We start from the raw sequence: 54,894 nt of genomic DNA on the forward strand, positions 1-54,894 counted from the left end.
TTATACTGCAAAATGCTATCGAAGTCTGTCAAAACACGCCTAAAGCAATAAAAATTTTCAGACGTTTTTCACTAGATAAGCAAGTGAAAAAGCTGTTCATCTTTGTTGACTTCTGTGTACTGGAAGCCTTTGGCATCCATTCTGGAAATGAGCGGCGGATAATCTCCTTTATCCTTTAATTCAATTCCTACGAGGGCCGGCCCGTTTTCTTTATTATTTTTCTTTGTATACTCAAACCGGGTGATGTCATCGCTGGCGCCCAGCACATCATGCAGGAATTCCCTTAAAGCTCCTGCTCTCTGGGGAAAGTCGACGAGGAAGTAATGCTGCAGCCCTTCGTAGATCATCGACCTTTCCTTGATCTCCTGCATTCTTCCGATATCGTTGTTCCCCCCGCTTATGATGCATACGACATTTTTGCCTTTGATCTCATCCCTGCAGAAGTCGAGTGCAGCAATCGGCAGTGCGCCGGCGGGCTCGGCAACAATGGCGTTTTCATTGTACAGTTCAAGAATCGATGTACATACTTTTCCGTCCGGTACCAATACCGTATCATGGCAGCAATTTTCAGCTATTCCGAATGTCTTTTCTCCGACTCTTTTTACAGCAGCCCCATCTACAAACTTGCTTATCGATGATAGAGTCACAATTTCCCCTGCCGCCCGCGCTTCAGTAAAAGAGGCTGCCCCCTCCGGTTCTGCTGCCATTATTCTTGTATCAGGCGAGACGGCGCTGAAATAGGTGCCGACACCTGAGATCAGCCCCCCTCCGCCGAGACTTGCGAATACATAGTCTATTTTCACATCTGCATCGTTTAATATTTCGACAGCTACCGTACCCTGACCCGCTATCACCTCTTCATCATCAAAGGGATGGATGAATGATTTTCCTTCCTCTTCACAGCATTTGACTGCTTCATGATACGAATCATCATACGTGTCTCCATAGAGCACGATCTCGGCAAACCCCTTTGAAAACTTTTCCACCTGGCTGACCTTCTGCCGCGGAGTGGTAGTGGGCATAAAGATTTTCCCTTTCACACCCAGAGCACTGCAGGAATAGGCGACGCCCTGTGCATGGTTTCCGGCACTTGCGCAGACAATGCCAATATCAAGTTCCTCCCTGGAGAGGGATTTCATTTTATTATAAGCTCCCCGGATTTTAAAAGACCGGACCAGCTGCAGATCTTCTCTCTTCAGGTAAACGTTGCACTGATACTGCTCTGAAAGCTGGCGGTTCAGCTGAAGCGGTGTATGGATGACCACTTCCTTCAGCAGATGGTGGGCTTTCAGAATCGATTCCACATTGACTGATGACGCAGGATTGGAAGCAGCGGATGAATTCATGGCAAAATTCCTTTCTTATACCTCTATTTAATTTGCCATTATATCACGAATATTCAAAATTTAAAGTCACATTCCGGAATTCGGGATTGTAAAACTGAAAAAGGGGAAAAATGGAGGTAAGAGGAGGGTTATTATGGAATATTTGCTCAAAAACAAAAGCAGTGCGATTCCATGCCTGATTGAATCTGATCCTGACAGCAGCCGCTATATGGTCCGTAATGCTGATACGAGCGGAAAAGGCTTTAATTCAAAAGAAGAAATGGTCGATTGGATCCGCCAAAACTGGGATCCTGAGGAATTTGAAGATCCTGAAAGCTTTAAGCAGGCCTTGCAGGATCTGAATGCTGAATAAAACGGTATGCCGGGGAAATATGCGGGCAGGTCAGATTTCCGTAACCAGAGTGCCAGGATACTCCTGATCTGCCCCTCTCCCCAAGCTTGCGAACCCAATAATCCGCTGGCGGATGCTACTCTTCAAAAGTGCCCTTTACGAGCATCTCGCCGTTTTTCATCATCGTTTTCCCCTTCGCAATCACAGTTGTAAGCTGCAGGGAACCGGCATCCGCCAGCACGATGTCTGCATCCAGCCCTTCTGCAATCCTTCCTTTTTGATGAAGCTTGAGAACATTTGCAGGGTTGGAAGTAATCACCTTCAGCGCTGTTTCAAGCGGAATGCCTTCCTCCAGTACCGCATCCCTCACTTCCTTGTAAAGAGACGAAATATCGCCGATCTTCAGCCCGGTCAGCTCACCAAGATCATTAAAATCAGGGAGACTTGCCTGGGCATCCGAGGTAAACGTTATATTTTCCTCAGGCACTCCTTTTTCGAGCATGATTTTTAAACCCTTGCTGCATTTTACCTCTCCCTCCTCGAGAAAGCGGGGAATGGTGCTCGTTGTAAAATCCACATACCCTCCGTTAGCAGCGAAAGCAATCCCTGCCTCAAAAAGCTCAGGATTCCTGTTAATGTGTGTCGGATGAAAGGTTTTAACCGGGATATCTGTTTCCCGGCACACTTCTTCAATCAGCCCGAGTTTTCCTTTGCCGTCGCCCAAATGAACATTCACAATTCCCGCTTTTCCGGAAAGCATGCCGCCGAGCCTTGCAGCGGATGCTACTTTAGCAAGCTCCTGCCAGGTAGGCTGCGATGACCGGTGATCACTGATGGCAATTTCCCCGCAGCCAATGATCCGGTCAATCAGAATCAGGTCATCTTCTATTTTTCCTGTAAGTGTACGGACTGGAATTTGATAGCTTCCTGTATGAGCGTAGCAAGTGATCCCCTCTTCCTCAAGTCCCCTTGCTTTGGCGATGAGGGCAGTCATCGTTCTTGTCGTGCCATCTGTTCCGATGACACCGACAATGGTCGTGACCCCCGCTTTAATGCTTGAGCTCAACGCAAGCTCAGGAGTCCTTGTCCTGTAGCTGCCTTCCCCGCCGCCCCCCATAATATGGACATGCGAATCAATGAATCCGGGAATGACAAGCTGGCCGGATGCATCAATTTTTTCGGTTACGTATTCTTCAGGAAATTGTATGCCCGGATCCTTTATGTAAGCAATTTTACCACCAGCTATAATCAAATCTTTTTTTCCTAAATAATCAGGTGCATAGACTTCTCCGTTAACAATTAACGTAATCATTGGACTCCTCCTGCAATATAAATTTCATCAATTGGGTTTAATTAGTTTCAATTGGGTGTTATAATTTAATTAAGTAAAGAATGGGGCGATGGATTATGGATTCTGGGAAAGTCATGTTGATTACTGAATCAAAAGAAATGAAGAACGTTTTAAACGATATGATCGCTGATCTTCCGTTAAAAGCGGATGTAGACAGCTACTCCATTGAGGAGGGGCTTCCGCAGGTACTGGATGGTCAGACAGTTATTCTGTCCCCCGTCATCGAAAAGCAGCAGGTAGAGCCACATCTCTCCCAGACAAATAAGACCATTACAGCCCGGCTGCAATTACAGCCTGCTGTTTTTGAAGAAATAACAGCAGCTTTTCAAAATCATTCTTCTCCTTCTATTCTATCAGACAAGACTGCACCTTTACATATAGCAGATTCGAGCGGATTGAAACCAAATTCCTTTCCTGAACTGCTTGGTCTGCATCCGCTCCTGACTGAAGCCAGAATATTGGCTGCCAAGCTGTCTGCTGTCACCCTGCCTGTCTTTATAGAAGGAGAAACAGGCACGGGCAAACGCTCATTTGCAAGAGCGATCCATTCACATTCTAAATGGGGCGCCGGTCCCTTCATTGCTGTAAACTGCCGGACCCTGTCATCCGAGCAGATACACAGCCTGTTCCAGAGAAACAGCCAGCAAAGCATTTTTTCCGAGGCAGGCGGAACATTGTACTTAGAGGAAACAGGAGAACTATCCTCTGAATTGCAAGCAAGAGTGCTTGCCTCTATACAAAGTATGGAATCGGAGCCTGGATCCTTTCCTGAAATCCGCCTCATATCTTCATCAAGCAGCATCATGAAGGAAAAAGTAAAAAGTGGAGACTTCCGGGCAGACCTGTATTACCGGCTGAGCGCTGCCCCGCTGAGAATCCCTTCCTTGAGAGAAAGAAAATCTGATATTCCGCTTTTGCTGGAGGCGTTTCTTCAAGAAAGCGGCTATCTCATCGAAGCAGAGGCCAAAGTCATGGACATACTGATGAAAGAAGACTGGGAAGGAAATCTTAGGGAGTTAAAAAATATGGCAGCCTATCTGGCAGCCGTTTCCGGCGGAAAAACAATCCAGATTCAGGATCTTCCAGGGAGAACGGGAGCCAAGAAGACGAAGAAAAAAGAGTCGTCCCCGCCTCCGCTGACAATGATGGATAAAAAAGAATTTGCCTTTATTCTTGACGCGATTCATCAGTCCAACGATCATGGCGAACCGGCCAGCAGGCGGAGCATCTCAGAACTGAGCAAGACCGGTCCCGTGCCTTTAACACCACAGCAGGTGCGGCACAGACTCGATTACTTGGAGAAACATCAATATGTAACAAAAGGCCGCGGCCGGGCAGGCACTAAAATCACCCTGGAAGGCATGGATTTTCTGCAGTCCCTGAAATCCCACCTGACCAGCAGCTAAAAGGAGACTTACCTATGGAATTCACTTTGAAAGAAGAGATTGTAAACGCGATTACCCATGGAATAGGCGTGCTGCTCAGCATTCCTGCTCTCATTTACCTGATTCTTTTTGCCGTTTGGTACGGCGATGCCATCAGCATCGTCAGCTTCTCCATATTTGGAGCATCCATGATCCTGCTTTACCTGTTCTCGACACTCCTTCATGGGATACAGCATAAAAAAGCGAAGCGCATCTTTGCCATCCTGGATCATTCAGCCATCTACATCCTGATTGCCGGAACCTACACACCGTTGCTTCTCGGCCCTTTAAGAGGGACTTTCGGCTGGACGATGCTGATCATCATCTGGAGCCTTGCCATAGCAGGCGTCATCTTTAAGATTTTCTTCGTCGACCGCTTTGTCGTCTTGTCTACATTGTTCTACATCTTAATGGGCTGGCTCGTTATCATTGCCGCTAAACCGCTTTATGAGTTCCTCTCGTTTGAAGGGTTTATGCTGCTGCTGGTCGGCGGAATTTTATATACAGCCGGATCTGTCTTTTATGTATGGAGGAAAATCCCGTATCACCATGCGATCTGGCACGTGTTTGTCCTCGGCGGGAGTGCATGCATGTTCTTCTGCATCCTGTTTTACGCAGTTGAAGTCCCGTTTATTTAGGCACGTTGTGCAAGGCAGTCATTTTAACCTGCTTCACAAAAACCCCCGGAATATTCCGGGGGTTTTAAAGTGGTCTTTTATATAGAAGTTTTCCGCTGCCATACTGCAAATTCATAATTGTACGGGTTTTTTTCATCTTTTATACCGGGTTCTCGGGAGACAGTCTCCCATTCGTTCTCATTGATTTCAGGAAAAAATGTATCCCCGCCAAAGGTATGGTGAATCAGTGTCACATACATTTTTGTGCAATGCGGCAGCATCTCTTCAAAGATTTTTGCACCGCCGATGATAAAAAGCTCCTCCCCTTCCTCCTCTAAAAGCGAAATTTCCTTAACAGTATGAAGAATCTCGCAGCCCTCCGCCTTGAAATCATGGTTACTTGTGACGACCACGTTCCGCCTTCCCGGCAGCGGCTTACTGCCCATTGACTCAAATGTTTTGCGGCCCATGACAACTGTTCCTCCAAGCGTCGTCCTCTTAAAATGAGCGAGGTCCGCCGGCAGTTTCCAGGGCAGATCATTGTTTTTTCCAATGGCTCTTTTATCATCCATGGCGAACACAAACGAAATCATACGCTGACCGCTCCTTTAATATGGGGATGAGCCTCATAATCTTCAAGCATAAAATCCTCATAAACAAAATCAAAAACAGAAGATACGTCAGGCTTGATTTTCATCTTCGGAAGCGGGTTTGGCTCTCTAGTAAGCTGAAGCTTGACCTGTTCGACATGATTCTGATAGATATGTACATCCCCAAAGCTGTGGACAAAATCCCCGTATTTAAGCCCTGCAGCCTGAGCCATCATCATGGTCAGGAGCGCATACGATGCAATGTTGAAGGGCACTCCAAGGAAGACATCTGCCGAACGCTGATACAGCTGGCAGGAAAGCTTTCCTTCTGAAACATAAAACTGAAACAGACAGTGGCATGGAGGAAGTGCCATGTTTGGGATATCCGATGGATTCCACGCGCTGACAATCAGTCTCCTGGAATCAGGGTTCTCCCCGATCTGTTTTACTACATCCGCAATCTGATCGATTGTCTCTCCGCCTGCACCAGCCCAGGACCGCCATTGCGCTCCATAAACCGGCCCGAGATCACCGTTCTCATCAGCCCACTCATTCCAGATGCGCACTCCGTTTTCCTGCAGATATGCGATGTTTGTATCCCCTTTAAGGAACCAGAGCAATTCGTGGATAATGGATTTCACATGCAGTTTTTTCGTCGTGACAAGCGGAAAACCTTCATTAAGATCGAAGCGCATCTGATAGCCGAATGTGCTGATCGTCCCTGTTCCTGTCCGGTCTTCTTTTGCCGTCCCGTTTTCAAGCACATGCCTGCAGAGGTCTAAATATTGTTTCATAAATTCACGTCCTTTTCTAACATTCGATTCTTCATTTTAACATATTATCGTATAGGGAGGATCAAATTCGTGAAGGATGAATAGTATTCATCAAACTGCTGAGGAAGTGACTTCATGCGAAAGAGACCTGCACCGGAGGAAATGGAGAAAGTCGTCGAATACATGGGGAATCACCGCTTTTGGTTAGCAGACGGCCTTTTTAGCGCCGGCCTGATCGGTTTGCTGATTTTTTTATTTCGTTAAAAAAAGAACCGGGAAAAATCCCGGTTCTTAGTTTGTTTTCTCCTGGCGTTTGATCTTGATTTTATGAAGTGCAAACGTTCCTGCAAACATTAAAACAATTACCGCAAAGAAAGCTTCGTGCGGAACATGAATCCATTCGCTTGTACCCATTTTTAAAGCGATTAAAAGAATGAGGATGTAAGCAGTTGATTCAAGCTCAGGCACTTTCTCGATCAATTTAACAAAGATCCCTGCAATACCACGCATCATCAGAATTCCGAGCATTCCTCCAAGCAGGAGGACCCAGACCTGTTCACTGATTCCGAAGGCAGCAAGGACACTGTCAACTGAAAATGCGATATCCATCAGCTCAACGGCAGCTACAGTTCCCCAGAACTGTCCGAACAGACGGGTGAAAATGCTTCCTTTTGTCAGCTTGGCTGCATCTTCCGCTTCATCTCCGCCTGACTCATTTCGCTTATCGATGAAGTATTTGATGGCAAGCCAGGCAAGGTATGCCGCTCCAAGCAGCTTCACCCAAGTGATTTTGATCAGGAATACACCCACTCCGATTGCAATAAACCGGAAGATATATGCTCCAAGCAAGCCGTAGAAAAGCGCTTTTTTACGCTGTTCTTCCGGAAGCGGACGGACCATTACAGCAAGTACAAGTGCATTGTCCGCCGATAAAAGTCCTTCAAGGATCACCAAAGTCAAAATCAGTCCCCATGAAGTGGGGTCTGTAAGGACTTCTCCCCATTGCTGCCAGTCAAAAAACTGGGCATAAGTATTTACAAAAGAATTAAAAAGTTCATTCATAAGACTGACAAAACCTCCTATTTTACGACCATACTTTTCCTATTATACTAGACTGTCAGTCTCTTGTTAAGCAAAAAACATTTTCAGCTTCCAATCATTTGCTCCGACTGGTCCTCCTCTTCCTTATCACGGCTTTTGTGCGCCATCCTGCTTGCAGCAGCAGCTGCCAGACCTGCCACTATATCATCAAGAAAGGTATTGACCCTGTCATCTTTGTGCTCATCCAGCTCTTTGATAATTCCAAACTTCTCTTTATCGAGGAACCCGAAATTTGTAAGGCCGATGGAGCCGTACACATTCACGATGGACAAAGGAATAATTTCATCAATGCCGTACAGCGGTTCATCTGTTTCTACGAGATGCTGCAGCGGCTGAGGCAGCAGCTTCTTCTCCGCCAGTTCGTCGAGCGCAAGACCTGTCAGCACGGCATGTACGATTTCTCTTTTGCTCAGCACACGCTCCACATTATAGATGCAATCTTCAAGAGTGAGCGCAGGTATGTACCGTTCCTGAAGCCGGAAAACAATATCAGCGATATCCCTGATCTGCACCCCCCGGTCCTCGAGCATCTTAACTGTAATTCTGGACATTTCTTTCATTGTATATTTAGCCATTAGCAGCCCGTCCCTTCTTAATGAGTCCATGCTGGAGGTGTGTTGCGGTCCCAGTAAATCCTGCCAAGCTCATGGTGTTTCTCAAAGGAATCTCCGGCAAGATGGTAATGAAAGTTAAACCAGTATCCGTCTCCAGGAGGGCGATCTGTTCTGACATGAAAACGGATGACATCCTTCCCCGTTTCTCCGCTGTAAATATGGAAGATCTTTTCACTCCTGCCGGTTCCCGGCTTTTCGGTGATGATCAAATTCCGCAGTTCTTCCGGTTTCAGTTCTTTTTCAATCGTTTCCTCAATTTTCGGTAAAATGAGCGAATCAAACTCCTGCTCGATCACCGGGCCGATTTTACTGCCGAATTTCAGCTGGGTCTGCCCTTTTGCCATTTCTTTAAAATAGTCAAGATCATGTGGTAAAGCGTCCTGAGCACCAGATGATGCAGGACCCGGAATAACCGTCTCCGGAATCTCCCTGGTACGTTCCTCCGCAAGCAGGGAAGCCGGAGGGGCAACCATTCCGAGAGTAATGATCGAAAACAATGCAACAAGCGTCTTTTTTAACCACTTATGAATGAGGTTCCCCTCCCAGATTGTTATACTATCATTTTAGCACAGCCCCCATCGTTTCTCTCTACATTTTAGAGAAAGCGCTTTAATAGAAGGAAAAAATCCATTACAATGGAAATATGAACGCAAAGGGGAGGGCTTATCCATGTATGAAGCACTGCTGATTGGAGCCAGTTTTTTTACTCTTGTTTATATGATTGTTATGGAGATAACAGACTAATCAAACGGCAGGATTATGTCCTGCCGGACACGATCCTGGCAGGACCGGCCGTCACGTATTCAAAGTCTGGTATCTGATCTGGTACTGCAGTTCGGAAGAGAGTGAATGTTTAGAGAAGGTCAGCAATTCCCCGGAAAAAGTCAGCAATTCTCCGAGAAAGTCAGCAATTCCCGGAGTAAGTCAGCAATTCTCCCGAGTAAGTCAGCAATTCTCGGAAAAAGTCAGCAATTCTCCTGATTAAGTCAGCAATTCTCGGAAAAAGTCAGCAATTCTCCTGAGTAAGTCAGCAATTCTCCCGAGTAAGTCAGCAATTCCACGGAAAAAGTCAGCAATTCCCGGAGAAAGTCAGCAATTCCCCCGAGTAAGTCAGCAATTCTCGGAAAAAGTCAGCAATTCTCCTGAGTAAGTCAGCAATTCCCGGAAAAAGTCAGCAATTCCCCCGAGTAAGTCAGCAATTCCCGGAGTAAGTCAGCAATTCCCCCGAGTAAGTCAGCAATTCCCGGAAAAAGTCAGCAATTCTCTGGAGTAAGTCAGCAATTCTCCCGAGTAAGTCAGCAATTCCACGGAAAAAGTCAGCAATTCCCCCGAGTAAGTCAGCAATTCTCGGAAAAAGTCAGCAATTCTCCTGAAAAAGTCAGCAATTTCCCCGAGTAAGTCAGCAATTCTCCCGAGTAAGTCAGCAATTCCACGTAAAGAGTAAGCACCCCTCTTGATAAAATCAGCAATTTTGCTGCAGCATTCCTACTTCATAGACTGAAACAGCTCCTGCGCGAAACGATCCGGGCAGTGCTTCTCACCTCTATGCTCTTTCTGCCGCTTCCCCCCTTCACTTCTGCTCGCTTTCAAAAACTCAACCTTCCATCAAACGGAAAAAGAGCCGGCTAGCCGGCTCTTTTTTTGCTTGTTACATGTTCTTCGCTTTGCGGGAAGCGGAGCTTTGCTGTTTTCCGTTTTCCCGGTTTGTGGTTCCCTGGCCTTCTGTTTCCGGAGAACCGAGCTGGGATTTTGACGGATTGGCTTTTTTGCTGGACATGAAAATCACCTCCACACGTATTGTTTCCTAATTTCCGGTTTCCAACACGCCGTAATGAAAGGAAGATGAACGTCTTTTGATTTGCTGGAATCCCCACCGGTCAAAGCGGCTGCTCTTCCAGTGGTCTTTTAACACGACCCTGCCCTTAGCCACGCGCCTGGCTTCTGCGATCACTTCGTCTGTTAAACCGCTGTATACGGCGAGTTTTTTTAAAGGCTCTATTCCTTCAGAAGAGACCGCTTCTTCGAACATCGGGTCAAAATAGACGGTATCAAAGGAGGCATCTCCACACGACTTAAGGTACGTTAGATGATCTGCATGCTGCACTTCCACTCTGGCCATAGCCCTGTTCATAGCGTCAATGCCTGTGTCCCATTTTTTCAGCCCATGCTTGACAATTAATGCCATTTCCCTGCTTCCTTCAATGGCAGTTACTTTTCCGCCTTCCCCTGCTGCAAAGGCAGCAGTGATGCTGTCTGACGCCAGTCCCATTGTGCAGTCCAGAAGAGAACTGCCTTCTTTCAGGTCTGCCGCGGCAATAAAAGGGTCTGACTGCCCTGCGAGCAGGCGCTTTACACGAAACATAGAAGAATTAGGATGGAAGTAGAACGGACTCGCTTGTTCATCAGTAAACAATTCCATCCGGTCCACCCCCATGATGAGAACCGGCTCCCCCTTTTGAAGCATGGATGAAACCGATTGTCTGTCGCGCAGCAAAAAGGGGCTGTTCAGCTGTGCTGCAAGCTCTCTCGCTGCCCCTTCCACTGCTTTTTGGTTTTTCATAACTGTTGTGATGATCACGTTCAAGAAAACCCCTTCACAGAAAAATCGGGATGGCTCTGTGCCATCCCGTTAAGATTCTCAGCAGTGCTTCTGAAACGCATGCTCCAGATTTGCCATAATCTCTTCCATTTCAAACCCTTCAATTTCATGTCTTGGTATGAAATGCACGACTTCTTTCCCTTTCAGCAAAGCCATGGAAGGAGAAGAAGGCTCGTATCCTTCAAAATATCCGCGCATTTTTGCTGTCGCTTCTTTATCCTGGCCGGCAAAAACCGTCACGAGATGATCCGGTGCTTTTTCGGCATTCAGAGCGGACTGGGTTGCTGCGGGTCTTGCAAGTCCAGCTGCACAGCCGCAAACGGAGTTGACGACAACGAGTGTTGTGCCGTCTGCCTGCTCCATATATTCTCCCACCGCTTCATCAGTAAGCAGTTCTTTAAAACCTGCTCTTGTCAGTTCTTCTCTCATCGGCTTCACCATTTGCCGCATATATTCTTCATATGCCATTGACATAATCGCAGTCCTCCTGAAACAATCGGGGGTTTTAGCAGCCCCGTTTTTTTCAAGAATACTATAGATATACCGGCACTGCAACGTTTACAGCTTTACATGCTCTTTTGCAGGTTCCGGCAAATCGGTTACGGCTCCTTTGGATGAACAGGAGACCGTCCGGGCATATTTTCCGAGAACCCCTCTTAACCTTTGCTGCGGGGCTGTCCACTTCGCTCGTCTCTCTGCCAATTCCGCTTCCTCGACATGCATGGTCAACTCTCTTTTCTCACTGTCTACTGTTATAAGATCCCCCGTTTTCAGCAAGGCAATCGGTCCCCCAGTCTGAGCTTCAGGAGCAATATGACCCACGACAAGCCCGTGAGTCCCTCCGGAGAAGCGGCCGTCTGTCAGCAATGCTACCGTTTCCCCAAGACCTTTTCCTACAAGAATCCCGGATAAGGAGAGCATCTCAGGCATTCCCGGTCCTCCTTTCGGACCTTCATAGCGGATGACGATGACATCTCCTGCAGTGATCTCACCTTCCATAACAGCTGCTGTCGCGTCCTCTTCACTGTCAAAAACCTTTGCCGGACCCGTCAAGTTCGTCACTTTTAAGCCTGAAACCTTAGCAACTGCTCCGTCAGGTGCCAGATTCCCTTTCAAGACCACAAGGGGTCCATCATGGCGCAGCGGCTTTTCAACCGGTACGATGACATCCTGGTCCGGAAGCAGCCCTTCAAGGTCCTCCAGATTTTCTGCTAAGGTCTTGCCGGTAACGGTCAGGCAGTCTCCGTTCAAGTACCCTTTTTCAAGAAGAAGTTTCATGACGCCCGGAACACCGCCCGCTTCATGAAGGTCCTGCATCACATATTTACCACTCGGCTTCAAATCCGCGATGTGCGGGACTTTTTTCTGGATGCGCCCGAAATCTTCGAGCGTCACATCTACTTCCATCGCATTGGCGATCGCGAGCAGATGGAGGATGGCATTTGTGGATCCCCCAAGCGCCATAACTAGCGTTATCGCATTCTCGAATGCCGGTTTTGTCATGATATCTTTCGGATAAATTCCGGCTTCAAGCAGCTTCAGGACTGCTTCTCCGGCTTTATAGCAATCATCCATCTTGAATTCTGACTCAGCAGGGTTGGAAGAACTTCCAGGCAGGCTCATTCCAAGTGCTTCAATGGCAGATGCCATCGTGTTGGCTGTATACATTCCGCCGCATGAACCAGCACCTGGGCAGGCGTTGCACTCGATCTTGTGAAGATCTTCCCTTCCGATATCTCCTTTATTGTATTGGCCGACGCCCTCAAATGCAGAAACGATATCGATGTCCTTTCCGTCCAGTTTTCCCGGTTTGATTGTCCCCCCGTAAACAAATATGGACGGGACTTCTGACCGCGCCATTGCAATGAGACAGCCAGGCATGTTTTTATCGCAGCCGCCGATTGCTACATAGGCATCTAGATTCTCAGCGCCTACCACTGTTTCAATGGAGTCAGCGATTACATCCCGGCTCGGCAGGGAATAGCGCATGCCTGACGTCCCCATCGAAATGCCGTCTGAGACGGTTATGGTGTTAAAGATCATGCCTGCGCCGCCTGCTTCCCTGACTCCCTCTTTTGCTTTGACAGCCAGCTTATCAATATGTATATTGCACGGGGTCACCTCGCTCCAGGTGCTGGCAACACCAATCATCGGCTTCTTAAAATCCTCATCCGTAAACCCGACTGCGCGGAGCATGGCCCGGTTCGGTACTCTGATTGCATCTTCACTCAGATGCCTGCTTTTAATTCTCAAATCTTTGCTCATCTTTTTCCCTCCTGCAATCGATTGATTGTGTACTACTATAGAACTTTAAATAAACCATTGCAATAATATTCTTAAAATTTTTAATAGAATGTTTTCTTTCTGTAATAAGAAAGCGCACCCAATGGCTGCGGGTGCGCTCTCTCTATTATTCTGTATGTTTTCTGCTTTCTGTCATCTGTTTCCATACCGAACCCATTGCTTCTTCACCGCCCTCGATGCGGCTTGCGGCAAGCTTGACCTGCATACTGACTTCAAATTCCGGGTCTTCTTCCGCTTCTTTCAAAGCAGGAAGCGCCCGCTCATCGCCGATCTCATACAAAAACATTGCCGCCCGCCACCGGACTAGCTTATTTTTATCCTTCAGCGCTTTGATCATGGCAGGGATGGCGTGGGGATTGCCGATATCAGACAGGCAATCTCCCGCTGTTCTTCTCACCGTTACCGATTTGTCTTCAAGAGCTTGGTAGAGCAGCGGCAGAACAGCTTCATCCTCGATCATGCCCAGATAAACAACAGCCAGCCTGCGGATCGATGCTTTCTCATCTTTAAGGGCTTTCTCAAGAACATCAAGATCTTCAATTGAAGGATTCATCTGCTCCAGGTGTGCGTACCTGGCTGTCCATTCCGGTTCATCCAGCATTTCAGGGTGAACCTTATAGGAAGTCCGACTGATCTGCTGCACACCCTCCTCTTTATTGATCAGCGCCTGTGCCGTCCGCGCCAGGCGTTCGTCTTTATAGGCGGCAGATAACTCTTCTATGATCTCGCGCCCGATCTCGTCCATGTCCCCGTACCGTACACCATGGTCCTTCCATTCACGGTCAAGGACTACATTTGAAGCATGCTGCTGCACTTTAAAGATCATGTCCTGAAAACGCTGTGGAAGAGCGAATCGCTTTTCTTCGCTCCCGTCCGAGAGCTTCAGCTGCATCGGAATTCCGTTGAACATCTGGACAGCTGCCTTCACTTCACCGAATCCTTCAGCAGCCGGTTCAAGTGCGCTGCTTTCAGATGCATTTTCTCCAAAACATTCTCTCACACGGGAAAGGATCTCTTTCCAGTCATATTTTGCATTCCGCTCCACGGCCAGAAAGTCGGCTACATGATAGACGCCTTTGACCCCATCAACTTCAAGAATCTGCTGGATGACATTTGGAGCATGGTCCGCTTCCCCTTTTTTGTAGTTATTGCTTGTCCCTTTCGGAAGTTCCTCAGTAAGGATAATCTTCATCGTGTTGGGACTTGGCGTTGGTTCAATTGTTTTAATGCTAAGCACGCTTCCGCCTCCTCAGGAATTTTCATTCAGTTTAACATAGTGCATGGAAGTTAATCATTCTGCAGACCTTCGCCCTCAATTTCACTGTAAAATGCTTTCAGGTAGCTCTCCAGCAGAAGATGTCTTTTTGCCGCCTCTGCCTTCCCTGCTTCCGTATTCATCAAATCTTTCAATTTAAGGAGTTTCTCATGAAAATGACGGATGGCAGAGCCCTCCTCTTCCTTGATGCTGTACATTGGCTGGCCGATGCTCCCTGAATAAATAAAGGCTCTTGCGATGCCGACTGCGCCGATTGCATCAAGCCGGTCTGCATCCTGAACGATCTGCCCTTCAAGAGAATCAGGTCTGCTCGCCCCGCTGCCATTGAAAGAAATGGTATCAATAATGTGCATGATGCTGGAACATGCTTCTTTTTTAATAGAAAGTCCCGATAAAAAGTCTTCAATTTCCGTTTTTGTCATCTTAATATCAGTCCGTAATTTGCGGTCGGGAAGATCATGAAGCAGAGCGGCCATTTCGACAACAAAAAGATTGGCATCCGTGCGGACCGAAAGCATTCGCGCGGTTCTTCTCACCCTGTCAATGTGCAGCCAATCATGGCCGGATCCTTCGTTTCCGAGACGTTTTTTTACAAATTCAGCTGCCGTCTCAAGCACAATCTCCTCGTTCAATCTTTTTTCCCTCCACTATAAAGAAAGTTTGACGCTTCTCTGATTTATGTATACGGATCGAGCAGCCTTCGAGAGACCACATCTAAAGGAGACTGGGTAAGCTGCTGCACAGCGCCTGACCGCAAATGAAGGACCTTTCATTCGCACGGGTCCTCCATTTGCAAGGGGTTCACCTTATATGACAGCTTCCGGGTCCTCTCATTTTTCATAGGACATTTGATCCCGGAGGTTCTTGTTTCACCTGTGACCGCGTATTTTAAAGATTTCCCTGTTTCAGCAGCTGCTCGATGTCCTTTTCCAGTTCCTTTGGATTTGTGTTCGGTGCGAAACGCTTGAACGGCTTTCCGTCCCTTGCGATGAGAAATTTGGTAAAGTTCCATTTTACCCCTTCAGATCCAAGCATACCGGGGAGCTCGGTTGTTAAATAGCTGAACAGCGGATGTGCTTCTTTGCCGTTCACTTTTATTTTGGAGAACATCGGAAACGCTACGCCGTAGTTTCTTTCACAAAACGCAGCGATTTCATCCTCTGTACCCGGCTCCTGGTTCATAAACTGATCGCATGGAAATCCGAGAATTTCGAACCCTTTCTCTGAATAGCGGTCATACAGCTCCTGCAAGCCTTTATATTGAGGGGTAAACCCGCATTTGCTGGCTGTATTAACGACTAACAGCACTTTTCCTTCATAATCTGAGAGTGGCTGCTGCACTCCTTTTATATCTGCAGCCTGAAATTCATATACGCTCAAAGTGATTCTCCTCCTTTATTGATCCTGGCAATTGTCCGGTATACAGATTCTACAAATGCCTCCATATCTCCTGCATGGTCCTCTGTGATGAGATGCCTGAAGGTGAACGTTATTTCATTTACAAACTCTATTTCCTTTGCGGATGGGTCGTAGCTGGTTTTCATGCCAAAATCCGTTTCTGCTTCCCATTCCGGCTGGATTGCTTTGAGCCTTCTCAGTCCGGCGTCCCCATCATTTGAAGAAACAGAGAACGTCACAAGCAGCCGGCATCCCGGAGCCGTCTTCCTGCCGGACCACTCAGACACCAGTTCTCCGGCAGCAACCGACAAACTTATCCCTGCGCTGGCCCCTTCCGGCCTGCCCCTCTCCAACATCCGGATACTCCACGTTCTGGACATATCCGCGAGATCCACGGTGTCGCTCCGGTTCCGGATATGAATCAGGCCGTCAAGGTCAAAATCATATACAAGCCCTTCAAGAATGACCTTCAGGTTATCAAAAACGGTCGGATCAAACATTAAAACAGCCCCTTCGCCCGGCCTGCTTCATCGATGTCCATGTTCAGAGCCGCGGGTTTTTTCGGAAGACCCGGCATCGTCATCACTTCACCTGTCAGAGCAACGATAAAGCCCGCTCCTGTAGAAGGCTTCAGTTCCCTGATCGTGATTGTAAAATCTTCCGGCCTCCCTCTTCTGGCCGGGTCATCCGACAGGGAATACTGGGTTTTCGCCATGCACACAGGCAGCTCACCCCATCCATTGGCTTCGATCTCCTTTATCTGCTTTAGCGCTTTGGAGGTAAAAATCGTGCCGGCCGCTCCGTATACAGCAGCTGCAATGGTTTCTATTTTTTTCTTTACCGGGTCTTCAGGTTTATATAACGGAGTGAATGCGGATGGCTTCTCTGCAAGCTCTGCGGTGAGACGGGCAAGCTCTTCTCCTCCTTCTCCTCCTTTTTCCCATACTTCTGCAAGGGCACATGGATGGCTGTTCTCCGCACACCATTCCTTCAGAACCTGAATTTCCTCTTCTGAATCCGAGCTGAAACGGTTGATGGCTACCGCGTATGGAAGTCCAAAAGCACGGATTGTCTCGATATGCTTCTGCAAATTGCTGCAGCCTGACAGGAGTGCGGAAGCATCAGGCTTCCCGAGATCGTCCAAACCTGCTCCGCCATGCATTTTGAGCGCCCGGATCGTTGCAACGATCACAACGGCAGAAGGAACGAGCCCGCCTGTTGTACATTTAATATTTAAGAATTTCTCTGCCCCGAGGTCTGCTCCAAACCCTGCTTCTGTAACTGTATAATCTCCCAGTTTCAGGGCTGCTTTCGTTGCTGCAAGGCTGTTGCAGCCATGGGCGATATTTGCAAAAGGACCCCCATGCACGAGAGCCGGTGTGTGTTCAATGGTCTGGACAAGGTTGGGCTTCATGGCATCCTTTAAAAGCAGGGCGAGCGAGCCCTGATACCCCAGTTCTTCGACTGTCACCGGCTTTTTTTCATATGTATAGCCCACGGTGATGGCAGAGAGCCGTTTTTTCAGATCTGCCATATCCTCAGCAAGGCAGAGGATTGCCATAATTTCAGAAGCAGCCGTAATGCTGAACTGGTCTTCCCTTGTATGGCCGTTAGCAGGGCCCCCAAGGCCTGTAACTACATTTCTCAATGACCGGTCATTGATATCGAGTGCCCGCTTCCACACGATTCTCCCGGGATCCAGACCCAGCTCGTTTCCCTGATGGATATGATTATCGATGAATGCGGACAGTGCATTGTTGGCTGCGGTAATGGCGTGAAGGTCTCCGGTAAAATGAAGATTGATTTCCTCCATCGGCAGGACTTGCGAATAACCTCCGCCTGCAGCTCCTCCTTTCAGCCCCATTACCGGGCCGAGTGAAGGCTCTCTCATAGCGATGACGGCACTCTTCCCGATCCTGTTGAGTGCCTGTCCAAGCCCTGCTGTGACGGTTGACTTGCCTTCTCCGGCAGGTGTAGGATTAATGGAAGTTACAAGGATCAATTTTCCATCCTTTTTCTTTTTTAATCTGCTAAGTAAGGATTCTGATAATTTCGCTTTATATGCACCGTACAGTTCCAGTTCATCCTCCCGGATCCCAACGCGGGAAGCGGTTTCCGTAATCTTTTCCATCACGGTATTCTGGGCGATTTCAATATCTGAAAGCTTCTTTTTTCCAAGGGCGCTCATCTGACCATCTCCATTTTTTGAAGTTCTGCAAATATACATTTTGCCGTATAATACGAGTTGAGACTCCCGCAGACAGGGCCGTAAGCCCGGCATCTGCATACACACAGACGGGATCCTGAATGGTCCGGGTCCTTTTTTAAGCTCTGTTAAACTTGGTTGTTGATTGCAGCTAGCAGGCGTTCGCTCATCCAGGGGCGGGCGGTGAGCCTCCTCGCCGCTGCGCGACTGCGGGGTCTCACCTGTCCCGCTGCTCTTAAGCTCCCAGTCTCACGCCTTTCGCTCCAATCAACAGGTGTGAAAAATCAACACTATGCTTTAACAAAGCCTTTTTTTAAAAAGTGCATCCGAACTCCGCCTGCACTGGACCTGTGAATTTTCGTTCCGCATTTGCAAACCGATTGGCTTTCTTCCTATGTATATCGTATCGGTTTTTACACGGTTTAATAAATAAAACATTCTTAGAGAATGATATACGCGGCTTCCATCCATAAGACTCCAGCCAGCAGTCAATGAATCTGGCTCCGCCGTCCGGTTATTCCGCAGCAATCATTGGCCATTGTACCATATTCTTCTTGGCCGGACGGATTCAGGGATTTCCACGCTTGAACTCCGGAGAATATACGGCCGGTCTACCTTAACAGAATGGAGTGTTTGTCTTGCCGATCAATATCCCTTCCAGTTTGCCTGCTAAGGCGATTCTTGAAGAAGAAAACATTTTTATAATGGATGAGAACAGGGCAGCGTCCCAGGACATTCGCCCTCTTACTATATTGATTCTGAACCTGATGCCCCAGAAAGAAAAAACGGAGACACAGCTCCTCAGACTGCTCGGGAACACTCCGCTGCAGGTGAATATCACGTTTCTGCACATGAAAAGCCATACATCCAAAAATACTGAGCCGAAGCACTTAGAACAATTTTATACGACTTTTGAGCATATTAAACACCGCAGTTTTGACGGCATGATCATCACCGGTGCACCAGTTGAGCAGCTGCAGTTTGAAGAAGTATCCTACTGGGATGAACTCAAAAAAATTCTCGACTGGAGCAGCACAAGGGTAACCTCCACCCTTCACATATGCTGGGGGGCGCAAGCGGCCCTTTATCATCATTACGGCGTAGATAAGATTCCCCTCGCGGAAAAATGCTTCGGGATCTTTGCGCACACGGTCAGCCTGCCGACAGAAAAACTTGTCCGCGGGTTTGATGATGAATTCTATGTGCCGCACTCGAGACATACAGATATATCAAAAGAACAAGCTGCAGCCCATCCTGAGCTTGCCATCCTCTCGGAATCCGAAGAAGCCGGTGTTTGTCTGCTGATGTCCAGAGACGGAAAACGGATTTTTCTGACAGGGCATCCTGAATATGATGCCTATACTTTGGATGAGGAATACCGGAGAGACCTCGAAAAAGGGCTTCGTATCGGCGAGCCGCTGAATTATTATAAAGGAGGGCTTCAGGAAAACGGACCGCTGTTCCGCTGGAAATCCCACGCCAGCCTCCTGTTTTCAAACTGGCTGAATTATTATGTGTATCAGGAAACGCCGTATCAATGGGAAAAGTAAAATGGAAATTAAATGTAAAATGAAAATAAGTATACCACTGAATTCCTGATTTTGTTAAAATGATAGGGAATGAAATTCAGAAAAGAAATAACAAAGTCTTTACATTGCATTTATAATAGTCTTATATGTATATGTTACTCTATATAGTAAATTAAACAGAGCTGCATCGTTTTTATAGAGTTTCATCAGATGTTTTTATCTTTGATTGAGGTGAATATGTTGAGATCCAAACAAAAAGTTTTGATATTGACTGCCAAATATGGGAACGGACATGTTCAGGTTGCCAACACATTGGTGAATCATTGCAGGGACATGGGGCTTAAAGATGTGATTGTTTGTGATCTTTACAACGAATCACACCCTGTTTTTTCTGAAATAACCCAGTACCTGTATCTGAAAAGCTTCTCAATCGGAAAGCAGTTCTACCGTCTGTTTTACTATGGTGTTGATAAAATGTACAACAAGCGAATGATGAACTTATATTATAAAATGGGACATAAAAGGCTTCATGAAATCGTTCTGAGGGAAGACCCGGACATCATTATCAACACATTCCCGATGATTGTGGTGCCGGAGTACAGAAGAAGGACCGGTACGGTCATCCCGACGTTTAATGTCATCACGGACTTTTGCCTTCATAAAATCTGGGTGCACGAGAACATTGACCGGTATTATGTTGCAAACCAGCATGTGAAGGAAAAAATCGTCCGCCTTGGAATCAAGCCTTCTGCAGTGAAGGTGACCGGAATTCCGATCCGGCGCCAATTCGAAGAGAAGCTGGACCATGGTGAGCTCTTCACTAAATACGGACTGGATCCTGAAAAGAAAACACTGCTGATAATGGCAGGGGCACATGGAGTATTGAAGAATGTACGCGAGCTTTGCCAGTCATTTCTTCAATACAAGAACCTTCAGACAGTCGTCGTCTGCGGCAAAAACCAGCTTCTGAAGGAAAGCCTCGACCCGCTGGCCGCTGCATACAGCAGCCAGATTAAGGCACTCGGCTACGTTGAACGAGTTGATGAGCTGTTCCGGATCTCCGACTGTATGATCACTAAGCCCGGCGGAATTACACTGAGTGAGGCCGCAGCGATCGGGCTTCCGGTTATTTTATACAAGCCGGTTCCTGGTCAGGAGAAAGAAAACTCAATTTTCTTTGAGAACAGCGGAGCTGCAGTAGTTGCCAATAAGTACGAAGAAATCCAGGAAAGCGTGGATTACCTGCTTAAAAACGGCCACCTTCTTTCCAATATGAGTGATAACATTAAAAAGCTGCACCATCCTCATTCTGCAGAAGTCATTCTGCAAGATATTCAAAAAGAAGCAGTCGCCATTAAAAGAGAGAATAATAAAAAAATGAAGGGCTCGGTCAATTATTGATTGGCCCTTCTTTTTAAGGCTTCCGGGATGCTAAGGGGATCTAACCGCATCACAGGAGGATAACTATGGACACGAGCACACATATTGCAATGGGGTTTGGACTCGCAGGCCTGGCATCGCTGGATCCTGCTGTTTCAGGAAACCCGGCTCTTGCCCAGGCTATAATGGCAGGAACGGTTCTGGGATCGAACGCACCGGATTTTGACTATGCAATCAAGCTTGCCAAGGGTGAAGGCACGTATTTGAGGCATCACAGAAACCTCTCCCATTCCGTTCCGTTCTGGTTTATCTGGGCAGTTCTTCTGACTGCAGGCATTTATCCTTTTTTCCAGGGGATTTCAGCTGCCCATCTGTTTGGCTGGACTTTGGCAGCCGTGCTAATTCATGTGTTTACAGATCTTTTTAATTCATATGGAACGAAAGCGGGCAGGCCTTTTACCGGCAAATGGATTACGCTGGATGCCATTTATATTTTCGACCCTTTTATCATGCTGCTGCATGCAGCGGGATTTATTTTATGGGCTTCAGGGCTTCCGTCCGGCATTATCTTTGCAGCAGTCTATTCGGTGATGCTGCTCTATATGGCGGCCAGGGCGGCCGCTTCCGCCCGCGTTCGTGCCAAAGCCGCTTCCAGCATTTCTCCCGGCTACAGAAAGGTCAAAGCCATTCCCACAATCCGCTGGGGGATCTGGAATGTATGTGCGGAATCTGATCAGTATTTTATTACCGGCGAATACCGGCACGGCAGGATCGAATGGGTCCATTCCTTCTCCAAGCAGGCCATGGACGACCCTGCTATCACAGCATCGCGCTTCGATGAGAACGTCCAGCATTTTCTCGTCAACGCGGAAATGGCTTATGCGTGTTCTTTCCGCAGGCAGAATAAATATGAAGTAAGATGGTTTGATGTCCGTTACCGGACAAAAAACCACTATCCTTTCATGGCAGTGGTACAGCTGGATGAAAAAATGAAGATCTCTTCTTCAGAGACTGGCTGGATTCATCGTGTGAACACTTTTGATCAGCCGCCGCAAATGAACGAATCTGCTGCTTCCCAATAATAAAAACCGCGCCGGCCGGCGCGGTTTTTCCTTTAGCTCTGCTGGCTTAAATAAATTTCTTCAAAAGGCTGTACAACAACGAACCCTTCTCCTTCAAACTTCATCTGAATCGATTCGCCGCTGCTTCTCCCCAAAAAGGTTTTAAGCGATACATCTGTAACAAATTCAGGCTTAAGGCTCCCAGACCATGCGACCGTGGCATTTGGATCTGTATAAACAGGCTGGCCCGGTCTGACGGATAACGTGAGCGGTTCATAATGGGAGGTGATCGCGATCATTCCCCTGCCGGATAGGTGAATATTGAACAAGCCTCCTGAAAGCATCCCAGCCACCTTGCGCATCAGCCTGATATCCCATTCGATCCCCGGTTCAAAAGCGAGGAGGTCATTGCCGTTCACTGTAATGGATTCGTCATTCAGACTAAGTATCGTAATTTTTTTCCCTTGGTCGGCAAGATACAGCTGGCCGCTTCCGTTCGCTTTCATGAGGGAAGTACCCTCTCCCGTGAAAGCTTTTTTTAAAAATTTCCCGACACCGTGCTCCAGTACACCTTCCCTCTCGAATTTTATTTTGCCGTTGTAAGCAATCATAGCCCCTGTTTTCGTCCATACCTGTCCATCCAGGTTTACTTCAAGCATCCTCGGAGTCTCTAATTCAAAAAAACCCTGCTTGCGGTCAGACTGCTTTGTACCGGCTATAAATTCACTGATTGAATACTTTTCGTTCATTTCTCCATCTCCTTCTCATTTTTAAACATAAATAAGGTCAAAAAAGACAGTGCCTGTTTAAGCTCTGCACTCAGCTCGTTTGCAACGTGCCCGTCCACTCCCTCTTTATATACGGGAAGCTGATCCAAAAGTTTCAACTCAGCTTCTCCTGCAAGCTTCGTAAATTCCCAGGGCATCATTGTATTGCAAGCTGCCGGCTTGTCATAAAGCCTCGGATAACTGTTGATCCTCGGCCCGGCTGCAGGTCCGAGAATCGCGATGCATACAAGACCTCCCGCTTTAACGATTCTCCGGATCTCCAGTACAGCAAGTCTGGGACTCGACACCCACTCGAGACAGTTGATCGATAAAACAGCGTCTGCCGCATTATCTGGAAAGGGCAGATCAGCCGCATTCCCGTATTGATAGACAGCGTTCGGGTGAGCGTTTTCTTTTGATGCAATGGAGAGCATATCTCTTGAGAAATCAATCCCCGTTACTGAAAATCCGAGCTCCGCGAGCTTTCTTGATCCGTATCCGTCGCCGCACCCGATGTCCAGTACAGTTTTCCCTGCTTCAGCGTGCTTTGTAAAAAAAGGAATGACTGCTTTGCGGCTGCCGCTCTCCCACATGTTTTTGCTGCGTGCATGCCAGCCAGCTGAATTCTCATTCCAAAGCTGCTCAGCATCTTTCGTCCATTTTACTTTTTCCGTTTCCAATCGCATTCCCCGCCTTTCCATTACCCATTCTCTAAACGGCAGGCTTATCCCTGTTTTATTTTGTGAAAAGATAAACAAATCATAAAATGAACAGCCCGCCGATATGAAATCCGGCAGGCTGTTTTGTTCTTTATCAGGTTTCGCGGAACCGGTCTTATAATTCCGGTTTCTTGGGCTCTTCACTGATCACAAGCGGTGCAGCTTCGACATTGTACATTCCATGAATATGGACTTTTGACTCATTTTCCAAATCTCTTTCAATTGCTTTGTTCGCTATATAAGATTCATCCTGCTGCTGATCCTTCATTCATGTCCCCTTCTTTGCGCTCTGATTTTTCTTTAGTATCAGATGAAATACCTTTAACTATACCCTTTTACCAGCAGAGCAGAGTTTTCAGAAAGTTTTGCATAAAATGCGGAAACCATCTTGACTCTGCCTTTTATTTTATGTATATTAAAAGCATCATTAGGCTGATTTTGCTGGAAGGCGAGCATTTTGGCATAGTGATGAATACTTTTTATAGCGCTGACATTGCGCTACAGAAATTAGGAGGATTATGTAATATGCAAAACGGCAAAGTAAAATGGTTCAACAACGAAAAAGGTTTCGGATTTATTGAAGTAGAGGGCGGAGAAGATGTATTCGTTCACTTCACAGCCATTCAGGGCGACGGCTTTAAATCATTGGAAGAAGGCCAGGAAGTTTCCTTTGAAATCGTGGAAGGCAACCGCGGTCCACAGGCTTCTAACGTAACAAAACTGTAATCCACATTAGACATGAACAACCAATAGATGCGAAGAGACCGGAGTAATCCGGTCTCTTTTTTATTTGCTGTTTATCATTAAATATTCAATCGCTTTCACATTTTGCTTAATCTTTCTCTCCACCCTGGTTATCTCAAGATGGTTAAATACATTCGCATGATTGGCAATGTAAACAAGCTTATCAAGATCCTGATAAATTTCATTGAAAGCCTGCCGGATCGGTTCTTCCAGATGTTTGTTTTTCACGCTCCTTACTTGCTCCCTTCTAAGTAAGTTGAAGTCATTCCTTCATTTTACAAAATATCGGTCTTATGAACTATTTTTATCCGTTATAACGAATATAACAGGAAATCGAAATAATTGCACTCATTTAGTCACGAATTCCGTATATTTTTTTACACAATGCTCCATCCTACATGTTGGAGGTGCTAGGATATGGACCAAACGAATCATAATGGAAGCGGATTAAATGACTTGGCGCAGCTGGAGCTTGCTGTAGAGGCTTCTAAAAATATAACGGGATCCAGTACGATGAGTATGGACCCGGAGGCGCTGAATGATGCAGAGAAATGCATTAAAGACGCACGGGCTCAGCTTGATCAAGTAAAGATTACCGGAGTCGATCAGCAGTTTCTTGAAAATCAAAAGGCTTTGCTGGATCAATGCCAGCACCAGATTGATGAAGCAAGAAAAGGCTGATTGAAATTTGCACCTACTCCAGTTCTTGAGAAAGCTGGCCAGAATAGGAAAGATCCCCGGAGCTTCTCCGGGGATCTTTCTGTATTACGTTAATTTTTCCCCAATCTCCTTCAGCTTAAGGCCAACGGTGCATTGACTGATGCAAAAGGAGTGAGCAAAGGTTTTCCCGTGTTCCTTGCGGAAATGCTGCTTCAGCAGGCAGTCGACGCAGTACGTATCCAGCAGTTCCCCGATTTCATCCAGTTTCTGTTTACGGTTCATGTTCTTTCACTCCATTAGTCCAATTTAATGCTGCTCGAAACCTCTGTTCCCAGTATCGCCTGCTTCGACAGCTGATCGGCCTCTTTGTTTTCTTTTCTGGGCACTGCTTCATAGCTTGCAGTCAGGCTGAGCCTTGAAAAGATGTCTTCTATCCTGGATATCCACGTCTGATGCTGTCCTTCATAGGCGGGCCATTCACCTGACATCTGGTTTATAACCACAAGGGAGTCACCTTTAATGGTCAGCTCCTGCCCCCTTGCGCCAAGCTCCTCCAAATGCCGGACGGCCATCAGCAGAGCAGCAAATTCCGCTTCATTGCTCGTTTCCAGTCCATCGAGCTTCAGGTTGATCCGGACTCTGTGCTTCCTGTGTCCAAGGCTGTAGTAGATAGCAGCTCCCGTACCGCTTTGTCCTGTATCTTTATCAAAGCTCCCGTCAAAAAAAACGGTGATGCTTGACGGTTCATGTTTCATTTCTTCAAGAAGTCTGCCCAGCTCTTTCTTCGTCCAGGTGACTCCCCTCGTGTCTTCAAATTCGATGCTTTTGGTGCGGCCGGTCTTCTCCAGATCCTCTGAAATTTTTAAAGCCGCTGAAGCATCCAATTCATCTGATTGAAAAGAGAGTGTCTGTTTTTTCGGAGAAACATATGTCCAATGTAAACGAACCTTCATTGCCGGCCCTCCCGAAATACTTAAAGAATTTTATTTTTACCGGCCCTGCCGTCTGATTACTGTTCATCTTTCTTAACCGGTGACCTCTTCCTATGCTACACTGAAAAGAGGTTTTGCATGCTGCATTTTCATATTTTATCATGTAAGAGGCTATAATTGCACGATATTGCAAGCGGAGGGAAAGCTTTATGATCGAAGTATTCATTGACGGAGCAAGCGCGGGCGACCCGGGGCCGTCTGGTGCCGGAATCGTCATTAAAGGCAGCGGGATTTTTGAATCCTTTTCTTATCCTCTCGGCACGATGTCCAATCATGAAGCCGAGTTTCATGCCCTTGTATACGGTTTAAAAGTTTGCATAGACAAGGGCTACCGCATTGTTTCTTTTAAAACCGATTCGCAGATTGTAGAAAAAGCGGCAGAAACCCGCTATGTGAAGAACCGGCAATTTGCCGGACTGTTATCAGAGGCAGAGCAGCTGATGGATCAGCTTGATTTATTTTTTATAAAATGGATTCCATCCAAGCAAAATCCGGCTGACCGCTATGCGAAGGACGGCATCCGCATGAATTAAAAAACAGCCAGCAGATGCTGACTTAACAGATGCTATAACAGCTGAAGGGATTTTACTTTTTCAAGCGCCTGTGCTTTGGATCTGACTTTCCCTTCAACGAACCTTTCAAGCAGGGACATAAAAAAAGATCCTTCGAATGACTTCTGAATTTTCAATGTCATTTCGATAGCTGCGATCACCTGTCTGTCATCGGCTCCGGTATACGTCTTGCCGAAGTATATAAAACCGATGGTCTCATCCCCGAACTTGAATCCCCTGCCGTATAAATCGTCCAGGTAATCTCCGAGATTCAATGCCATACCAATTTCCCCGCCTTTACAGAATCTTCTGGCCGCACGTTAAAATTCTACGCTAAAATCCGCCAAAATTCCAGCAAAAAACAAAACTCCTGAATGGCTGGAGCCATTCAGGAGCGGGGGATGCACTTCTCTCAGCCCACACTTCTTTCAGCCGCTCTTTTAATGAGGCTGTCTATTCCTCTGATCTCTGTATCAAGCAGCCATTTTTGGGCAGCTTTCAGATCAATTTCCAGGTCGGCTTCCTCCAGTACGTATTCAAGAGGGACACTGCAGTGAATCTCTGCAAGACTGCGGGAAAGGTGCAGCATTTCAAGATCCTCTTCGATTTTTTTCCGCTGCCCCGGAGTAAGCAGATGAAGGTTTTCAAGCATCCCGTCGATGGACAGGTGCTCCTGAATCAGCTTGTAGGCTGTTTTTTCGCCAATTCCTCTGACTCCCGGATAGTTATCACTGGAATCTCCCATCAATCCTTTCACATCAATGAGTTTGGAAGGATGGATCCCTTTTTCCTCCTGAAAAAGCTCGGCAGTGTAAATAAGATACTGGCCCATTCCTTTTTGAAGGAGCACGACATTGACCCGGTCATCCAAAAGCTGCAGAAGATCACGGTCACCTGTAAGGATGGTGATGTTCTTGTCCTTTTTATGTCCGCATGCAATCGTTCCAATGCAGTCATCCGCTTCATAACCGGCTACGCCTACGTTTGGAATGCCAAGAGAAGCTGTGGCCTCCTTCGCCATTTCAAATTGCGGCAGCAATTCTACCGGCGGCTCATTGCGGTTGGCTTTGTAGGATTGGAAGGATTCTGTGCGGAAGGTTTTGCTTCCCATATCCCAGCAGCAGATGACCTGCTGCGGCTTAAAGGCATCGATGCTCATGAGCAAATGCTTCATAAAACCGCTTACCGCATTTGTCGGCACCCCTTTGCTGTTAATCATGAAATTGCCGTAAACAGATGTCGCAAAAAACGCTCTGAAAAGCAGCGCCATTCCATCTACGAGCAGCAAATCTGTTTTTCTTTCCATCCTGATCGCTCCTTTTCATACCTTGTTACATGGTATCATAAAAGGCTTTAGAGAAAAATGGAGACAGATGGAAAAGACTGAATCCGGAAGGATTCAGTCTTGTTTTTTAGAACTGTTCAATTTAGCTGTTTCCGCTTCCGCATAAGAAGCGAATTCGTTTTCAAAGCCATTTTTCTTTTTGGCGCTGTTGTTTGCCATTGCATTGCTGTTGGCTGCTTTTGTTTTGCCCAAAGCACTAACCCCCTTTCAAGAGGTGTTATGCTTTATTGTCTCCCGCTATGAGGAAACTTTGCACTTTCATTCTTTCTTTCCACAAACTCCCTGACCATCTGTGGGGACACCGTTTTTCTCAGCGAAAGGTTTACTTTCCCGGCCAGCTTATTTAGCTCTATTGTAATGAGGTTTATTTCTTCTACAGAGAACGGTGCGCCGTTTTCGCACTGAAGCACTGCCTTTTCGATCTCCTGTTCTCTCCGGTTATCAAGCATGATAAAACGCTGTACATCTTCATTCTGATTTTGAGAATGTCTGCTGATCGCTTTGTGAACTTCCTCCATTTATACCTCTCCTCTTTTTTTCATCAATTTTTTCACCTGCTCCTTAGGCTCCCAGCACTGAAACGAATATTCCGGCCTTGTTTCGTAGCCAAGCCGGCTGCAAGTGTAAATCATGCCGGCACCGGAGCTGTTTTTAGCGGAGCGGAAGTGAACGCAGGCCGCACAGCAGCGGTATGCCTTCATAGTCCTTCCATCCACTCATAAGATTGCTTTAGAGCTGCCTGCAGTTCATCCGCTGATTGGCGGTCGCTGTACAGCTCTTTAAGCCCTTCCACATATGCTGCTGCATCCCGGCTGAATTTACTGCAGATGCCATCTGCAGATGCCAGAAGCGCTTCCCTGTATTCGCTTGCGAACATGGCTTGTTTTTCAGCCAGAGAGTTTTCCAGTTCTTTTTGCAGCTTTTCCCATATTGCCATACTCATTTTGGCACGTTCATTTTTTTCAAAAAAGGCTTTTGTGCCCGTAAAAAGATTCAGCTCTTTCTGAAAATGTCCGGAGGTGCTTGAAACGATCTGATCGGTGTGAGGAGTACCGAGCTCCTTAAATTCCGGCAGCGTCAGCCCTTCCAGCTGCATGATCGACCCAAGATTCAAAGCCATTCTCTCCCCGATCGCCTCAGACTGTTTGCGTACTGCATTTTCACTGCGGAGCGAGATGGCCTGCAGCTCCTGAATCAGCCTCCGGTCAACTGCCTGCAGCAATTCATTCATCTGCTCAGAAAGAATTTGTTTCGCACTGCCGTCCTGGTTGAAAATGCCGGGATGGAAATGTTCTTTGAAAAGATCAGAAAATTGAAGGCTGAGCCTCTGAAGCAAATAATAAAATTGCTCCTGTATCTCCTGGTTCACCTTACTGACAAACGGCTCCCTGTCTTCCTGCTTCAAATACCGATCCGCTTCATCCAGCTCTTTTTCCCTGCGCTGCAGGACAGCCTGCTTCTCTTCACTGCTTTTATTCATCTCACCTGCATAATCAGCCATCTGGCGGACTGTGCCTGCCATCTCATCTTTCAGAGATGAAACGGCAGTCCGGATGAGATCTTTTTCAATAAAACTGGACAGGTCCTGCTGAAAAAGCCCGAATTCGGAAGGAACAGCCATCGGGACTCCGGCAAGCTCATGCAGGCTGGAAATGCCGTACATCCTCGGCTTGCGGACACCCTCTTCTAGAAATTGTGATGCGATATACTGTTTGACGAGCGCTGCTTCTGCTGAATCTTTTGCAAGATCGACAGCATTGATTAAAAAGAACATTTTGTCTAATGAGAAGGAGTCCTTTACTCTTCCCAGCTGGCGGATGAACTCCCGGTCGCCTTTTGAAAACGGATGGTTATAATACGTCACATACAGTAATGCATCTGATTTTTTTATAAATTCAAAAGCGACATGAGTATGCCTTTTATGAAGAGAGTCTGCTCCCGGCGTGTCCACGAGCGTAATCCCTTTTCTTGTAAGAGGACAGTCGTAATAGATGACTGCCTCCTCTGTAAGAACCGCTAGCTTTTCCTCTGAAACAAAAGGTGCAAAGTCATCGAGGCCGGTCTGGATCACCGGGTCTTCATTTTCTTGTGCCGTCCCTAGTCCTTCTGCGTACACCGTCAGAAGGGCCTGCTGCCTTGCATCAGCCTTCCCCGTCTCCAGTGCCCCGAGCACTCCCTCCAGCAAGCCCTTATAGCCGCCTGAGAGAATGTTGACTTCCGGCCAGATTTCCTTCAGCTCTTTTTCCACCTGCCGGACCGTTTTTCTTTTTACCAGGACCGTTCCATGCGGATGCTCATCAGTGACCGGAACGATCCTGTTGATGGCTGCTGTGGTCGGATTAGGGGAGGACGGCAGCACTTTTCCTCCAAGAAGCGCGTTCGCTGCAGAGGACTTGCCGGCACTGAACGCTCCGAATAAGGCAATCGTAAACGTCCTCTTTTCAAGGCGCCGTGCTTTTTCGCGAATAAGCCTGCTCCTGCCATCGAGCCCTTTAATCCCGGCAATCGCAGCTGACATCGCAACCGCTTTCTTCAGGACAGCTTCTGTGTTAACGGACTCACCCGCTGCTTCAGTCCGGTCAATTGAACCATCTACGGCAGCGGCTGCTTTTTTCTCAGGGGCGGCAACAGCCTGTTTGCGCTCTCGTTTCATTTTTTTCCATGTGTTCTCTTTTGCCTCTGCCTTCACTTTTCCGCTCAATACGTTCATCAAGTATTCCCGGGCCTCCTCAAGCCGGATATACTGCAGAAGGCGTTCCTCGGTCTCATCCAGCTCTTTTCGAAGAGCATCGGCATGAGACGGCGTTCCATCCCGGTCCTGCGTAATCCGTATTTCTTCCTCTATCTCAGCGACCAGGTCCTTCGCTTGTTGTTTCGCACGGTGCTTGATGAATTCGGACATGCTTTTCGTATAATTCAGCACAAATTCCGGTGTAAGGGCTGCTCCCGTTTCCTGCAGGGCTTCATCTGCCGCAAGCGCAATGCCTTCCGTTTCAAAAGCGGACAGCTTTTCCTCAAGCTCCGGACGGGCTGGACCTATTGCTTTTACACACTTGGAAAACAGGGCCTTGATATGCCAGTCAATTTGAGAGGAGACGAGACTTTTCAGCTCTTTCCCGAGCTCTGCTCTCCTTTTGGCGATCTCATCGGCGGTTTTCTTTTTTGAAGAGAACAATCCCGCCTTGAAACCGGGCTTCTTCCCTTCAGCATACTTTCGGGCGAGCTCCCGAAGCTCAAACGGCGTAATATTGGCATTTTCAAGCACTTTGGAAATTTCAGCCCTTAACGCGGTAATCGCTTCGCTGATCCTTAGCCGTTCCAGTTCCGCAGAAGACTCCATCTCGGTCAGTGCGCTGAATAAGTGGTCTCTGGCCTCCTGTACACGGGTCCGGTCATCAAGACGAAGGCCGGCATGATTAGCGAGATAGCGCAGATGCTCCTGCACGACAAGACCCGCCTGTACAAGCTCACTTCCGGCAGAGGCTTTTTCCAGCTGCTCCTTAACCATGTTTTTCACCTTGGACAATTCGTTATACGGATGGAGGAGATCCCTCATGCTCGTGTAATAAATCCGGTCCCCGCCCAGTCCGATGGAAGCAAAGCTTTCTTCGATCCTTTCTTTAAAATCTGCAAAGGGCAGCTCGGATTCCTGATGCTTATCAATCTGGTTCACAATCAGGGCCGTGTCCTGTCCGTCTTCAAGCAGGCGCTTTATAAATTCAACCGTTCCTTCAGACTGAACGTGGTTATAATCGGTCACGTAAAAAATAAAGTCAGCAGCATGCAGAGCAGAGACCGTTGATTCCATGTGAGAAGCATCATTGGAATCAATTCCCGGTGTATCGATCAACGCCACCTGATCAGGAATCATTTTCGAAGGTTTCCAGATGTGGATTCTTGCAATCTCATCTCCTTCGCGGCAATACTGCTGCAGCTCGTGAAGATCCATGGAGGGATCTGCTTCCAGTTCTTCTCCGAAATGCGTTTCCAAAATAATTCTGCTCGGTCCATTTTTCAGATAGACGAGGTTCGCGCTCGTTGGAATCGGACTTGAAGGCAGGATTTCCTCTTCCATGATCGTGTTGATCATTGTAGACTTCCCTGCAGAAAAATGCCCTGTAAACGCAATCTGCTTTTCCCCATTCATTGCTTTCAAAATAAGATCATCCAGTTTTGCTGCGCTTTGTACATCGCCCTGCCGGCTCATCTCCGATTGAACCGCGATAAGCGGCCTTATTGCGGTTTCCTGCTGATATACTGCCATGTAAATACCCCTTTAGCGTTCTTTTGCTTCTATTCTACTAAAAAGTAAGCACATAGGCATAATCTTTTGTAAAAAGAACAAAAAACTGCACGAATGCAGTTCTGTTAAGGTTTGAGCTGATTTTTCCGAAGTCTGAATGCATTCAGATAATCTGAATGCTCTTTTAGTGCTTTTTCCTCTGCTCTGATCCTGACGGTGAGCATGGCAGCATTAAGGACAGTAAACACAATGGCCGTAATATACGCCTGGAACAGCAGGGGAATTAATAGGATTTCCGCTGCAACCACTGCATAGTTCGGATGCCTGAAATAGCGGTAAGGACCTATTACGGTAACATCATGTTCCGGCAAAAGGATAATTTTTGTGTTCCATGAGGAGCCAAGTGAGCGGATCGCCCAATAGCGGACGTACTGGGTCAGGAAAATAAGCGGAACCAGTATCATCCAATAGGGTGACAGCCCCTCAGAAACGAACAGGGCTTCCGCTGCCAGGGCCAGCAGAAAAGCGGTATGCATGGATACCATGTAAGGATAATGGCTCTTCCCGTACTCGATTCCTCCTTTTCCCTTAGATACTTTTTCATTTTTGCGTGCTAATCCAAGCTCCGATATTCTTTGAAGGATGAGAATGGTGATGAGCAGAATCGGGATCATATCGTTTCCTCCCAGTCCAAAAGCAGAAGTTCCGCACTGAACCCAGGCCCGAGCGCTCCTGATAACGATTTGGCCGGCCTGCTGCTGAAGCGTTCACTCATTGCCCTCCCTATAACATAGAGCACTGTAACAGAAGACATGTTCCCATAGCTTTTCAAGATCTCCCTGCTGTGAGCAATGGCTTCATGCTCTAAATCGAGCGTTTCAATGTAAGCATCCAACACCTTTTTTCCCCCTGGATGGGCCAGAAACATTCCGATTTCCTCACAGTCTATGTTTTGCTCCTGCAGAAACTCTCTCACATTGGGACCGAGCCACTCTTTGATGATTGAAGGAATATCCCGCGAGAAGATGACATGAAGACCGTCATCCTCTATATCCCACCCCATTACGTCCTCTGAGTTTTTCATAAGCACCGAGCGGGATGCCGTAATTACAGGAACGTAAGGCAGTGCTGATTTTTTCAGGGCGGAAGATTTTTCCCCAGCTATCACCATACAAGCCGCACCATCAGCAAACAGTGAAGTCCCGATCAGATTGCTTTTTGTTAAATCCCCTTTTTGAAAGGTAAGGCTGCACAGTTCCACGGCCAGCACCAGGACATTCGCTTCCGGATAGGCTTTGCAGTAATCCATTGCCCTTGAGAGACCAGCAGCACCGCCTGCACAACCAAGCCCCCAGATCGGAATTCGTTTTGTTGTTTCTTTAAAAGGAAGACGATTCATTATTTTAGCATCTATGCTCGGGGTTGAAAGCCCTGTGGTGGATACAAAGAACAGCGCATCGATCGCTTGGAAATCAAATGGTTCGGATAAGTACGCAGGATTTGTCATCGCTGCTTGTACCGCTTCTGCCCCGAAGGCAGCCGCATGCTCTATATACCGTCTGTTTTTTTCCCCAAACGAGTGGTCATCTTTATACCAGTCAAGAGGTTCAGCAAAATTTCTCTTCTCGATCTCCCCGTTCCTGAATGCCCGGAGAAGCCTCGGGAGATCTTTGAAGCTCCCTTTAAATAATGTCTCTGCAAACTCTGTTCCGGCTTCCTGACTGACTTGATAAGGAAGTTCAGAAGCCCCGAAGGATAATATGTAACCCACTGCTCTCACATCCTCAAAGTCAATTTTAAAGCCACTGCCGGCCATCCTTCCCAACACCAGGATTATTTGAAAAAATAGGCCATATGAATTTCGTCATCATACTTCCCGTTCAGATAAACCTGATCCTTCTGGACGCCTTCAATTACGAATCCATAATTCTCGTAAAGCTTAACTGCTTTCTCGTTGCTCTTGAAGACGGTCAGGCAAATCTTCAGAAGGTGATGGGACTTGCCCCACTCCAGGGTATAAGCCATCACTTCTTTTCCGATTCCTTGCCCCTGTGCTGTTTCTGCGAGCCATGTGCGGAATATGCCTATATGCTGTTTCATCTTTAATTCGCCTCTAAGGACCCTTGCGATTCCGGATACCTCACCTTCCAAATCAACAACGGCATACATATGTCCTTTAGCCTGCAGTTCTTTTATGAGATCCTGTTCTTCCTGGATGGTTCTTACCTTCTCTTTTTGTATGTAGATGCCGGACTTCACAATAGATGCAGCAGCCCGAATGATCCCCTCTGCATCTTCCATTTTCACGGGTCGGATGACGGCTGTTCTTCCATCTTTTGTTTTGAACTGCTGCTCCATGATCTTCACTCCTTAGCTCTTCTTATCATGTACCGGATGTAAACAATTTATGATTCACGATTCGACAAAAACCGTTCCTTTTTGATTGTTCTATGGTATGATAATCATGAATATAAGCCGGAGGAACTATATAATGACAAGATCTTTTTATGATTTAATTGTTTCTAGTACATTTGAATCAATCGAAACGATGATCCCAGGCATCAGTTCCTCTCAAAAGGAACATCCCCTCTCTGTACTGACCGCTGTCGAAATCGGTGTAATTGGTGAAGTGGAAGGCAGACTTCTTATTGAAGGAAATGAGGAAGTGTTTAAGGAGATGGGCGTGGCCCTTTATGGAATGAACCTTGAAGGAGAAATGCTTTCTTCTTTTATAGGTGAATTTGCCAACATGGTAGCCGGGCAAGTCGCCACCTCTTTGTCCTCAAAAGGAATGGCCATGGATATCACCCCTCCGAGAGTAACAGGCCTGCAGTCAAAAGCCAAAATATTCGCCGAGCAGCCCGTCGGCATGCTGAAGGTTTCCTTTCTGGAACCAACAGCGTAGGAAGTGCAACAATTAAACCGCACGATAAAAGCCGGCATGAATGCCGGCTTTCCTCTAGTTTAACCATCATGCTTCTGCTTTGAGAGCGCGGTAATCCTGCTGAGCGCTCTCTTTCTTCGCTCTTCCTTTCGTATTCAGCAGCAGGTTCAGCAGGATCGCTGCAGTACTTCCGGCTACGATCCCATTGCTCGTCAGAATTTTGAATGCTTCCGGCATGCTGGCAAACAGATCAGGAACAGCGGTCACGCCTGTTCCGATTCCAATCGAGCAGGCGATGATCAGCAGGTTTTCCTGAGAAGAGAAATCCACTCTTGAGAGCATTTTTACGCCATAAGCAATGACCATACCAAACATCGCAGTCATCGCCCCTCCGAGCACCGGCGAGGGAATGACCGTCGTGAATGCTGCAATTTTCGGAACAAGGCCGAGCAGGGCAAGCATAACACCGGCAACGGCAATGACTTTTCTTTTCTTTACGCCTGAGAGCTGGATAAGACCGACATTCTGGGAATAAGCTGTGTAAGGAAAAGCATTTAAGATGCCTCCCAGCAAATAAGCGATCCCTTCAGCACGGTATCCTTTCGCAAGATCTTTCTCATTTATTTTCCTGCCGCATAAATCTGCCACTGCAAGATAAACGCCTGTTGATTCAATCATGCTTACGATGGCTACCAAAATCATTGTGAGAATAGGCGCCCACTCAAAGGCTGGAACCCCAAAATAAAAGGGCTTTACACCTGAAACCCACGATGCTTCTTCTACCGCCTTAAAATCTGCCATTCCCATAAACGCACACACCGCTGTACCCGCTGCAATCCCGATCAGAATGGAAATGGAACGGAAAAATCCTTTCGTGAAGCGGAAAAGCAGGATGATCAGCAGAAGTACTCCAAATGCGATCGAAACATTCTCGATCGAGCCGTAATCCCTGCTTCCTTCGCCTCCAGCTATATTTCCCATCGCCACTGGAATCAGCGTAATTCCGATTATCGTTACGACAGAGCCGGTTACGACCGGTGGGAAAAACGCTGCAATCCTTCCAAAAATGCCGGCAGCTAAAAGCACGAATAATCCGGAAGCGATCACCGCTCCATAAACTGAGGCGATGCCATATTCGCTTCCAATAGCGATCATCGGTCCGACCGCTGTAAAGGTGCAGCCGAGCACAATCGGAAGGCCAATCCCAAAAAAGCGGTTTGAAAGAACCTGCAAAAGCGTGGCGATGCCGCACATGAATATGTCGATTGAGACTAAATAAGTAAGCTGAGAGCTGCTTAGGCCGAGCGAGCTGCCGACGATGAGCGGAACAATCATTGCGCCGGCGTACATGGCCAATACATGCTGCAGTGCCAGTGAAGCGGTTTTACCAGCTGTCAGCTTCATACTTCCGCCTCCTCTGCAAAAAGGACTGCTCCTCCTGAAAGTGAATCGATCCGGGTAAGAGACTCCACCCTGATCCCCTTCCGCCGAAGTTCTCCGCCGCCATCCTGAAATGACTTTTCAATCACGATTCCAATCCCCGCAAGATGGGAACCTGCCTGTTCCAGCAGGTGAACAAGACCTTTCGCTGCCTGCCCGTTCGCAAGGAAATCATCAATGATCAATACACAATCCTTATTCGTAAAGCGGCTTCCTGAAACCGCGATTGTATTTTCTTCCTGTTTTGTAAACGAGTATACTCCAGCCGTCAGCAAATTTTCACTCAGCGTCAGCGATTTCCTCTTCCGCGCGAATACAACCGGCACACCGAGATACAGACCGGCCATCACTGAAGGTGCAATACCCGAGGACTCGAGCGTTAAGATCTTCGTTACCCCTGCCTCCCTGAACCTCTCAGCAAACTCTTTTCCGATTTCCTGCATCAGAAACGGATCAATCTGATGGTTAAGGAAGGAATCGACTTTTAATACATGATCGTTTAAAACCTTGCCTTCATTCACGATTTTTTCTTTTAAAAGATTCATAGTGAAACTCTCCTCTCATAGATGGAGGCGGCCCGGGCAAAAAAAGGCACCGCCTACTATGAAGTAAGCGATGCCTATAGAAGCCCGGTGTTTCCCGGGCTTTACCGTGCGTCTGCTTACTCATAGTCAGATTGTTTACGGCAATCCGGTAGAAACTTGCAGGCCATATCCCTGCGATTATATGAGTGCATTGAATGTACTTGTGATTATAGCACGAAATTTGTCGGTCCGGAAGAGTTACGAACAAAAAAAAGAAGAATATCAGGTATCGTTCGGATTTTAGAATGTTGAGACGGGTGGAGGATTGCTGGGAAGTTTTTTTGCTCTGACCCCACTTTCGCTAATGCACGAAAGCTCCGCCCCCCCTAGCCGGTAGCTCAGGCTGCACACGGGACTGGAGCTCCGTTCCCTGTTCCCCCGCTGCTTTAAAGCATGTGGGGTCAGTGCTGAGCTCTGACCCCACTTTCGCTAAAGTGCGAAACCTCCGTCCCCCCTCCCCGGAACCGCAGGCTGCAAACGGGATTGGAGCTCCCTTCCCTGTTCCCCCGCTGCTTTAAAGCATGTAGGGTCAGTGCACAGTGCGCTGCGCACACCCAATTACACCCTTGAACTGCCCGCAAAAAAAAGAAAACCGTCTATACAAAAGACGGTTTTCAATCCTTAACTCAGTGAATAAAGCCGGCTGTATTTTTCAGTAAGGTAGGTGATCAGATGGTCCGCGTTCAGTTCTTCACCTGTTACCTCCTGAAGAAGCTGAAGCGGTTTTTTTGTTTTTCCGTGCTGATGGATTTTCTCGGTCAGCCAGGAGAGGATGCTGCCGAGTTCCCCTCTTTCAATGCGGTCCTCAAGGTCGGGCAGATCTTTCAGCATGGCATTTCTGAATTGCGCTCCGTACAGAAGGCCGAGTGCGTAGGAAGGGAAATAGCCGAAGCTGCCTCCTGCCCAGTGTACGTCCTGAAGCACACCTTTTGCATCATTGGGCGGTACAACACCAAGGTATTCTTCATATTTCCTGTTCCATACTTCCGGGAGGTCTGCTACTGCCAGATTGCCGTTAAACAGCTCCTTCTCGATTTCATAACGGATCATAATATGAAGCGAGTAAGTCAGCTCATCTGCTTCAATCCGGATCAGGGACGGCTTCGATTCATTTATCGCAAAATAAAAGTCTTCAAGAGAGACCGATTGCAGCTGCTCCGGGGAAAAACTTCTGAACGTTTCATAGTACCGCTTCCAAAATCCGAAGCTTCGGCCGATAAAGTTTTCATAAAAAAGCGACTGTGACTCGTGAATGCCGTATGAGGTGCCGCTGCATAAAGGGGTGCCTTCCAGCTCCTCTGAAATATTCTGTTCATAAAGCGCATGTCCGCATTCATGGATTGTTCCGAAAACAGCAGTTCTGAAATCCTGCTCATCGTATTTCGTCGTCACCCTCACATCGCTCCTGTTGATCGAAATCTGGAACGGATGGATCGTTTCATCCAGGCGTCCGGCTGAGAAATCATAGCCAAGCTCTTTCAGAAAAAATTCACTTGCTTTCTTCTGTTCCTCTGCCGGGAAGGTCCCGTAAATAAAATCTGCATTTGGCTGTTTAGAGGCAGCTGAAATATTTTGGACGAGAGGAACAATTTTTTCCCGCAATTGAGCGAATACGCGGTCGAGTACATCGACGGTCATCCCCGGCTCATAGAAACCGAGCAGCGTATTGTAAGGTGTGCCTTCATAGCCCCAATAGCCCAGAAACTTTTTATTCGTTTCCACAAGCTGTTCCAGATAAGGCGCGAACAGCGGAAAATCATTCGTTTCTTTAGCTGTTTCCCATACAGATTCCGCTTTTGTCTGAAGCATGACGTATTCTGCATACTCCGCCTCGGGGATTTTTTTGTATTTGCTGTATTCTTTAATGGATTCTTCAACTGCAGCTCTTGTTTTCGGGGAAAGATCCGGCGTTGCGCTCAGTTCATCAAGCAGTCTCTTCATTTCATCTGATGTTTTCAGCCTGAATTCTTCCGCTGACAGGATCCCGATCGTTTTTGAGCGCTGGTCAACCCCTTTTTTAGGCGCTCCGGTGCGTAAATCCCAAAACAGGACATTCAAAGCTTCCTGATAACTTTGGATTTTTTGAAGCAGTTCATAAAACTGCTTTTCTGTCTCGATCTTTATCATTATGTATCCCCCTCTGTATTTGCAGAAATATTCCAACTATAATCGTATCCAAGGGGGCTATTACTGTCAACGGCTTATACAGCCTGCAGCAAAAAAAAAGCCTGTCTTCCCAACAGGCTGGCAGCCCCGGTAAGACAGGTCTTCATCAAGATTATTCAGATGGTACGATCGGGAGAATCCCTGTGATGGCTCTCAGCGTGTCTTCCGGCTGGCCGGCATCAATAAAGATCGTGGCTGTGCCATCGTCTGATCCTGTCCGGATGAGACGGCCCAGACCCTGGCGGAGCCTTAGGATCATATATGGCAGATCGACTTGTTTGTAAGGATCATCTGTATATTTTCGCTTCGCATTAAAAACTGGGTCCTGGGGAGGGTATGGCAGAGACCAGATGATCAGGTTGGAGAGAGACTCTCCAGGCACATCCAGACCCTCCCATAAGTTTACGCTGCAAAGAACAGACGGTATTTCCCGCTGGAATTTTGATACCGTCTCACTGATTTCATTTTCCCCTTCATAATAAACGGGGAATGGAAACTCTTCACGGTCAGCAGCTGCTTTGAATCGGTTCATTTCCTGGCGGGAAGGAAAAAGTATCAGTGTTTTCCCGCCATTGTGTTTGATGGATTCGATGATCCGCTCTGCTTTCTCGTCATCTTCCTTGCCATTCGAGATAAAGAGCTTCATCTGTTCTTCGTAATCAAAAGGCGATTCCACAGAGAACGATAAGTAATCCCCGATTCCCAGACTGCTTGCCATGTACTCGAAGGACTTGTCGCTTGAAAGGGTGGCGGATGAAAAGATCACCGGCTTTTCGCTGCTGAACACTTTCTCCTTCAGGACCTCCTCAACGGTTCTCGGCATGATGACGAGACACAGATCTCCGTCGCGGCTCTCAGTCCAGGATACAGCGTGGTTTCCTTTATTGAATAGACCGATTGAGTATTCCATTTGTTCAAGGATTTCTTCCGCTATTTTTAGTTCGAACGGGTCTATGGTGTATAACTCTCCTTCGAAGACGAGTGCCTCTCCGATTTTTTCGAGAGCAGATTGAAGCTTGCTTGCATTCTGCATTAAAGCTTCCCCACTCTGGATGTCGTTTCTTAATGAATCCGGCACTTTAACAGAGGACGCTTCAAGCAGGCTGAAAAATTGGTCGTTCACCATGAGAGCCTCTTCTACGAGGTTCGCGAATTCCTCCCTGATCTCGTTTTGGAGGAGGCGTTCCAGGCTCGCTTCGAGACTGCTTTTCCTTACCCGGTAAGTTAAGGCTTTCTGAGCAGCGAATTCAAGAAGATGACCTTCATCAAATACAACGCTGCTATGCTCAGGCAAAAGCGGAAGATGGCCTTCGCGCTTACGCGATTCCGCAGTCCAAATATGTTCCATATAAAAATCATGGGAGCAGATAATGAGATCCGAAGCTTTACGGTAATAGTCTCTTGAAAGAGTGAGGCCGCAGCGCTGTCTGAATTCACATGACTGGCAGTCCTGAAAAGGATCCCAGGAAATCCTTGTCCATTCTTCGTCTGAAACCTCCGGGTACTGTTTCCGGTCTCCGTATGGTGTATATCTCTGCAGTCCGGCAGGATTGTGGACGAAATCCGGCAGTCCTTCGTGAATGTCATCAAATTTTTCGTTATCTTCTCTCTGAACTGCATGCTCAAGCTTCCTCACACACAAATATTGATCCTGTGATTTGCTCAGTCTGGCATCCACGGCCAAGTCAAGGTGCTCAGCAATTTTCCGGATATCGCCTTCCTCTTTGACCAGCTGTTCGATCAGGGTTTCATCGGCACAGGCGATAATCGCCGGCTTCCCGGTATAACGTGCATAAGCAATCGTAAAGAGCAGGTACACAAGTGTTTTTCCTGTCCCTACGCCGGCTTCTGCAAAAATGGTTTTCTTTTCCTTAAAGGCTCTTTCCAGCTGGAAAGCCATAAAAATTTGTTCATCTCTTAAATCAAAACCTTTTTCAGGAAGAATATCGTAAAAAACATCACCAATCCAGTTGGATAAACCTTCATAGAATGTTTCATCTTTAGAGATAGGGAAAGGCAAACGAGCAGTTGTCATGTATTTAACACCGTTCCTCTTTTTAAATTCAGAAATTTAATTTTATCACGGACTCTATCATCCGGCAAGAATCCTGCACATAAAAAGAGGAACCGAGTGGTTCCTCCTATGCAGGTTCAGTATCGGTCGTAAAGTGATTGAATCAGCAGCTTTTTTTCCAGAGCCGAGGCATGGGAGATGGCCTGCAGAAGATCCTCTCTCGCCGTTCCGATGGATAGAAGACCGATGCTCTCTTCAGGCTGGCCTGCGAGCTGCTCATAAGACCGGTTCAGCGCCTTTGATATTAATTGAAATTGATCATTGCCCAGCATGGATGGCTTCTCTCCTTTTTTCACAGATAGAAGCAGTGTATGCCGGACAATGGTTTTTTATACCTTTCTTGGCGGCCTCGGACCCCAATACTGATAATAATCCGTTCGGATGAACCCGTTGAAAAGCTTACGTTTTTTGGTTGCTTTTTTCCCGTAAAACTTCTCGAAATCCGGATGGGAAGTAAGCATATAAACAGACCAGGTGTCCAGTTTTTCAAATGCCCGGCCCATTTCTTTATACATTTCCTCTACTTCCGGTTTATCGCCGAGCCGCTCCCCATATGGCGGGTTCCCTGCGATCACACCATATTCCAGGGAAGAGGTAAAATCCCTTACCTGCATTTGTTTAAACGAGATAAAATCCGACAGTCCCGCTTCTTCAGCATTTTCTTTTGCAATCTCCACCATCCGGTGGTCGATGTCGCTTCCCTGGATCTCAAGCTTCTGATCATAACGGGCCAGGTCCTCGACTTCCATCCGGGCTTCGTTCCAGACTTCTCTCCCGATCCAATCCCATTTTTCAGATGCAAATTCACGGTTAAAGCCGGGAGCAATGTTCTGCCCGATCAGGGCTGCTTCAATCGGAAGGGTTCCTGATCCGCAGAAAGGATCCGCGAACGGTTTATCGGCATTCCAGTTTGTCAGCATAATGAGGGCCGCAGCAAGCGTTTCTTTAATCGGTGCTTCCCCCTGCCCAATTCTGAATCCCCTGCGGTGTAGGCCTGTCCCGGATGCATCGATGGTCAGGGTGCAGACGTCTTTAAGAATGGCCACTTCAATCCTGTAAAGCGGACCGTTCTCTTCAAACCAGCCTGACTGCAAACGGTGATGCTTTCTCATGTTTTCTACAACCGCTTTTTTTACAATACTCTGGCAGTCGGGAACGGAGAACAGCTTGGACTTCACTGATTTCCCGATCACGGGAAATTCTGCATTCACCGGTATGTAATCTCCCCAGTTCAATGCTTTCGTCTGTTCGAACAGCTCGTCGAACGTTTCAGCCTTAAATTCTCCGACTTTTATTTTTATGCGGTCTGCCGTCCTCAGCCACAGGTTTGACCGGGCGATTGCTTTTGCATCGCCTTTAAAGGTTACTTTGCTGTTTTCAGTCTCGTATTCATATCCAAGATCGCCGACCTCTTTGGCCACAAGCGATTCCAGCCCCATTGCTGAAGTGGCGATTAATGTCAAATCTTTCATCATTGCAGCTCTCCATTCTATGTAGATGCCGGGCAGATGTTAGCTGTACCCGTACATATTGTAACGAAAAAGCTCTCCTTCAACAAGGAGAGCCAGGTTTAATTCATATTCACGGTAACTTTTACCTAACGACGTTCGATAAGCCATGTTTTGTTCCTTTGTACTGCAAGCGGCTGTCACCTCGTACTCAGGCGGCAATCATCTATCTACAGAACCGGGAACGGCTCTGTCTTTCCCTTCGTTCAGTTCCTCCGGGAAAATGCCCCTACCATAATTTGGGTTTCTCGCTCGAGGGGTTTACCTCGTTCCACTCCTGCAATTTCTTGCAGGACTCCGTCACTGTGGCACTTTCAGAGTAGTGGCGCCATATCCATAAGGACTTAGGCGCGTTCCCCGCCGTTAGCCCGGAAATCCGGACCACCCTGGCTTATGAATTCGCCAGGCACGAACACTACGGGCATCTCAGCACCGTGCGAGCATGGACTTTCCTCTGCAGACCTAAAGCCTGCAGCGATTACCTGAACGTCATTATTTAGTTAGCCGCTGTTAACAGCAATATAAATCATAGCAAATTTCATTCACAAAAGCAAGTGCCGTTTTCGGCCTATTTTTATGTATCAATCGTACAGCTTGCTTCCGAATACATGCTTCTCCAGATTGGACAAGCGCTTCAAAATATCAAAGTTAGTCGTATTCGTCTGGGAAGGCTGTTTTTTATAGGCCTCTTCAAGCTGCTTTTTTAAGCGCAGATTTTCCTGCTGAAGTTCCTCTATTTCCTGATGGAGCGTTTCATAATCCTTGATAATAAAATCAAGGTATTTATCAACATCCTCCTGTTTGTAGCCTCTTACAGATGTTTTGAATTCTTTTTCCAGTATTTCCTTGGCCGTCAGCTTTACTTTGTCAGAAAGCATTTCTTTCACCCCGATCAAAAATGGTTACTTTATATTTTTTCAGAAATCCTTCCAATTGTCAATTTCCCCATTATAAAAGGTTTTTAAACCGTTCACTCCTGAAGCTCTTCCACTATATTCTGCAAATCATAAAAAGAGAAGAGCCTAATGGAGTATTCGTTTTCCTGTGTCATTTTACGGGCAGCTTCCAGCATAAATTTCGGCGAACCCGGCTTCTCTTCATCGTAGATCATAATCATCCCATCGGTTTTCCGGATGATAAACTGATTTTTCATTGAAAATTGCTTTGGACTTTCATAGGGACGCTTGCTGATGCTTTCTGCAAAATCCGCCTCCATCATGATCATCTCATACTGCTCTTTCGCAGCATCTTTCCATTTTTCCTCCTGATGGAAAAACGGTGTCAGGACCGCAAGCTTCAGATCAGGATATTCTTCCTTCAGCTCAAGAACCGTTTCAGCCGCCCACATCTCTACTCCCTGCTGACCGCTGACGATGACCCATTCGAGTCCTTCATCAATAAGCACTTTAAGTTCTCTTTCAAGCAGTTTTTTTATGTAGTGCACACCGGGATGGTTTTTCGAAAAGATCCCCAGTTCATGCGGCTTATAGCCGGTTACAGCTACCGTTTTCATCTCATTCACCTGCCCATAATTAAAGGAGCTGCTCTAACAGCTCCTCTCTTTTCAGTAAGGTCTCGGACCGCCGCAATTGAAGTGCTGGTGGGAAACCTCATTAACTGCGGATTGCGTTTGCGGATGGTAGTGAAGATGCTGGTACATCTGATGATTGACATTAGTGGTGTGCTGAGGGTGAATATGAGGTACTACAGTTGTTGAGCAAGTGTTTGTCATACAGCATTGGGTAGGATGCACAATTGGAGGCATCATATATGGTCTTCTTCCAAACATTTTGTTCACTCCTTTAGTTATATATCTTGCTTTCCATACAAGTTATGCTAAAAGGAGTGTACCTGTACTATTGCAAACACCTATTTTTCTGTACAAATTAAAGATAGGCGTAAAACGTTTCTTTGAATGCTGTAAAAACATAGACCGTGGCAATAATTACGATAAAGAAGAGATACAGGACACCTTTGTACATTTAAGCATTCTCCTAATAAATAATTGGCTTACAATCATCTATTTTACATGCTTCATCACAATTCTACAATTCCTGTTTACAAAGGTTTGAAATTGTCACAATTTCGTTAAAAATTTGGCGGATTTTCTCATTTCCTGCGCTTGCCCGGGGAATAATTCACCGATAATTTCCCGGTCAGCCTGTTTTTCCGTTTATTTCCCTCAGTCAGGACAGACTCCATCGATCCATGTCCCCCCATCTGCTTACATTCCTTTGCAGCCTGCAGAAGATAGCCGGTATATTCGAGAGCTTTGTCCAGGTCTTTTACAGTATGCTCATAATACATCGCTAGCTGTACGTATGCATCAAGGCGGAGTTTCCCCCTGTCCTTTGCTGCAATCTCTTCCCAGAGCGGGACGGCTTCATCCCATTCCTTTTTCTTCTTAAACGCTGCAGCCAGTTTATGCTTTGCATCCAGCAGTCTGCCTGTGCCTTCTTTGGCGATCCTTTCGTATTCCTGAAAAGCCGTTCCGTGCTCTCCAGCCAACTCATACCATCTGGCCACTTCATATTCTTCCTTATCATCACCCTCTGACTGCATCCCGACTCCTAGGAGTTTTCTGGACAAATGGGTGTAAAGAGTGATCAGGGTAAGAACGTCCAGTTCGTTATGCTTCAGTATTCCCTCCAGCACGGATTCATCTCCGGTCTGGACGTAGTGCTGATAAATAATCGGTGCGAGGTAGCCCGGAACATCATCTTCTCTGTTGATGCCCAGAATTTCCGATTCCACATTCGCAAGCTTCATGGCAAACCCTTTGTGCTTCCACAACCTGCGTGATGCATGGTAGAGATCGAAATGTCCGAATGAGGGGAGCTCCGGCAAAAACTCGCGTATGAGTGTATGCCTCGTCTTTACCTGCGGCCAGTCAAAAGATTTGCCATTGTACGTGACCAGGGTTGTAATATCCACATACTTCAAAAAATCTTTGTAAAAAGCGACTTCGTGGCCGGGCTTCGGAAGAAGGTGCTGGCGGACAACGACTTCTTTATCTGTAAAGGAAGCATGGCCGAGCAGGAAGATCATATTCCCCGCCCCTCCTCCGAGACCGGTTGTTTCTGTATCAAAAAAGAAAAGGTCGCCTGGATTGTGTCCTTTTGCAGTCAGGGGGTGCTGCAGGCCGGAGGAGTTCCACCTGCTGATGACTTCCATGCATTCCCCCAGGTTATAGATGCCATGCTGATAATCGAGCGGATAGGATGTTTCCCGAAGCAGACAGTATTCATCCCCATGCTGTATGGCTTTTAAAGCGGTCTTCCCTGCTGCAGTTTTTCGTTCTTCCATCACAGGCTGTGACTTTTCTTCTTTAATGATGTGGTCTTTCAGACGGTTCAGTTTGTTTTTTAAAGACATGATCTTCCCTCAAATCGTTTAATAAACTTAATGTGTCCTCTTTTTGGGTATCGGTGCTGCCGTCTGTGCCGATGCAGGAAGGACACCCGTACTCGCAAGGGCAGGCATCGATGAGCTGGAAGCTCTCTTCGATCAGCTCATGGAACTGGGTGTAAAGGGACTTCGAGAGCCCGACGCCCCCCGGGTATCTGTCGTATAAAAAGATTGTAGGCAGCTCATTGTGCGATGCCTTTACCTGGGAAATAACGTGAAGATCCGATGGATCACACATTACCTTCAGCGGTGCAATGTGGCGGAAAACGTTCGAAGCCCCCATCAGGGCCTCTTCAATCCGCTCCTCGCCCCATTCCCGGTCTTCCAAATGAAGACTGAGCCAGGAAGCGTTCGTATGAAGGATTTCCTCAGGCAGGGAGATCGGACCGGATCCGATATTTTCATGCGTGTCGAATTTGATCTTTTTAAAGATTGTCGCCATGGCCTGAACAGCTGCATCGCCGAATCCCGCTTCATAATGGCCTGCATCCTGGGACAGATCCGTTTCAAGAACCTTCAAATGCACAGCTAAATTCGCATCTGTATAGTAATCGGTTTTTACCTCTCTGACAAACGCCTTTTTCTCTTCCCAGTCAAGATACTCCACTTGAAACTGAATGCCCTGATGAAGGTAGATCGCTTCGTCATGAAGCAGCGTCATCGCGCTGAAACGGTCCATTTCACCGATGACTTTGACAGCTGATATGTCGGACTGGTCAATAATGACGACATTTTCCTGGGAGGCCGACCGGAGAGAGATGTTATGTGCAGGAAACGATGCATTCATCCAGTGGAATTGGCCCCTGCTCCGGACCAGAACATGTTCTTCTGCGAGATACTCCAGTATTTCGGTGATGTCCGTTTCTCCGAATGTATCCGTTTCACGGAACGGCAGCTCAAACGCAGCACATTTAATGTGATCGACAAGAACAATCAGGTTGTCCGGGTCAATGACAGCCGTCTCCGGATTCTGGCTGAAGAAGTAATCCGGGTGCTGGATGATATACTGATCAAGCGGGTTCGAGCTTGCCACCATGACAATAAATGCTTCCCCGTGTCTTCTGCCTGCCCTTCCTGCCTGCTGCCATGCACTGGCAATGGTTCCAGGGTATCCGGTCATGATGCAGGTTTGCAGCTGCCCGATATCGACTCCAAGCTCGAGTGCATTCGTACTGACTACCCCGATAATCTCACCGGATCGCAAGCCTTTCTCGATCTCCCGCCTCTGTTTGGGCAGATAACCCCCTCTGTATCCTCTGATCGTCTTGGGGCCAAGTTTCCGTTTAATCAGCTCCTGAAGGTAGGTCAGGATGATTTCAACTCTTACTCTGCTTCTCGCAAATACAATCGTCTGAATACCGTTGCTCAAAAAATGGCCGGCCAGATCCCGAACCTCGAGTGTCGCACTCTTGCGGATGTTCATCGCCTTGTTCACAATAGGAGGATTGTAAAAGACAAAATGTTTTTTCCCTGAAGGAGCGCCATTGTTATCTACTAGCTGCATAGCGGTGCCGGTCAGCTTTTCTCCAAGCTCCTGCGGGTTTGCGATGGTTGCGGAAGTGCAAATGAACACCGGGCTGCTTCCATAGTAGCGGCAGATCCTTAAAAGCCTGCGGATGACATTTGCTACGTGGCTCCCGAAAATTCCTCTGTAAGTATGAAGCTCATCGATTACGATATATTTCAGATTTTCAAACAGGGAGATCCATTTCGTATGATGCGGGAGGATCGCCGAGTGAAGCATATCCGGATTCGTCAGGACGATATGCCCCGCTTTCCTGACTGCCTGCCGGATCGCCGGGGATGTATCCCCATCATACGTATATGAATAAATCGGTTCGTCCATCAGCTGGATCAAATCATTCAGTTCGCTTTTCTGATCCTGGGCGAGCGCTTTTGTCGGAAAAAGATAAAGCGCTCTGCTGTCACGCTGCGTTAAGATTTGCTGCAGAACGGGCAGGTTATAGCAGAGCGTTTTTCCGGAGGCGGTCGGAGTTACTGCCGTTATGCTCCGGCCGCCGGCTGCAGCTTCATAGGCAGTGCGCTGATGGGTGTACAGCTCATAAATCCCCCTGCTTCCAAGAGCACTCAACAGTTTTGGATGAAGATCCTCCGGCATTTCAGCTGTTTTCGCTTTTACCGGATCAATGGTTCTCCAGTGTACGATTTTATCCTTGTAGTCCTCATCGTTTTTCAGCCATTCCACAAGCTGGTCCATCGATTTTTTCCGAAACATTCCGCTCACCTCTTTCCTGCTATTGTACCGAATACACGTTCGTTTTAAAAGAATTTTTTATCATGTACATCCTGATGCCGGATTCCGCTGCTGAGCGGAAGGGCCGGCACAATGTGAAGCCCGCCGGATATAAAAAAGAGCACCCGATTGCAGGGGCTCCAATTTTGATTACTTTGCCTTCACTTTGAATATTTCTGTTTTTCCCTCTTCAGCCTTCATTGCGTCCATCTTTTCCACGGACTCAAGAATGTCACCGTTTGTGATCACAATCGGGGTAATGGTGCTGGAGGCTTTCTCATTGATCAGGTCAAGATCACATGTAAGCAGCAGATCTCCCGCCGTCACTTTGTCTCCTTCTTTCACATGGGCTTCAAAGCCCTCTCCATTCATGCCGACTGTCTCGAGACCAACGTGGACAAGAAGCTCCATGCCTGTCTCTGAACGGATTCCTATGGCATGCTTCGTATGGAAAAGCTGGATGATCTCTCCATTAACAGGAGCAACGATTCTGCCGTCAGCTGGAATGATGGCCGCTCCGTCCCCCATCATTTTTTGGGAAAAGACCGGATCAGGCACTTCTTCAAGCGCGACAAGCTCTCCACTCATTGGCGCAAATACAGACTCTTCTTTAGGAGCCTCTTCTTTTTTACCGAATAATTTTTTGAACATCTGTAACTCCTCCTACCGGAATATTCATTATCAACATACCCCGGAAACATGGTATTAAACTCATCTGCTGCATGTATGTACAGGATTATTAAAGCATAATGAGAGAACTTTTTTCAATTAATAACCTTTTTGTTCTTACAGCATAGTGTGTATAGCAGCCCAGAAGAAAAGGATGGATGACCATGAAGAAGAAAAATGAAAACGGCACCCCGGATTTAGGCGGCTTTAACCGGGAGCTTTCAGACGTTGTGGATGCGTTTTTCCAATCTTCACCGATCAAGCATTTTTTAAAGCAATTCGAAGAACTTTTTTTACAGAATGCAGAATTCCCCTATATGGAGATCCATACGCGCGAACTGGAAGAGGAAGTTTTGGTAGAAGCGAGCATTCCGGCCGCTTCAATGGAAGATCTGGATATCGACATAACCGGCCGTACGTTAACGATCGAGTTGGATCATAAAGTATTTTCCGGGGCAGACAGCGGGAGACAATCTATCCAAAGCACCACTTACAGCCGTTTTTCAAGGTCTGTACTCCTCCCGGCTGACGTGAATGATCAGATGATGCTTACTGCACTGCATGATGGAAAGCTGATCATACGGATACCAAAAAAATGACACGGGGTCCCGTGTCTTTTTTTGTATGGCCTCTTTGAATAAGCGGATACTATAGCTGGAGGTGGATTCAATGAAAGCATACAATAAACAGCTGCCCGATTTTAAGCAGCTGAATGACAGGGTGATTGCAGAACCATCCTCCTCCCCTTCAATCGGCGCAGCTCTTCCCGATGAAATGACGGAGAAAAAAAAGGAGAAAAGCCGATGAAGAAGCAGTCCCTGCTAAAAGCGTTTTCCAATACAGATGCAGAAGAAGTGAAAAAGCTGAATGCTGCTTCCGGCCTCTCCTACCGTGAAGTCATGAACAAACTGGCAGAAAACAAAAAACGCCCGTGAATTCTTTTATTTAAGGAATCCGGTCACCCCTTTAAAAAGTGAGCTCATCTGGTTCACTGCACTCATCATCTGCCCGGCTGTATCCATCATTTTGTTGTAGTCATACTGGCCGTTCGGCTTTTTGAACTGTGACAGCATCGTTTGCATCCCGTTTGACTGCTGCGGCTGGAAAGGGCCGTTTTTCGGATAGGGGTACGGATATGGCGGCTGCTGCTGGTATCCAGGCTGGGGCTGAAAAGCAGTATTGGGGGTAAATTGAGCCAGGTTCTGCATGTAAGGAATAGTCGGTGTTACAGGCTGATACTGATACAGGGTCTGCTGCTGATAAGGCACTGTGTTCTGATAGGCTTCATAAGGGTAGGCATGCTGCTGGAATGCTGCATCCTGGCGTCCCCAGGATGCCTGCCTGTCTGCTTGTCTTTGTTTAAATCTTGGTGTTCTCGCTGTTTCATTGGCACCGTATGGATAAAACATGTTGGAAAACCTCCTGATCGTTTATCGGAACGCCGGGTTTATAATACCGGACTGATTGGGCTGATAACCAGTTTATTCAGGAGGAGGATTTTTGTACCTGTACAATCATATTTTAAAGGAGCGGGTCGATATGGGAAGAGGAGCACATTACAACCACAAGAAAAAAGGCCATGAGTCTGAAACGCCTGCTTACGGAAAACCGGCTGAAGCGAAAATGAACGAGCATGCCGAATATTCCATCGGAACCGTGGCAAGCGAAGGCGACCGCCCCGTTGTTATTGAATCAGTAAAAGATTAAATAAAAAAAGCTGTCCGGAATGCCAGTTTTCACTGGTGTTCCGGCAGCCTTTTTTTATTGGCCGGGGAAGTGTTCAGCTTTTCTCCTCCAGCCACTCAATGACGGATTGTACCGTATAGTCAACAGACTCTTTCGTATTTCTGAATCTAAGCGCCTTCGCTTTGGCATCAAAAGACTGAAGCAGCTGCTGCTCAAGGTTGTCAACAGCGGATTCAAGCTGCGATGCATGAATATACTTCGGCCGGCCCTCTTTAAACATTTCTGTTAGACGTTCTTTCCACTCATGCGCCAATGCGGAGCCTTGTTCAAAAACCGGTTTAATATCCCGGTAAAAATCATACGTCACTTCTTCTTCCCTGCTTTTCTCAAAACGAAGGGCTGCTTCCTGGTTCAGCTCGAGCAGTTTATGGGATAATTGCAATTCCTTTACCAATGAATTCACCTCTAGGGCTCATTGTATCAGAACCTCGTCAGGAGTAAAATGATGCATTTAAAGCGAGGGGGCTTTCAGCCTGCCAGCTGCTTGCGCCTTGACGGACGCGGATTGACCTTTCAATCACAGCAGCGGCAGTCAGCGTTTCGTCTATGCGATCCAAAAGGTGTTCTTCCTTTTGGGCTTTTTCAAATTGAACGGTTTTCCCCAGCTTTTGTTCGAGCTCGTCCATTTCATTCTCAATTTCTTTCAAAAGGTTTTCAATTTCCTCGCGGGCAATTAATTTTTCCATTGAGGCCATCTCCTTTCATGCAGTAAGAATTCTCCTTAATCAGCCTGCTCCCTTCCTCATTGACAAAACTAGAACCGTTTCGGCAAACAAAGTGTAAATTCTCCGGATTCGACAACAAGGAATGAAAATGGCTCTGCAGCAGACACTATAGTCAGGAGGTGTTTGCAAAATGAAAAAACAAAAGCCTGATCAAAGCCAAAACGCGCCGCAGACCAAACCGGCTGCCGGCGATAAAAAATTGAACGGACCGAACCGTCCGTCTGTATAAGCTGCGGCAGGGATCACTTCCCTGCCTTTTTTTGTACCCGGGCATATTCCTTTAAAGTAGAGAACAGCTGCAGCTGATTTCGCTTCCGGCGGAACCAGTCGGTCAATTCACTCCTGCCGTCCTGTTCTTCATTGAAGTAGTAGCGGGATAAATCCTCTCCATGAAACCAATCCCGTTTATAATCGTCTATATGATGGCAGACAGCAGGATAAAGCATCCTTAAAATCGGAGTCTGCGGCACTCTCCGATCCGGAAAGAATTGCTCGTAGTCAAACCTTGCGCCTGTGTGCGGCACGGCTCGTGCAAACAAGTAAAATTCGCTGGAGCACCTGCTTTTCAGCAGCAGCCTGCCAAGCTTTTTACCCAGCTCAATCCGTGTATTCTTATTTTTAAAACCCGATACCGAATATCCGTGCAGTTCTCCTTTCAAAGTGGGGAATAGAACAGTCGAAAAATGGAACATATCCTGAAACCTGTATACGAATGATGTAAAGACTGCTCTTCTGAAAACCGGATGCCGGAGTATAGGCCGGTCAATCAGATGCTGCTCATTAATGATTAAAGAGGTCAGCAGCCTTTCCTGATCCTGTGCAGCAAAAAAGCCTTCCCATTCTTTAATCATAAACGGGGAAACACGCCAGGCACTAAGCAGCTTAAACAGAGGGATCCCCGTTTTCCTGGATTCTTCATATATAAGCAGCTGTGGATAGGCATCAGAAAAAATCAGCCAGTTCGCATCCTCATACGCCATAAAAAGCTGGTCTCTCAACTCACTTTTCAAGGCAGAGACGAAGCATGGCGAATGAAGGTCCGTCATGTTGTAGCCGGCGTTTCGGGAAACCATGCTGGCCAAAAAAGACCACATAATTTCAGGGTTTCTCCTGTAGTATTGAAGGTATGCGTTCGTCCGGGATATGTTATCGTAGTTCGCACGTTCTGTCTTCCTGCTGACAATGCGTATGATTTCGGATTCAAAGGTGTTCATCATCTGACCTTCTTTCTGCCCCATGCTGTTCTAAAGAAAAATTGCGGTTATTTTTATGACAGGGAACAATTTTCTGATATGATAGGATATAGTCTTTGCCATGGGAGGGGAAATATGACTTTTCGGTATCCTAACGGTAAACTATATACACCGGCAGATCAGACAGGAAAACCAGCAAAGAAAGAAAGCAATCCGAACTACAGCAACCGGGGGATGACCCTGGAGGAAGATTTAAATGAAACGAACCGGTTTTATTGCAGCCGCAATATCGCCATCGTCCACAAAAAGCCTACACCGGTTCAAATCGTGCAGGTGGACTACCCCCGCAGAAGCGCTGCCGTCATCAAAGAGGCCTATTTCAAGCAGTCATCAACAACCGATTACAACGGTGTCTACAAAGGGAGGTATTTGGATTTTGAAGCGAAGGAGACGAAGAACCCGTCTTCATTTCCTCTGCAGAATTTCCACGAACATCAGATTGCCCATATGACTCAGATCCTGGAACAGGATGGAATCTGCTTTGTGATCCTGTCAGCGTTCGGACATATTTATTTATTGCCGGCCGGCCGCTTGATCCACTTTTGGGAGCGGATGAAGGACGGCGGGCGCAAGTCCATCACCAAAGCAGAAATAGAGGACAGCGGAACCTTGATTCCCATTGGATTGCACCCGAGAATCGATTACATCAAAGCAGTCGAGGCACTTTATTTTTAATTAAGTGGCTTTGTTAAAGCATCGTGTTGATTTTTCACACCTGTTGATTGGAGCGAAAGGCGTGAGACTCCGAGCTGAGAGCAGCGGGACAGGTGAGACCCCGCAGTCGCGCAGCGGCGAGGAGGCTCACCGCCCGCCCCTGGATGAGCGAACGCCTGCAGCGGAAATCAACAACCAAGTTTAACAGAGCTAATTAAGTAGTGCATTATGGTTTAAGAACGAAAGGTAGAGATCAAATGTCAGAAAAATATCAAAGTCGTGAAGAGCGAAGAAGATCTTCTAAACCAGCCAGAAAAAAAAGCGGCCGTAAAAATGGCCCGCTGTGGAAAAAAATCGCCGTAGGCATTCTTGCGGCATGCGTGATTCTCATGATCGCCGGAGGAGTCGCATTTGGTGTGATGGTGGCAAAATCCCCTTCTCTTGACCAGGAAAAACTGAAATCCATCTACACATCCAAAGTTTATGATAAAGACGGAAACGAAATATTTGAGATCGGCGGAGAAGAAAAAAGAACGTACGTCCCTTATAAGGATATACCTGAGAACGTTGAGAACGCCTTTCTTGCTACGGAGGATGCCCGTTTCTACGAGCACAGCGGCGTCGACTTCATCAGACTTGGCGGAGCCGTTATCGCCAACCTGAAAGAAGGCTTCGGGACACAGGGCGGCAGCACCATCAGCCAGCAGGTCATTAAAAACTACCTGCTGACGAACGAAAAGTCGGTTGAACGGAAAGTCCAGGAAGTATGGCTCGCCTTCCAGCTTGAGCGTAAATTCAGCAAGCAGGAAATTATGGAGCTGTATCTGAACAAGCTGTACTACACCGGCAACACATACGGAATTGGAAAAGCAGCCGAAAATTTCTATGGAAAAGAAGTAAAAGATCTCACCCTTGATGAAGCAGCGATGCTTGCCGGAATGGTCAAGGCTCCGAACAACTATAACCCGAGGGTGGAGCCGGAGCGGGCAAAAAATCGCCGCGATACCGTCCTTACTCTCATGGTTGAGCACGGCTTCATTACTTCAGAGGAAGCAGATCAGGCAAAACAAGTGGATGTCACCGCTGCCCTTGTAAAACCGAAGGAAGATAGCAATCCATATAAAGCATTTGTTGAAAAAATCACAAGCGAAATTAAAAGCAAGACAGATGTAGAAGTCAGTTCAGCCGGCCTGAAAATCTATACGAGCATTGATCCTGATGCTCAAAAGTATGTAAACTCCATCATGGCGGGTGAAGTGATCAACCTTCCGGATAGTGAGGAGTTCCAGACCGGTTTGACTTTGACGAATACCCAGACTGGTGAGATCAGGGCGCTCGGCGGACGTGGCCCGCAGGCTGATTTCAATTACGCCATCCAGCCAAAACGTTCTCCGGGTTCGACGATTAAGCCCGTGCTTGATTACGGACCGGCGGTCGAATACTTAAAATGGTCAACCCATCATCAGATTGTTGATGAAAAGCATGAATATTCAAACGGCAAGTCTTTCAGAAACTTCGGTGACAGGTATTATGGAAAGGTTTCAATCCGTGAAGCCCTGAAGAAGTCAATGAATACGCCTGCTGTTAAAACGCTTAATGAAGTAGGCC

General features: G+C 47.1%; 65 protein-coding genes, 1 other RNA gene and 1 riboswitch (1 of these 67 only partly in view). Of the genes, 17 read left to right on the forward strand and 49 right to left on the reverse strand.

Annotation, left to right across the window (positions count from 1 at the left end; genetic code table 11):
- Positions 1-71: 71 nt before the first annotated feature.
- A complete protein-coding gene (ilvA, locus tag GKZ89_RS01530; protein WP_155110609.1) occupies positions 72-1,346 on the reverse strand; it encodes a threonine ammonia-lyase IlvA in 1,275 nt (424 codons plus the stop codon).
- Positions 1,347-1,479: 133 nt separating this feature from the next.
- Between ilvA and GKZ89_RS01535 the strand changes: the two genes are divergently transcribed.
- Positions 1,480-1,698: a hypothetical protein gene (locus tag GKZ89_RS01535; RefSeq protein ID WP_155110610.1), complete on the forward strand. Its 219-nt coding sequence runs from the start codon at positions 1,480-1,482 to the stop codon at positions 1,696-1,698.
- A gap of 115 nt (positions 1,699-1,813) precedes the next feature.
- Here GKZ89_RS01535 and iadA read toward each other — a convergent pair whose 3' ends face one another.
- Positions 1,814-2,989 carry a beta-aspartyl-peptidase gene (iadA, locus tag GKZ89_RS01540; protein WP_155110611.1) on the reverse strand — a complete coding sequence of 392 codons (1,176 nt, stop codon included), beginning with the start codon at positions 2,987-2,989 and terminating at the stop codon, positions 1,814-1,816.
- A 95-nt stretch (positions 2,990-3,084) separates the two neighbouring features.
- Between iadA and GKZ89_RS01545 the strand changes: the two genes are divergently transcribed.
- Both GKZ89_RS01545 and trhA read left to right on the forward strand, forming a co-directional pair.
- A complete protein-coding gene (locus GKZ89_RS01545) occupies positions 3,085-4,434 on the forward strand; it encodes a sigma 54-interacting transcriptional regulator (protein ID WP_162356350.1) in 1,350 nt (449 codons plus the stop codon).
- A 14-nt stretch (positions 4,435-4,448) separates the two neighbouring features.
- Complete coding sequence (trhA, locus tag GKZ89_RS01550) at positions 4,449-5,090, forward strand: PAQR family membrane homeostasis protein TrhA (protein ID WP_155110613.1); 642 nt, start codon at positions 4,449-4,451, stop codon at positions 5,088-5,090.
- A 77-nt stretch (positions 5,091-5,167) separates the two neighbouring features.
- On the opposite strand, the gene GKZ89_RS01555 is transcribed toward trhA, so the two are convergent.
- The gene (locus GKZ89_RS01555; protein WP_155110614.1) at positions 5,168-5,662 is read right to left on the reverse strand and encodes a dihydrofolate reductase; all 495 of its coding nucleotides are present in this window, start codon (positions 5,660-5,662) and stop codon (positions 5,168-5,170) included.
- Positions 5,659-6,453, reverse strand: coding sequence for a thymidylate synthase (locus GKZ89_RS01560; RefSeq protein WP_155110615.1), 795 nt, complete (start codon positions 6,451-6,453; stop codon positions 5,659-5,661). The genes GKZ89_RS01555 and GKZ89_RS01560 overlap by 4 nt, the downstream gene beginning before the upstream one ends.
- A 114-nt stretch (positions 6,454-6,567) precedes the next feature.
- Here GKZ89_RS01560 and GKZ89_RS21360 point away from each other — a divergent pair, with 114 nt between their 5' ends.
- Positions 6,568-6,696: a hypothetical protein gene (locus GKZ89_RS21360; RefSeq protein WP_277753187.1), complete on the forward strand. Its 129-nt coding sequence runs from the start codon at positions 6,568-6,570 to the stop codon at positions 6,694-6,696.
- Positions 6,697-6,723: 27 nt separating this feature from the next.
- Here GKZ89_RS21360 and GKZ89_RS01565 read toward each other — a convergent pair whose 3' ends face one another.
- The 13 genes from GKZ89_RS01565 to GKZ89_RS21550 all read right to left on the reverse strand — a co-directional run bounded on the left by GKZ89_RS01565 (position 6,724) and on the right by GKZ89_RS21550 (position 18,019).
- Positions 6,724-7,494 (reverse strand): TerC family protein, encoded by a 771-nt coding sequence (locus tag GKZ89_RS01565; protein WP_155110616.1) that lies wholly within the window; start codon positions 7,492-7,494, stop codon positions 6,724-6,726.
- 83 nt (positions 7,495-7,577) lie between these two features.
- The gene (locus tag GKZ89_RS01570; protein WP_155110617.1) at positions 7,578-8,108 is read right to left on the reverse strand and encodes a phosphatidylglycerophosphatase A family protein; all 531 of its coding nucleotides are present in this window, start codon (positions 8,106-8,108) and stop codon (positions 7,578-7,580) included.
- A gap of 17 nt (positions 8,109-8,125) precedes the next feature.
- Positions 8,126-8,677 carry a YpjP family protein gene (locus GKZ89_RS01575; protein ID WP_338324891.1) on the reverse strand — a complete coding sequence of 184 codons (552 nt, stop codon included), beginning with the start codon at positions 8,675-8,677 and terminating at the stop codon, positions 8,126-8,128.
- Between the two features lie 1,118 nt (positions 8,678-9,795).
- Positions 9,796-9,924, reverse strand: coding sequence for a YuzL family protein (locus GKZ89_RS01580; RefSeq protein WP_155110618.1), 129 nt, complete (start codon positions 9,922-9,924; stop codon positions 9,796-9,798).
- A 27-nt stretch (positions 9,925-9,951) separates the two neighbouring features.
- Entirely contained in the window at positions 9,952-10,725 is a 774-nt protein-coding gene (locus tag GKZ89_RS01585) for a class I SAM-dependent methyltransferase (protein ID WP_162356440.1), read from the reverse strand.
- Positions 10,726-10,785: 60 nt separating this feature from the next.
- Positions 10,786-11,220: a BrxA/BrxB family bacilliredoxin gene (locus GKZ89_RS01590; RefSeq protein WP_155110619.1), complete on the reverse strand. Its 435-nt coding sequence runs from the start codon at positions 11,218-11,220 to the stop codon at positions 10,786-10,788.
- Positions 11,221-11,304: 84 nt separating this feature from the next.
- A complete protein-coding gene (gene ilvD / locus GKZ89_RS01595; protein ID WP_155110620.1) occupies positions 11,305-13,011 on the reverse strand; it encodes a dihydroxy-acid dehydratase in 1,707 nt (568 codons plus the stop codon).
- A 145-nt stretch (positions 13,012-13,156) separates the two neighbouring features.
- Positions 13,157-14,287 (reverse strand): conserved virulence factor C family protein, encoded by a 1,131-nt coding sequence (locus GKZ89_RS01600; protein ID WP_338324875.1) that lies wholly within the window; start codon positions 14,285-14,287, stop codon positions 13,157-13,159.
- 50 nt (positions 14,288-14,337) lie between these two features.
- Complete coding sequence (locus GKZ89_RS01605) at positions 14,338-14,958, reverse strand: HD domain-containing protein (protein WP_155110621.1); 621 nt, start codon at positions 14,956-14,958, stop codon at positions 14,338-14,340.
- Positions 14,959-15,214: 256 nt separating this feature from the next.
- Positions 15,215-15,706, reverse strand: a complete 492-nt coding sequence (locus GKZ89_RS01610; protein ID WP_155110622.1) for a glutathione peroxidase — start codon at positions 15,704-15,706, stop codon at positions 15,215-15,217.
- On the reverse strand, positions 15,703-16,224 hold the full coding sequence (locus tag GKZ89_RS01615) for a hypothetical protein (protein WP_155110623.1): 522 nt from the start codon (positions 16,222-16,224) through the stop codon (positions 15,703-15,705). The genes GKZ89_RS01610 and GKZ89_RS01615 overlap by 4 nt, the downstream gene beginning before the upstream one ends.
- Positions 16,224-17,912, reverse strand: coding sequence for a formate--tetrahydrofolate ligase (locus tag GKZ89_RS01620; RefSeq protein ID WP_155110624.1), 1,689 nt, complete (start codon positions 17,910-17,912; stop codon positions 16,224-16,226). The genes GKZ89_RS01615 and GKZ89_RS01620 overlap by 1 nt, the downstream gene beginning before the upstream one ends.
- A complete protein-coding gene (locus tag GKZ89_RS21550) occupies positions 17,909-18,019 on the reverse strand; it encodes a hypothetical protein (protein WP_155111081.1) in 111 nt (36 codons plus the stop codon). The genes GKZ89_RS01620 and GKZ89_RS21550 overlap by 4 nt, the downstream gene beginning before the upstream one ends.
- 549 nt (positions 18,020-18,568) lie before the next feature.
- Between GKZ89_RS21550 and metA the strand changes: the two genes are divergently transcribed.
- The 3 genes from metA to GKZ89_RS01640 all read left to right on the forward strand — a co-directional run bounded on the left by metA (position 18,569) and on the right by GKZ89_RS01640 (position 21,921).
- Entirely contained in the window at positions 18,569-19,480 is a 912-nt protein-coding gene (gene metA, locus GKZ89_RS01630; RefSeq protein ID WP_155110625.1) for a homoserine O-acetyltransferase MetA, read from the forward strand.
- A 219-nt stretch (positions 19,481-19,699) separates the two neighbouring features.
- A complete protein-coding gene (locus GKZ89_RS01635) occupies positions 19,700-20,860 on the forward strand; it encodes a diglucosyl diacylglycerol synthase (RefSeq protein WP_155111082.1) in 1,161 nt (386 codons plus the stop codon).
- Between the two features lie 65 nt (positions 20,861-20,925).
- Complete coding sequence (locus tag GKZ89_RS01640; protein ID WP_155110626.1) at positions 20,926-21,921, forward strand: metal-dependent hydrolase; 996 nt, start codon at positions 20,926-20,928, stop codon at positions 21,919-21,921.
- A gap of 32 nt (positions 21,922-21,953) precedes the next feature.
- Here GKZ89_RS01640 and GKZ89_RS01645 read toward each other — a convergent pair whose 3' ends face one another.
- From GKZ89_RS01645 to GKZ89_RS01655, 3 genes are all read right to left on the reverse strand, one after another.
- Entirely contained in the window at positions 21,954-22,649 is a 696-nt protein-coding gene (locus tag GKZ89_RS01645; RefSeq protein WP_155110627.1) for an AIM24 family protein, read from the reverse strand.
- Positions 22,646-23,347 (reverse strand): class I SAM-dependent methyltransferase, encoded by a 702-nt coding sequence (locus GKZ89_RS01650; RefSeq protein WP_241680097.1) that lies wholly within the window; start codon positions 23,345-23,347, stop codon positions 22,646-22,648. The genes GKZ89_RS01645 and GKZ89_RS01650 overlap by 4 nt, the downstream gene beginning before the upstream one ends.
- Before the next feature lie 154 nt (positions 23,348-23,501).
- Positions 23,502-23,654: a hypothetical protein gene (locus GKZ89_RS01655; RefSeq protein WP_155110629.1), complete on the reverse strand. Its 153-nt coding sequence runs from the start codon at positions 23,652-23,654 to the stop codon at positions 23,502-23,504.
- 257 nt (positions 23,655-23,911) lie between these two features.
- Here GKZ89_RS01655 and cspD point away from each other — a divergent pair, with 257 nt between their 5' ends.
- Positions 23,912-24,112 carry a cold-shock protein CspD gene (gene cspD / locus GKZ89_RS01660; protein WP_035413557.1) on the forward strand — a complete coding sequence of 67 codons (201 nt, stop codon included), beginning with the start codon at positions 23,912-23,914 and terminating at the stop codon, positions 24,110-24,112.
- Positions 24,113-24,172: 60 nt separating this feature from the next.
- Here cspD and GKZ89_RS01665 read toward each other — a convergent pair whose 3' ends face one another.
- A complete protein-coding gene (locus GKZ89_RS01665; protein ID WP_155110630.1) occupies positions 24,173-24,358 on the reverse strand; it encodes a hypothetical protein in 186 nt (61 codons plus the stop codon).
- A 189-nt stretch (positions 24,359-24,547) separates the two neighbouring features.
- Between GKZ89_RS01665 and GKZ89_RS01670 the strand changes: the two genes are divergently transcribed.
- Positions 24,548-24,811 carry a DUF2564 family protein gene (locus GKZ89_RS01670; protein WP_155110631.1) on the forward strand — a complete coding sequence of 88 codons (264 nt, stop codon included), beginning with the start codon at positions 24,548-24,550 and terminating at the stop codon, positions 24,809-24,811.
- Between the two features lie 84 nt (positions 24,812-24,895).
- On the opposite strand, the gene GKZ89_RS01675 is transcribed toward GKZ89_RS01670, so the two are convergent.
- Together GKZ89_RS01675 and GKZ89_RS01680 are read right to left on the reverse strand one after the other, a co-directional pair.
- A complete protein-coding gene (locus GKZ89_RS01675; RefSeq protein ID WP_155110632.1) occupies positions 24,896-25,072 on the reverse strand; it encodes a zinc-finger domain-containing protein in 177 nt (58 codons plus the stop codon).
- 14 nt (positions 25,073-25,086) lie between these two features.
- On the reverse strand, positions 25,087-25,743 hold the full coding sequence (locus GKZ89_RS01680) for a reverse transcriptase-like protein (RefSeq protein ID WP_155110633.1): 657 nt from the start codon (positions 25,741-25,743) through the stop codon (positions 25,087-25,089).
- Between the two features lie 188 nt (positions 25,744-25,931).
- On the opposite strand from GKZ89_RS01680, the gene GKZ89_RS01685 reads away from it, so the two are divergent.
- The gene (locus GKZ89_RS01685) at positions 25,932-26,315 is read left to right on the forward strand and encodes a reverse transcriptase-like protein (protein WP_155110634.1); all 384 of its coding nucleotides are present in this window, start codon (positions 25,932-25,934) and stop codon (positions 26,313-26,315) included.
- 32 nt (positions 26,316-26,347) lie between these two features.
- On the opposite strand, the gene GKZ89_RS01690 is transcribed toward GKZ89_RS01685, so the two are convergent.
- From GKZ89_RS01690 to GKZ89_RS01725, 9 genes are all read right to left on the reverse strand, one after another.
- Entirely contained in the window at positions 26,348-26,614 is a 267-nt protein-coding gene (locus GKZ89_RS01690; protein ID WP_155110635.1) for a DUF6123 family protein, read from the reverse strand.
- Between the two features lie 131 nt (positions 26,615-26,745).
- The gene (locus GKZ89_RS01695; RefSeq protein WP_155110636.1) at positions 26,746-27,639 is read right to left on the reverse strand and encodes a 5'-3' exonuclease; all 894 of its coding nucleotides are present in this window, start codon (positions 27,637-27,639) and stop codon (positions 26,746-26,748) included.
- 93 nt (positions 27,640-27,732) lie between these two features.
- Entirely contained in the window at positions 27,733-27,870 is a 138-nt protein-coding gene (locus tag GKZ89_RS20960) for a hypothetical protein (protein WP_164502873.1), read from the reverse strand.
- A 32-nt stretch (positions 27,871-27,902) separates the two neighbouring features.
- Entirely contained in the window at positions 27,903-28,196 is a 294-nt protein-coding gene (locus tag GKZ89_RS01700; RefSeq protein ID WP_155110637.1) for a DUF2533 family protein, read from the reverse strand.
- Positions 28,197-28,379, reverse strand: coding sequence for a hypothetical protein (locus GKZ89_RS01705; protein ID WP_155110638.1), 183 nt, complete (start codon positions 28,377-28,379; stop codon positions 28,197-28,199).
- Positions 28,376-31,942 carry a dynamin family protein gene (locus GKZ89_RS01710; protein WP_155110639.1) on the reverse strand — a complete coding sequence of 1,189 codons (3,567 nt, stop codon included), beginning with the start codon at positions 31,940-31,942 and terminating at the stop codon, positions 28,376-28,378. The genes GKZ89_RS01705 and GKZ89_RS01710 overlap by 4 nt, the downstream gene beginning before the upstream one ends.
- Positions 31,943-32,046: 104 nt before the next feature.
- The gene (locus tag GKZ89_RS01715) at positions 32,047-32,595 is read right to left on the reverse strand and encodes an isoprenylcysteine carboxyl methyltransferase family protein (RefSeq protein ID WP_155110640.1); all 549 of its coding nucleotides are present in this window, start codon (positions 32,593-32,595) and stop codon (positions 32,047-32,049) included.
- The gene (locus GKZ89_RS01720; RefSeq protein ID WP_162356352.1) at positions 32,592-33,692 is read right to left on the reverse strand and encodes a 3-oxoacyl-[acyl-carrier-protein] synthase III C-terminal domain-containing protein; all 1,101 of its coding nucleotides are present in this window, start codon (positions 33,690-33,692) and stop codon (positions 32,592-32,594) included. Before GKZ89_RS01720 ends, GKZ89_RS01715 begins: the two co-directional genes overlap by 4 nt.
- A gap of 62 nt (positions 33,693-33,754) precedes the next feature.
- Entirely contained in the window at positions 33,755-34,279 is a 525-nt protein-coding gene (locus GKZ89_RS01725) for a GNAT family N-acetyltransferase (RefSeq protein WP_155110642.1), read from the reverse strand.
- A 133-nt stretch (positions 34,280-34,412) separates the two neighbouring features.
- Here GKZ89_RS01725 and GKZ89_RS01730 point away from each other — a divergent pair, with 133 nt between their 5' ends.
- Positions 34,413-34,826 (forward strand): chemotaxis protein CheX, encoded by a 414-nt coding sequence (locus GKZ89_RS01730; RefSeq protein ID WP_162356354.1) that lies wholly within the window; start codon positions 34,413-34,415, stop codon positions 34,824-34,826.
- A 66-nt stretch (positions 34,827-34,892) separates the two neighbouring features.
- On the opposite strand, the gene GKZ89_RS01735 is transcribed toward GKZ89_RS01730, so the two are convergent.
- The 13 genes from GKZ89_RS01735 to GKZ89_RS01795 all read right to left on the reverse strand — a co-directional run bounded on the left by GKZ89_RS01735 (position 34,893) and on the right by GKZ89_RS01795 (position 48,890).
- A complete protein-coding gene (locus GKZ89_RS01735) occupies positions 34,893-36,209 on the reverse strand; it encodes a nucleobase:cation symporter-2 family protein (protein WP_155110644.1) in 1,317 nt (438 codons plus the stop codon).
- On the reverse strand, positions 36,206-36,790 hold the full coding sequence (locus tag GKZ89_RS01740) for a xanthine phosphoribosyltransferase (RefSeq protein WP_155110645.1): 585 nt from the start codon (positions 36,788-36,790) through the stop codon (positions 36,206-36,208). The genes GKZ89_RS01735 and GKZ89_RS01740 overlap by 4 nt, the downstream gene beginning before the upstream one ends.
- A 103-nt stretch (positions 36,791-36,893) precedes the next feature.
- Positions 36,894-36,995: riboswitch (purine riboswitch) on the reverse strand.
- Between the two features lie 455 nt (positions 36,996-37,450).
- On the reverse strand, positions 37,451-38,956 hold the full coding sequence (locus tag GKZ89_RS01745; protein ID WP_155110646.1) for a carboxypeptidase M32: 1,506 nt from the start codon (positions 38,954-38,956) through the stop codon (positions 37,451-37,453).
- A gap of 151 nt (positions 38,957-39,107) precedes the next feature.
- Positions 39,108-41,030, reverse strand: coding sequence for an ATP-dependent DNA helicase (locus GKZ89_RS01750; protein WP_155110647.1), 1,923 nt, complete (start codon positions 41,028-41,030; stop codon positions 39,108-39,110).
- A gap of 116 nt (positions 41,031-41,146) precedes the next feature.
- On the reverse strand, positions 41,147-41,341 hold the full coding sequence (locus tag GKZ89_RS01755) for a hypothetical protein (protein ID WP_155110648.1): 195 nt from the start codon (positions 41,339-41,341) through the stop codon (positions 41,147-41,149).
- Between the two features lie 57 nt (positions 41,342-41,398).
- Positions 41,399-42,541: a THUMP domain-containing class I SAM-dependent RNA methyltransferase gene (locus GKZ89_RS01760; RefSeq protein WP_155111083.1), complete on the reverse strand. Its 1,143-nt coding sequence runs from the start codon at positions 42,539-42,541 to the stop codon at positions 41,399-41,401.
- 134 nt (positions 42,542-42,675) lie between these two features.
- Positions 42,676-43,067: RNase P RNA component class B (rnpB, locus tag GKZ89_RS01765), an RNA gene on the reverse strand.
- Between the two features lie 91 nt (positions 43,068-43,158).
- Entirely contained in the window at positions 43,159-43,455 is a 297-nt protein-coding gene (gene gpsB, locus GKZ89_RS01770) for a cell division regulator GpsB (RefSeq protein ID WP_155110649.1), read from the reverse strand.
- Positions 43,456-43,547: 92 nt separating this feature from the next.
- Complete coding sequence (locus GKZ89_RS01775) at positions 43,548-44,090, reverse strand: SLOG family protein (RefSeq protein ID WP_155110650.1); 543 nt, start codon at positions 44,088-44,090, stop codon at positions 43,548-43,550.
- A 51-nt stretch (positions 44,091-44,141) separates the two neighbouring features.
- Positions 44,142-44,366 carry a CotD family spore coat protein gene (locus GKZ89_RS01780; RefSeq protein WP_155110651.1) on the reverse strand — a complete coding sequence of 75 codons (225 nt, stop codon included), beginning with the start codon at positions 44,364-44,366 and terminating at the stop codon, positions 44,142-44,144.
- A 320-nt stretch (positions 44,367-44,686) separates the two neighbouring features.
- On the reverse strand, positions 44,687-45,952 hold the full coding sequence (locus GKZ89_RS01785; protein ID WP_155110652.1) for a DUF6340 family protein: 1,266 nt from the start codon (positions 45,950-45,952) through the stop codon (positions 44,687-44,689).
- A complete protein-coding gene (locus GKZ89_RS01790) occupies positions 45,906-48,221 on the reverse strand; it encodes a DEAD/DEAH box helicase (RefSeq protein ID WP_155110653.1) in 2,316 nt (771 codons plus the stop codon). Before GKZ89_RS01790 ends, GKZ89_RS01785 begins: the two co-directional genes overlap by 47 nt.
- 168 nt (positions 48,222-48,389) lie before the next feature.
- The gene (locus GKZ89_RS01795) at positions 48,390-48,890 is read right to left on the reverse strand and encodes a PTS sugar transporter subunit IIA (protein ID WP_155110654.1); all 501 of its coding nucleotides are present in this window, start codon (positions 48,888-48,890) and stop codon (positions 48,390-48,392) included.
- A gap of 182 nt (positions 48,891-49,072) precedes the next feature.
- Here GKZ89_RS01795 and GKZ89_RS01800 point away from each other — a divergent pair, with 182 nt between their 5' ends.
- From GKZ89_RS01800 to GKZ89_RS21365, 3 genes are all read left to right on the forward strand, one after another.
- Positions 49,073-49,507 carry an Hsp20/alpha crystallin family protein gene (locus GKZ89_RS01800; RefSeq protein ID WP_162356357.1) on the forward strand — a complete coding sequence of 145 codons (435 nt, stop codon included), beginning with the start codon at positions 49,073-49,075 and terminating at the stop codon, positions 49,505-49,507.
- Positions 49,508-49,577: 70 nt separating this feature from the next.
- Positions 49,578-49,715, forward strand: a complete 138-nt coding sequence (locus GKZ89_RS01805) for a hypothetical protein (RefSeq protein WP_155110656.1) — start codon at positions 49,578-49,580, stop codon at positions 49,713-49,715.
- The gene (locus tag GKZ89_RS21365) at positions 49,712-49,843 is read left to right on the forward strand and encodes a hypothetical protein (RefSeq protein ID WP_277753188.1); all 132 of its coding nucleotides are present in this window, start codon (positions 49,712-49,714) and stop codon (positions 49,841-49,843) included. The genes GKZ89_RS01805 and GKZ89_RS21365 overlap by 4 nt, the downstream gene beginning before the upstream one ends.
- A 6-nt stretch (positions 49,844-49,849) precedes the next feature.
- On the opposite strand, the gene GKZ89_RS01810 is transcribed toward GKZ89_RS21365, so the two are convergent.
- Positions 49,850-50,317 (reverse strand): YppG family protein, encoded by a 468-nt coding sequence (locus tag GKZ89_RS01810; protein ID WP_155110657.1) that lies wholly within the window; start codon positions 50,315-50,317, stop codon positions 49,850-49,852.
- Positions 50,318-50,408: 91 nt separating this feature from the next.
- On the opposite strand from GKZ89_RS01810, the gene GKZ89_RS01815 reads away from it, so the two are divergent.
- Positions 50,409-50,615: a hypothetical protein gene (locus GKZ89_RS01815; protein WP_155110658.1), complete on the forward strand. Its 207-nt coding sequence runs from the start codon at positions 50,409-50,411 to the stop codon at positions 50,613-50,615.
- A 73-nt stretch (positions 50,616-50,688) separates the two neighbouring features.
- Here GKZ89_RS01815 and GKZ89_RS01820 read toward each other — a convergent pair whose 3' ends face one another.
- From GKZ89_RS01820 to GKZ89_RS01830, 3 genes are all read right to left on the reverse strand, one after another.
- Complete coding sequence (locus tag GKZ89_RS01820) at positions 50,689-51,057, reverse strand: DUF1798 family protein (RefSeq protein WP_155110659.1); 369 nt, start codon at positions 51,055-51,057, stop codon at positions 50,689-50,691.
- A 28-nt stretch (positions 51,058-51,085) separates the two neighbouring features.
- Complete coding sequence (locus GKZ89_RS01825) at positions 51,086-51,340, reverse strand: DUF5446 family protein (RefSeq protein WP_155110660.1); 255 nt, start codon at positions 51,338-51,340, stop codon at positions 51,086-51,088.
- A 281-nt stretch (positions 51,341-51,621) separates the two neighbouring features.
- The gene (locus GKZ89_RS01830; RefSeq protein WP_162356359.1) at positions 51,622-52,593 is read right to left on the reverse strand and encodes a DUF2515 family protein; all 972 of its coding nucleotides are present in this window, start codon (positions 52,591-52,593) and stop codon (positions 51,622-51,624) included.
- 114 nt (positions 52,594-52,707) lie between these two features.
- Between GKZ89_RS01830 and recU the strand changes: the two genes are divergently transcribed.
- Together recU and GKZ89_RS01840 are read left to right on the forward strand one after the other, a co-directional pair.
- A complete protein-coding gene (gene recU, locus GKZ89_RS01835; RefSeq protein ID WP_155110662.1) occupies positions 52,708-53,307 on the forward strand; it encodes a Holliday junction resolvase RecU in 600 nt (199 codons plus the stop codon).
- 236 nt (positions 53,308-53,543) lie between these two features.
- Positions 53,544-54,894, forward strand: partial view of a transglycosylase domain-containing protein gene (locus GKZ89_RS01840; protein WP_155110663.1) — the 5' portion only. It continues 1,256 nt past the right edge of the window; 1,351 of the gene's 2,607 nt are visible here — the first part of the coding sequence; its start codon is at positions 53,544-53,546; the stop codon falls past the right edge of the window.

The organism is Metabacillus mangrovi, assembly GCF_009711125.1.
Classification (GTDB): domain Bacteria; phylum Bacillota; class Bacilli; order Bacillales; family Bacillaceae; genus Metabacillus_B; species Metabacillus_B mangrovi.

Excerpts from the sequence above, each read along its gene's own strand:
- GKZ89_RS01710 (WP_155110639.1), bottom strand. The coding sequence starts at position 31,942 with ATGGCAGTATATCAGCAGGAAACCGCAATAAGGCCGCTTATCGCGGTT.
- GKZ89_RS01545 (WP_162356350.1), top strand. The coding sequence starts at position 3,085 with ATGGATTCTGGGAAAGTCATGTTGATTACTGAATCAAAAGAAATGAAG.
- GKZ89_RS01755 (WP_155110648.1), bottom strand. The coding sequence starts at position 41,341 with ATGCTGGGCAATGATCAATTTCAATTAATATCAAAGGCGCTGAACCGG.
- ilvA (WP_155110609.1), bottom strand. The coding sequence starts at position 1,346 with ATGAATTCATCCGCTGCTTCCAATCCTGCGTCATCAGTCAATGTGGAA.
- cspD (WP_035413557.1), top strand. The coding sequence starts at position 23,912 with ATGCAAAACGGCAAAGTAAAATGGTTCAACAACGAAAAAGGTTTCGGA.
- GKZ89_RS21365 (WP_277753188.1), top strand. The coding sequence starts at position 49,712 with ATGAAGAAGCAGTCCCTGCTAAAAGCGTTTTCCAATACAGATGCAGAA.
- GKZ89_RS01725 (WP_155110642.1), bottom strand. The coding sequence starts at position 34,279 with ATGGAGCAGCAGTTCAAAACAAAAGATGGAAGAACAGCCGTCATCCGA.
- GKZ89_RS01560 (WP_155110615.1), bottom strand. The coding sequence starts at position 6,453 with ATGAAACAATATTTAGACCTCTGCAGGCATGTGCTTGAAAACGGGACG.
- GKZ89_RS01680 (WP_155110633.1), bottom strand. The coding sequence starts at position 25,743 with ATGAAGGTTCGTTTACATTGGACATATGTTTCTCCGAAAAAACAGACA.
- GKZ89_RS01730 (WP_162356354.1), top strand. The coding sequence starts at position 34,413 with ATGACAAGATCTTTTTATGATTTAATTGTTTCTAGTACATTTGAATCA.
- GKZ89_RS01740 (WP_155110645.1), bottom strand. The coding sequence starts at position 36,790 with ATGAATCTTTTAAAAGAAAAAATCGTGAATGAAGGCAAGGTTTTAAAC.
- GKZ89_RS01615 (WP_155110623.1), bottom strand. The coding sequence starts at position 16,224 with ATGTTTGATCCGACCGTTTTTGATAACCTGAAGGTCATTCTTGAAGGG.
- GKZ89_RS01810 (WP_155110657.1), bottom strand. The coding sequence starts at position 50,317 with ATGTTTTATCCATACGGTGCCAATGAAACAGCGAGAACACCAAGATTT.
- GKZ89_RS01555 (WP_155110614.1), bottom strand. The coding sequence starts at position 5,662 with ATGATTTCGTTTGTGTTCGCCATGGATGATAAAAGAGCCATTGGAAAA.
- GKZ89_RS01775 (WP_155110650.1), bottom strand. The coding sequence starts at position 44,090 with ATGAAAACGGTAGCTGTAACCGGCTATAAGCCGCATGAACTGGGGATC.
- GKZ89_RS01805 (WP_155110656.1), top strand. The coding sequence starts at position 49,578 with ATGAAAGCATACAATAAACAGCTGCCCGATTTTAAGCAGCTGAATGAC.
- GKZ89_RS01705 (WP_155110638.1), bottom strand. The coding sequence starts at position 28,379 with ATGAAGGCATACCGCTGCTGTGCGGCCTGCGTTCACTTCCGCTCCGCT.
- GKZ89_RS01750 (WP_155110647.1), bottom strand. The coding sequence starts at position 41,030 with ATGACAACTGCTCGTTTGCCTTTCCCTATCTCTAAAGATGAAACATTC.
- GKZ89_RS01565 (WP_155110616.1), bottom strand. The coding sequence starts at position 7,494 with ATGAATGAACTTTTTAATTCTTTTGTAAATACTTATGCCCAGTTTTTT.
- GKZ89_RS01685 (WP_155110634.1), top strand. The coding sequence starts at position 25,932 with ATGATCGAAGTATTCATTGACGGAGCAAGCGCGGGCGACCCGGGGCCG.
- GKZ89_RS01640 (WP_155110626.1), top strand. The coding sequence starts at position 20,926 with ATGGACACGAGCACACATATTGCAATGGGGTTTGGACTCGCAGGCCTG.
- GKZ89_RS01590 (WP_155110619.1), bottom strand. The coding sequence starts at position 11,220 with ATGTCAATGGCATATGAAGAATATATGCGGCAAATGGTGAAGCCGATG.
- GKZ89_RS01535 (WP_155110610.1), top strand. The coding sequence starts at position 1,480 with ATGGAATATTTGCTCAAAAACAAAAGCAGTGCGATTCCATGCCTGATT.
- GKZ89_RS01715 (WP_155110640.1), bottom strand. The coding sequence starts at position 32,595 with ATGATCCCGATTCTGCTCATCACCATTCTCATCCTTCAAAGAATATCG.
- GKZ89_RS01760 (WP_155111083.1), bottom strand. The coding sequence starts at position 42,541 with ATGAAAGATTTGACATTAATCGCCACTTCAGCAATGGGGCTGGAATCG.
- GKZ89_RS01570 (WP_155110617.1), bottom strand. The coding sequence starts at position 8,108 with ATGGCTAAATATACAATGAAAGAAATGTCCAGAATTACAGTTAAGATG.
- GKZ89_RS01645 (WP_155110627.1), bottom strand. The coding sequence starts at position 22,649 with ATGAACGAAAAGTATTCAATCAGTGAATTTATAGCCGGTACAAAGCAG.
- GKZ89_RS01675 (WP_155110632.1), bottom strand. The coding sequence starts at position 25,072 with ATGAACCGTAAACAGAAACTGGATGAAATCGGGGAACTGCTGGATACG.
- GKZ89_RS01580 (WP_155110618.1), bottom strand. The coding sequence starts at position 9,924 with ATGTCCAGCAAAAAAGCCAATCCGTCAAAATCCCAGCTCGGTTCTCCG.
- ilvD (WP_155110620.1), bottom strand. The coding sequence starts at position 13,011 with ATGAGCAAAGATTTGAGAATTAAAAGCAGGCATCTGAGTGAAGATGCA.
- GKZ89_RS01670 (WP_155110631.1), top strand. The coding sequence starts at position 24,548 with ATGGACCAAACGAATCATAATGGAAGCGGATTAAATGACTTGGCGCAG.
- GKZ89_RS01690 (WP_155110635.1), bottom strand. The coding sequence starts at position 26,614 with ATGGCATTGAATCTCGGAGATTACCTGGACGATTTATACGGCAGGGGA.
- GKZ89_RS01795 (WP_155110654.1), bottom strand. The coding sequence starts at position 48,890 with ATGTTCAAAAAATTATTCGGTAAAAAAGAAGAGGCTCCTAAAGAAGAG.
- GKZ89_RS01745 (WP_155110646.1), bottom strand. The coding sequence starts at position 38,956 with ATGATAAAGATCGAGACAGAAAAGCAGTTTTATGAACTGCTTCAAAAA.
- GKZ89_RS01825 (WP_155110660.1), bottom strand. The coding sequence starts at position 51,340 with ATGGAAAAATTAATTGCCCGCGAGGAAATTGAAAACCTTTTGAAAGAA.
- GKZ89_RS01620 (WP_155110624.1), bottom strand. The coding sequence starts at position 17,912 with ATGAGCGCCCTTGGAAAAAAGAAGCTTTCAGATATTGAAATCGCCCAG.
- GKZ89_RS01735 (WP_155110644.1), bottom strand. The coding sequence starts at position 36,209 with ATGAAGCTGACAGCTGGTAAAACCGCTTCACTGGCACTGCAGCATGTA.
- GKZ89_RS01780 (WP_155110651.1), bottom strand. The coding sequence starts at position 44,366 with ATGTTTGGAAGAAGACCATATATGATGCCTCCAATTGTGCATCCTACC.
- gpsB (WP_155110649.1), bottom strand. The coding sequence starts at position 43,455 with ATGCTTTCTGACAAAGTAAAGCTGACGGCCAAGGAAATACTGGAAAAA.
- iadA (WP_155110611.1), bottom strand. The coding sequence starts at position 2,989 with ATGATTACGTTAATTGTTAACGGAGAAGTCTATGCACCTGATTATTTA.
- recU (WP_155110662.1), top strand. The coding sequence starts at position 52,708 with ATGACTTTTCGGTATCCTAACGGTAAACTATATACACCGGCAGATCAG.
- trhA (WP_155110613.1), top strand. The coding sequence starts at position 4,449 with ATGGAATTCACTTTGAAAGAAGAGATTGTAAACGCGATTACCCATGGA.
- GKZ89_RS01695 (WP_155110636.1), bottom strand. The coding sequence starts at position 27,639 with ATGGAAAGAAAAACAGATTTGCTGCTCGTAGATGGAATGGCGCTGCTT.
- GKZ89_RS01800 (WP_162356357.1), top strand. The coding sequence starts at position 49,073 with ATGAAGAAGAAAAATGAAAACGGCACCCCGGATTTAGGCGGCTTTAAC.
- GKZ89_RS01700 (WP_155110637.1), bottom strand. The coding sequence starts at position 28,196 with ATGGAGGAAGTTCACAAAGCGATCAGCAGACATTCTCAAAATCAGAAT.
- GKZ89_RS01830 (WP_162356359.1), bottom strand. The coding sequence starts at position 52,593 with ATGAACACCTTTGAATCCGAAATCATACGCATTGTCAGCAGGAAGACA.
- GKZ89_RS01655 (WP_155110629.1), bottom strand. The coding sequence starts at position 23,654 with ATGAAGGATCAGCAGCAGGATGAATCTTATATAGCGAACAAAGCAATT.
- GKZ89_RS21360 (WP_277753187.1), top strand. The coding sequence starts at position 6,568 with ATGCGAAAGAGACCTGCACCGGAGGAAATGGAGAAAGTCGTCGAATAC.
- GKZ89_RS01785 (WP_155110652.1), bottom strand. The coding sequence starts at position 45,952 with ATGTCTTTAAAAAACAAACTGAACCGTCTGAAAGACCACATCATTAAA.
- GKZ89_RS01790 (WP_155110653.1), bottom strand. The coding sequence starts at position 48,221 with ATGTTTCGGAAAAAATCGATGGACCAGCTTGTGGAATGGCTGAAAAAC.